This window comes from Halomonas profundus (assembly GCF_020865425.1).
Taxonomy (GTDB): domain Bacteria; phylum Pseudomonadota; class Gammaproteobacteria; order Pseudomonadales; family Halomonadaceae; genus Vreelandella; species Vreelandella titanicae.
In genome coordinates this window covers 4,933,867-4,990,775 of record NZ_CP086344.1, presented here as the reverse complement: position 1 = coordinate 4,990,775, position 56,909 = coordinate 4,933,867, and the positions used below count along the sequence as shown (strand labels likewise).

Annotated in this window: 54 protein-coding genes and 2 pseudogenes (2 of these 56 only partly in view); 23 read left to right on the top strand and 33 right to left on the bottom strand. The window is 54.3% G+C overall.

What is annotated here, in order from left to right:
- On the top strand, positions 1-186 hold the 3' end of the coding sequence (locus tag LMS44_RS22695) for an alpha/beta hydrolase family protein (RefSeq protein ID WP_089691351.1). It extends 921 nt beyond the left edge of the window; the window shows 186 of its 1,107 coding nt (coding positions 922-1,107); its start codon lies beyond the left edge, outside the window; the stop codon is at positions 184-186.
- Between the two features lie 13 nt (positions 187-199).
- On the opposite strand, the gene LMS44_RS22690 is transcribed toward LMS44_RS22695, so the two are convergent.
- Together LMS44_RS22690 and LMS44_RS22685 are read right to left on the bottom strand one after the other, a co-directional pair.
- The gene (locus tag LMS44_RS22690) at positions 200-793 is read right to left on the bottom strand and encodes an SCO family protein (RefSeq protein WP_022521260.1); all 594 of its coding nucleotides are present in this window, start codon (positions 791-793) and stop codon (positions 200-202) included.
- Between the two features lie 5 nt (positions 794-798).
- A complete protein-coding gene (locus LMS44_RS22685; RefSeq protein ID WP_039857676.1) occupies positions 799-1,302 on the bottom strand; it encodes a hypothetical protein in 504 nt (167 codons plus the stop codon).
- 106 nt (positions 1,303-1,408) lie between these two features.
- Between LMS44_RS22685 and LMS44_RS22680 the strand changes: the two genes are divergently transcribed.
- Positions 1,409-2,323, top strand: coding sequence for an AEC family transporter (locus LMS44_RS22680; protein WP_009286215.1), 915 nt, complete (start codon positions 1,409-1,411; stop codon positions 2,321-2,323).
- A 529-nt stretch (positions 2,324-2,852) separates the two neighbouring features.
- Positions 2,853-2,984 carry a hypothetical protein gene (locus tag LMS44_RS22675; protein ID WP_278369767.1) on the top strand — a complete coding sequence of 44 codons (132 nt, stop codon included), beginning with the start codon at positions 2,853-2,855 and terminating at the stop codon, positions 2,982-2,984.
- Here LMS44_RS22675 and argE read toward each other — a convergent pair.
- From argE to LMS44_RS22655, 4 genes are read right to left on the bottom strand one after another with little or no spacing between them, the layout of a single operon-like run.
- Positions 2,961-4,148, bottom strand: coding sequence for an acetylornithine deacetylase (gene argE / locus LMS44_RS22670; protein ID WP_278369768.1), 1,188 nt, complete (start codon positions 4,146-4,148; stop codon positions 2,961-2,963). The genes LMS44_RS22675 and argE overlap by 24 nt on opposite strands.
- A 35-nt stretch (positions 4,149-4,183) precedes the next feature.
- Positions 4,184-5,656, bottom strand: a complete 1,473-nt coding sequence (locus tag LMS44_RS22665; protein WP_278369769.1) for a tripartite tricarboxylate transporter permease — start codon at positions 5,654-5,656, stop codon at positions 4,184-4,186.
- 25 nt (positions 5,657-5,681) lie between these two features.
- Positions 5,682-6,185: a tripartite tricarboxylate transporter TctB family protein gene (locus tag LMS44_RS22660; protein WP_278369770.1), complete on the bottom strand. Its 504-nt coding sequence runs from the start codon at positions 6,183-6,185 to the stop codon at positions 5,682-5,684.
- 56 nt (positions 6,186-6,241) lie between these two features.
- On the bottom strand, positions 6,242-7,207 hold the full coding sequence (locus LMS44_RS22655) for a Bug family tripartite tricarboxylate transporter substrate binding protein (RefSeq protein ID WP_278369771.1): 966 nt from the start codon (positions 7,205-7,207) through the stop codon (positions 6,242-6,244).
- Positions 7,208-7,449: 242 nt separating this feature from the next.
- On the opposite strand from LMS44_RS22655, the gene LMS44_RS22650 reads away from it, so the two are divergent.
- Both LMS44_RS22650 and LMS44_RS22645 read left to right on the top strand, forming a co-directional pair.
- Positions 7,450-8,367, top strand: a complete 918-nt coding sequence (locus LMS44_RS22650) for a LysR family transcriptional regulator (protein ID WP_278369772.1) — start codon at positions 7,450-7,452, stop codon at positions 8,365-8,367.
- A 41-nt stretch (positions 8,368-8,408) separates the two neighbouring features.
- On the top strand, positions 8,409-9,011 hold the full coding sequence (locus LMS44_RS22645; protein WP_278369773.1) for a glutathione S-transferase N-terminal domain-containing protein: 603 nt from the start codon (positions 8,409-8,411) through the stop codon (positions 9,009-9,011).
- Positions 9,012-9,017: 6 nt separating this feature from the next.
- Here the strand turns inward: LMS44_RS22645 and trmB are convergent, their stop codons facing one another.
- Genes trmB through thiS form a run of 3 tightly spaced genes read right to left on the bottom strand, consistent with a single transcriptional unit; the run spans position 9,018 to position 10,830 of the window.
- Positions 9,018-9,788 carry a tRNA (guanosine(46)-N7)-methyltransferase TrmB gene (trmB, locus tag LMS44_RS22640; RefSeq protein ID WP_278369774.1) on the bottom strand — a complete coding sequence of 257 codons (771 nt, stop codon included), beginning with the start codon at positions 9,786-9,788 and terminating at the stop codon, positions 9,018-9,020.
- Positions 9,789-9,803: 15 nt separating this feature from the next.
- Positions 9,804-10,613 (bottom strand): thiazole synthase, encoded by an 810-nt coding sequence (locus LMS44_RS22635; protein WP_022521265.1) that lies wholly within the window; start codon positions 10,611-10,613, stop codon positions 9,804-9,806.
- A 10-nt stretch (positions 10,614-10,623) separates the two neighbouring features.
- Complete coding sequence (gene thiS, locus LMS44_RS22630; protein ID WP_022521266.1) at positions 10,624-10,830, bottom strand: sulfur carrier protein ThiS; 207 nt, start codon at positions 10,828-10,830, stop codon at positions 10,624-10,626.
- A 137-nt stretch (positions 10,831-10,967) separates the two neighbouring features.
- Here thiS and LMS44_RS22625 point away from each other — a divergent pair, with 137 nt between their 5' ends.
- Complete coding sequence (locus LMS44_RS22625; RefSeq protein ID WP_278369775.1) at positions 10,968-11,357, top strand: DUF423 domain-containing protein; 390 nt, start codon at positions 10,968-10,970, stop codon at positions 11,355-11,357.
- On the opposite strand, the gene LMS44_RS22620 is transcribed toward LMS44_RS22625, so the two are convergent.
- The 6 genes from LMS44_RS22620 to LMS44_RS22595 all read right to left on the bottom strand — a co-directional run bounded on the left by LMS44_RS22620 (position 11,334) and on the right by LMS44_RS22595 (position 19,386).
- Positions 11,334-13,646: a heavy metal translocating P-type ATPase gene (locus LMS44_RS22620; RefSeq protein WP_445533555.1), complete on the bottom strand. Its 2,313-nt coding sequence runs from the start codon at positions 13,644-13,646 to the stop codon at positions 11,334-11,336. The genes LMS44_RS22625 and LMS44_RS22620 overlap by 24 nt on opposite strands.
- A gap of 438 nt (positions 13,647-14,084) precedes the next feature.
- Positions 14,085-14,849: a copper resistance protein B gene (locus LMS44_RS22615; RefSeq protein ID WP_089691263.1), complete on the bottom strand. Its 765-nt coding sequence runs from the start codon at positions 14,847-14,849 to the stop codon at positions 14,085-14,087.
- Positions 14,850-14,858: 9 nt separating this feature from the next.
- Positions 14,859-16,670: a copper resistance system multicopper oxidase gene (locus LMS44_RS22610; RefSeq protein WP_089691260.1), complete on the bottom strand. Its 1,812-nt coding sequence runs from the start codon at positions 16,668-16,670 to the stop codon at positions 14,859-14,861.
- A 71-nt stretch (positions 16,671-16,741) separates the two neighbouring features.
- On the bottom strand, positions 16,742-18,073 hold the full coding sequence (locus tag LMS44_RS22605) for an ATP-binding protein (protein ID WP_089691257.1): 1,332 nt from the start codon (positions 18,071-18,073) through the stop codon (positions 16,742-16,744).
- On the bottom strand, positions 18,060-18,725 hold the full coding sequence (locus tag LMS44_RS22600; protein ID WP_089691254.1) for a response regulator transcription factor: 666 nt from the start codon (positions 18,723-18,725) through the stop codon (positions 18,060-18,062). The genes LMS44_RS22605 and LMS44_RS22600 overlap by 14 nt, the downstream gene beginning before the upstream one ends.
- Before the next feature lie 157 nt (positions 18,726-18,882).
- The gene (locus LMS44_RS22595; RefSeq protein WP_089691251.1) at positions 18,883-19,386 is read right to left on the bottom strand and encodes a cupredoxin domain-containing protein; all 504 of its coding nucleotides are present in this window, start codon (positions 19,384-19,386) and stop codon (positions 18,883-18,885) included.
- A 218-nt stretch (positions 19,387-19,604) separates the two neighbouring features.
- On the opposite strand from LMS44_RS22595, the gene LMS44_RS22590 reads away from it, so the two are divergent.
- The 5 genes from LMS44_RS22590 (at position 19,605) to paoC (ending at position 24,127) form a co-directional block, all read left to right on the top strand.
- Positions 19,605-19,745, top strand: coding sequence for a hypothetical protein (locus LMS44_RS22590; protein ID WP_170834136.1), 141 nt, complete (start codon positions 19,605-19,607; stop codon positions 19,743-19,745).
- A complete protein-coding gene (locus tag LMS44_RS22585; protein ID WP_089691248.1) occupies positions 19,742-20,188 on the top strand; it encodes a DUF411 domain-containing protein in 447 nt (148 codons plus the stop codon). Before LMS44_RS22590 ends, LMS44_RS22585 begins: the two co-directional genes overlap by 4 nt.
- 238 nt (positions 20,189-20,426) lie before the next feature.
- On the top strand, positions 20,427-20,993 hold the full coding sequence (locus LMS44_RS22580; RefSeq protein ID WP_089691245.1) for a 2Fe-2S iron-sulfur cluster-binding protein: 567 nt from the start codon (positions 20,427-20,429) through the stop codon (positions 20,991-20,993).
- Positions 20,990-21,940, top strand: a complete 951-nt coding sequence (locus LMS44_RS22575; protein WP_089691240.1) for an FAD binding domain-containing protein — start codon at positions 20,990-20,992, stop codon at positions 21,938-21,940. The genes LMS44_RS22580 and LMS44_RS22575 overlap by 4 nt, the downstream gene beginning before the upstream one ends.
- A 3-nt stretch (positions 21,941-21,943) precedes the next feature.
- A complete protein-coding gene (paoC, locus tag LMS44_RS22570) occupies positions 21,944-24,127 on the top strand; it encodes an aldehyde oxidoreductase molybdenum-binding subunit PaoC (protein WP_089691236.1) in 2,184 nt (727 codons plus the stop codon).
- 31 nt (positions 24,128-24,158) lie between these two features.
- Here the strand turns inward: paoC and LMS44_RS22565 are convergent, their stop codons facing one another.
- The 4 genes from LMS44_RS22565 to LMS44_RS22550 all read right to left on the bottom strand — a co-directional run bounded on the left by LMS44_RS22565 (position 24,159) and on the right by LMS44_RS22550 (position 28,208).
- Entirely contained in the window at positions 24,159-24,503 is a 345-nt protein-coding gene (locus tag LMS44_RS22565) for a hypothetical protein (protein WP_089691233.1), read from the bottom strand.
- 70 nt (positions 24,504-24,573) lie between these two features.
- Positions 24,574-26,307, bottom strand: a complete 1,734-nt coding sequence (locus LMS44_RS22560) for a phosphoethanolamine transferase (RefSeq protein ID WP_278370731.1) — start codon at positions 26,305-26,307, stop codon at positions 24,574-24,576.
- Positions 26,267-26,953 carry a phosphatase PAP2 family protein gene (locus LMS44_RS22555; RefSeq protein ID WP_089691227.1) on the bottom strand — a complete coding sequence of 229 codons (687 nt, stop codon included), beginning with the start codon at positions 26,951-26,953 and terminating at the stop codon, positions 26,267-26,269. The genes LMS44_RS22560 and LMS44_RS22555 overlap by 41 nt, the downstream gene beginning before the upstream one ends.
- Positions 26,954-27,086: 133 nt before the next feature.
- Positions 27,087-28,208, bottom strand: a complete 1,122-nt coding sequence (locus LMS44_RS22550; protein WP_258955976.1) for a glycosyltransferase family 9 protein — start codon at positions 28,206-28,208, stop codon at positions 27,087-27,089.
- Positions 28,209-28,570: 362 nt separating this feature from the next.
- On the opposite strand from LMS44_RS22550, the gene LMS44_RS22545 reads away from it, so the two are divergent.
- The 3 genes from LMS44_RS22545 to LMS44_RS22535 all read left to right on the top strand — a co-directional run bounded on the left by LMS44_RS22545 (position 28,571) and on the right by LMS44_RS22535 (position 31,164).
- Complete coding sequence (locus tag LMS44_RS22545; RefSeq protein ID WP_089691221.1) at positions 28,571-29,233, top strand: response regulator; 663 nt, start codon at positions 28,571-28,573, stop codon at positions 29,231-29,233.
- Positions 29,230-30,624 carry an ATP-binding protein gene (locus LMS44_RS22540; protein ID WP_089691218.1) on the top strand — a complete coding sequence of 465 codons (1,395 nt, stop codon included), beginning with the start codon at positions 29,230-29,232 and terminating at the stop codon, positions 30,622-30,624. Before LMS44_RS22545 ends, LMS44_RS22540 begins: the two co-directional genes overlap by 4 nt.
- Before the next feature lie 252 nt (positions 30,625-30,876).
- Positions 30,877-31,164 carry a DUF411 domain-containing protein gene (locus LMS44_RS22535; RefSeq protein WP_258955975.1) on the top strand — a complete coding sequence of 96 codons (288 nt, stop codon included), beginning with the start codon at positions 30,877-30,879 and terminating at the stop codon, positions 31,162-31,164.
- Positions 31,165-31,176: 12 nt separating this feature from the next.
- On the opposite strand, the gene LMS44_RS22530 is transcribed toward LMS44_RS22535, so the two are convergent.
- Together LMS44_RS22530 and LMS44_RS22525 are read right to left on the bottom strand one after the other, a co-directional pair.
- Positions 31,177-31,593 (bottom strand): PaaI family thioesterase, encoded by a 417-nt coding sequence (locus LMS44_RS22530; RefSeq protein ID WP_089691216.1) that lies wholly within the window; start codon positions 31,591-31,593, stop codon positions 31,177-31,179.
- A 68-nt stretch (positions 31,594-31,661) separates the two neighbouring features.
- A complete protein-coding gene (locus tag LMS44_RS22525) occupies positions 31,662-33,836 on the bottom strand; it encodes a malate synthase G (protein ID WP_089691214.1) in 2,175 nt (724 codons plus the stop codon).
- Positions 33,837-34,053: 217 nt separating this feature from the next.
- On the opposite strand from LMS44_RS22525, the gene LMS44_RS22520 reads away from it, so the two are divergent.
- Positions 34,054-35,037 carry an alpha/beta hydrolase gene (locus tag LMS44_RS22520; RefSeq protein ID WP_089691213.1) on the top strand — a complete coding sequence of 328 codons (984 nt, stop codon included), beginning with the start codon at positions 34,054-34,056 and terminating at the stop codon, positions 35,035-35,037.
- 111 nt (positions 35,038-35,148) lie between these two features.
- Here LMS44_RS22520 and LMS44_RS22515 read toward each other — a convergent pair whose 3' ends face one another.
- Complete coding sequence (locus LMS44_RS22515; protein WP_258955974.1) at positions 35,149-36,459, bottom strand: esterase-like activity of phytase family protein; 1,311 nt, start codon at positions 36,457-36,459, stop codon at positions 35,149-35,151.
- A gap of 219 nt (positions 36,460-36,678) precedes the next feature.
- On the opposite strand from LMS44_RS22515, the gene LMS44_RS22510 reads away from it, so the two are divergent.
- On the top strand, positions 36,679-37,257 hold the full coding sequence (locus LMS44_RS22510) for an NADPH-dependent FMN reductase (RefSeq protein WP_258955973.1): 579 nt from the start codon (positions 36,679-36,681) through the stop codon (positions 37,255-37,257).
- A 22-nt stretch (positions 37,258-37,279) separates the two neighbouring features.
- Here the strand turns inward: LMS44_RS22510 and LMS44_RS22505 are convergent.
- Positions 37,280-37,942 (bottom strand): annotated as a pseudogene (locus LMS44_RS22505) (ATP-binding protein); the annotation flags it as partial.
- Between the two features lie 141 nt (positions 37,943-38,083).
- Between LMS44_RS22505 and LMS44_RS22500 the strand changes: the two are divergent.
- The 5 genes from LMS44_RS22500 to LMS44_RS22480 all read left to right on the top strand — a co-directional run bounded on the left by LMS44_RS22500 (position 38,084) and on the right by LMS44_RS22480 (position 44,078).
- Complete coding sequence (locus LMS44_RS22500) at positions 38,084-38,764, top strand: heteromeric transposase endonuclease subunit TnsA (RefSeq protein ID WP_027957962.1); 681 nt, start codon at positions 38,084-38,086, stop codon at positions 38,762-38,764.
- Positions 38,757-40,685: a TnsB C-terminal domain-containing protein gene (locus tag LMS44_RS22495; protein ID WP_027957961.1), complete on the top strand. Its 1,929-nt coding sequence runs from the start codon at positions 38,757-38,759 to the stop codon at positions 40,683-40,685. The genes LMS44_RS22500 and LMS44_RS22495 overlap by 8 nt, the downstream gene beginning before the upstream one ends.
- A complete protein-coding gene (locus tag LMS44_RS22490; RefSeq protein WP_027957960.1) occupies positions 40,682-41,566 on the top strand; it encodes a TniB family NTP-binding protein in 885 nt (294 codons plus the stop codon). Before LMS44_RS22495 ends, LMS44_RS22490 begins: the two co-directional genes overlap by 4 nt.
- Positions 41,566-42,654, top strand: coding sequence for a TniQ family protein (locus LMS44_RS22485; protein ID WP_081742677.1), 1,089 nt, complete (start codon positions 41,566-41,568; stop codon positions 42,652-42,654). The genes LMS44_RS22490 and LMS44_RS22485 overlap by 1 nt, the downstream gene beginning before the upstream one ends.
- A 518-nt stretch (positions 42,655-43,172) precedes the next feature.
- Complete coding sequence (locus tag LMS44_RS22480) at positions 43,173-44,078, top strand: hypothetical protein (protein ID WP_027957958.1); 906 nt, start codon at positions 43,173-43,175, stop codon at positions 44,076-44,078.
- Between the two features lie 126 nt (positions 44,079-44,204).
- Here LMS44_RS22480 and LMS44_RS22475 read toward each other — a convergent pair whose 3' ends face one another.
- From LMS44_RS22475 to LMS44_RS22460, 4 genes are read right to left on the bottom strand one after another with little or no spacing between them, the layout of a single operon-like run.
- The gene (locus LMS44_RS22475; protein WP_035539261.1) at positions 44,205-45,248 is read right to left on the bottom strand and encodes a L,D-transpeptidase family protein; all 1,044 of its coding nucleotides are present in this window, start codon (positions 45,246-45,248) and stop codon (positions 44,205-44,207) included.
- Between the two features lie 53 nt (positions 45,249-45,301).
- Positions 45,302-46,834: an apolipoprotein N-acyltransferase gene (gene lnt, locus LMS44_RS22470; protein WP_027957957.1), complete on the bottom strand. Its 1,533-nt coding sequence runs from the start codon at positions 46,832-46,834 to the stop codon at positions 45,302-45,304.
- A 4-nt stretch (positions 46,835-46,838) separates the two neighbouring features.
- Positions 46,839-47,342, bottom strand: a complete 504-nt coding sequence (lspA, locus tag LMS44_RS22465) for a signal peptidase II (RefSeq protein ID WP_027957956.1) — start codon at positions 47,340-47,342, stop codon at positions 46,839-46,841.
- On the bottom strand, positions 47,339-49,525 hold the full coding sequence (locus LMS44_RS22460) for a heavy metal translocating P-type ATPase (protein WP_027957955.1): 2,187 nt from the start codon (positions 49,523-49,525) through the stop codon (positions 47,339-47,341). The genes lspA and LMS44_RS22460 overlap by 4 nt, the downstream gene beginning before the upstream one ends.
- 86 nt (positions 49,526-49,611) lie before the next feature.
- On the opposite strand from LMS44_RS22460, the gene LMS44_RS22455 reads away from it, so the two are divergent.
- The gene (locus LMS44_RS22455; protein WP_027957954.1) at positions 49,612-50,070 is read left to right on the top strand and encodes a MerR family transcriptional regulator; all 459 of its coding nucleotides are present in this window, start codon (positions 49,612-49,614) and stop codon (positions 50,068-50,070) included.
- A gap of 28 nt (positions 50,071-50,098) precedes the next feature.
- Here the strand turns inward: LMS44_RS22455 and LMS44_RS22450 are convergent, their stop codons facing one another.
- From LMS44_RS22450 to LMS44_RS22435, 4 genes are all read right to left on the bottom strand, one after another.
- Positions 50,099-50,881, bottom strand: a complete 783-nt coding sequence (locus tag LMS44_RS22450; protein ID WP_016916429.1) for a ZIP family metal transporter — start codon at positions 50,879-50,881, stop codon at positions 50,099-50,101.
- A gap of 112 nt (positions 50,882-50,993) precedes the next feature.
- On the bottom strand, positions 50,994-51,983 hold the full coding sequence (locus LMS44_RS22445) for a M23 family metallopeptidase (RefSeq protein ID WP_016916430.1): 990 nt from the start codon (positions 51,981-51,983) through the stop codon (positions 50,994-50,996).
- Positions 51,983-52,660 (bottom strand): DsbA family protein, encoded by a 678-nt coding sequence (locus tag LMS44_RS22440; protein WP_027957953.1) that lies wholly within the window; start codon positions 52,658-52,660, stop codon positions 51,983-51,985. Before LMS44_RS22440 ends, LMS44_RS22445 begins: the two co-directional genes overlap by 1 nt.
- Before the next feature lie 113 nt (positions 52,661-52,773).
- Entirely contained in the window at positions 52,774-53,688 is a 915-nt protein-coding gene (locus tag LMS44_RS22435) for a cation diffusion facilitator family transporter (RefSeq protein WP_016916432.1), read from the bottom strand.
- Positions 53,689-53,985: 297 nt separating this feature from the next.
- Here LMS44_RS22435 and LMS44_RS22430 point away from each other — a divergent pair, with 297 nt between their 5' ends.
- The gene (locus tag LMS44_RS22430) at positions 53,986-54,813 is read left to right on the top strand and encodes a bile acid:sodium symporter family protein (protein ID WP_230805306.1); all 828 of its coding nucleotides are present in this window, start codon (positions 53,986-53,988) and stop codon (positions 54,811-54,813) included.
- Between the two features lie 110 nt (positions 54,814-54,923).
- Here LMS44_RS22430 and LMS44_RS22425 read toward each other — a convergent pair whose 3' ends face one another.
- Entirely contained in the window at positions 54,924-56,693 is a 1,770-nt protein-coding gene (locus LMS44_RS22425) for a hypothetical protein (RefSeq protein WP_027957951.1), read from the bottom strand.
- 80 nt (positions 56,694-56,773) lie between these two features.
- Positions 56,774-56,909: pseudogene (locus tag LMS44_RS22420) on the bottom strand (YifB family Mg chelatase-like AAA ATPase) (its annotated part continues 713 nt past the right edge of the window); the annotation flags it as partial.

The window sequence follows — 56,909 nt, the reverse complement described above, 5'->3', positions numbered from 1 at the left end:
CAAATCGTGCTCTATCCTCAGGCAGAAAGCAGTATGGCGAACCCCCAGGGCTGCTGGGATTGGTGGGGGTTTGCTGAAAGTACCTGGCAGTTAAGCCCCCAGCACGATACCCGTAGCGGTACCCAAATTGGCGCGCTGCTGGCGATGCTGGATCGTTTACAGGCGGCACCTGAACAAGCCGATTAAGAAGAGACTTCGCTTAACCGTCTAGTTCGCTCTCTAATGCGGAAACTAAACCATGCGGGGTCGGTGAGTAGAGCACTCGCTGAAGAATATCGCCCTCGCGATTAACCAAAAAGAGCGAAGCGCTGTGATCAATGGTGTAGTCCATTGCTGAATCCGGCGCTTCGACTTTCCGCCATATCACCCCATAGCGTGAGGCGACATCCTCAAGCTGTTCCTGACTGCCCACCGCGCCGATAAACTCCTCGCCGAAAAAGCCCATGTACTCCTGCATGCGCGCGATGGTGTCGCGTTCGGGGTCAACGGTGACCATCACCGGCACTACACGCTCGCGCTGCTCCTCAGAGAGCTGGGCCAGGGCTTGACGCTTAACCGATTGGGTCATGGGACAAATGTCGGGACAGTAGGTGTAGCCAAAGGAGAGTATCGCGACTTGATCTTCATCTAACTGGGTTAACGAGAAATCACCCTGGGTAGAGGGCAGTTCAACTGGGCCTCCTACCGGTTCGCCCTCTTTGGGGGCGAAGGCATACTGATAGAGGCCTATACCGCTGACCACCAGTAAAGCCGCGACTAAACCGGTGCCTAGCCATAAGGGTTTCCTTGCCATATGCGTTAACTCCGAATTACGTCAAAATCGAACCAACTGCCTACCTTGCCTTCTGCGGTTTCCAGTATGACACGTGCACGCCAAGGCATAACGCTTTGAGTGCAAATCCCTACTTGGCCGTGACCTTGAAAATGGCCGGGTGCACCTGCGCTAAGGGCAAAACGGTGGAGCCCCAAATCCATATCTCGACCAATAAAATCTACCTCGACCTGGGTGGCCGTTACACCATCGACTTCCACTTCCAGTGGTAATATCTCTAGTGCATCGATTCGCCCATTTGCCTGAACCGCGAACGTGATGCGGCCCTTATCGCCCAAGGTGGCGGAGCAGGGCGCTGCATGCAGGTTACAGCTTGATGTGGGTGGAAACCATGTCACATCACTGTCGCGGTGGAGCCAATGTGAAAAGGCATACCACGCGCAGGCCGCTAGCGCCAAGCCAGTGACCAATATCAGTACCCTTAAGGCAGGAAAGCCCGCTGAGTGTGCAGGTTTTGATGTCATCTTCATGGCAGAATAATCGCTACGCAAGCCGTGGGGCGGGGAATCATTGCCATGGTAACAGTAATCGCACCGATATCGCTGTGCTGGGATGTCGCAGGCAAAAGGGACATAAATGGAGAGTATCACTGGCGCTTTAGGCCCACTATTTCTGTTGATCTTACTGGGCGCCGTGCTTGGCTATTGGCGCTGGCCCAGCGACACCTTTTGGCCGCAGATGGAGCGGCTGATCTACTTTGTGCTGTTTCCCGCCATGCTGGTAAGCACCTTGGCCACTGCGGATGTAAGCCGAGTGCCGGTCGGCCGCTTGGCGCTGGTGCTGCTGGGCGCGATGGCGCTGTTTGGCTTGCTGCTCTGGCGTTTACGTGGCTGGCTACAGCTAACGCCTGCGGCGTTTACGTCGGTATTTCAAGGCGCGGTACGTTTTAATACCTATGTGGGCGTTGCTGGCGCCGCCGCGCTACACGGCAGCTTAGGAGCGACCACCGCAGCCGTCGCCGTGGCACTAATGGTGCCAGTAGTTAACGTGATGTGTGTGGCCAGCTTTGTCGCCGCTGGCACACTCGGCGGTGCTAGCGTAGGTAAAAGTGCGATGGCGCTGATTAAAAACCCATTGATCCTTGCCTGCTTGGCGGGCATTGGTCTGAACCTTACGAACGTTGGTTTGCCCGGCTGGAGTCAAGATACGGTAGAGCTACTGGGGCGTGCGGCGCTGCCGTTGGGGTTGGTGGCCGTGGGTGTGGCGCTGCGCCCAGCGGCACTGCTACGCATTGACCGCGGCGTGCTGGCCACCAATGGCGTTAAACTGCTGCTCATGCCCGCGCTGGTATTGGCATTCACCTGGATCTTGCAGCTGGATCCCGTAAGCCGCGACGTAGCGCTGCTGTTTGCAGCACTGCCCACCGCCACCTCGGCGTATATCCTAGCCCGCCAACTGGGTGGCGATGCCGAGTTGATGGCGGCGATCATTACGGGCCAAACCCTATTGGCCATGCTCACCCTGCCTTTTTGGCTGCAGCTGGTTAGTTGACAGCGAGGCTGCAAAACTAAATAAAAAATATTCGCATTTGTATTGACGAGGTAAATGAGAACCATTACAGTGTGGTTGTCAGCGTTTGATGAGACGCTGACAACCAGGACAGCTGTTGATTTCAGAATCAGCGCCAGTTTACTGTCATGGTTTCTCCCTCTCATTGCTAGTCACGGTCTTTTTGCCGCTCCAATGGAGCGGCTTTCTTTTTTATGGGTTCCAGTTTCTTATTCATCTCCTGCGGGTGCGATCTTTGCTATCAGCAAGTGGTAATAAAAAATATTCGTATTTGTATTGACGCGGTAAATGAGAACTATTACATTGTGGTTGTCAGCGTTTGATGAGACGCTGGCAACCAGGACAGAAACCGCCAGTTTCCTGTCATGGTTTCTCCCTCTCATTGCTAGTCACGGTCTTTTTGCCGCTCCATTGGAGCGGCTTTCTTTTTTCTACCCCTCTATCATTCATCATCCCGCTTCTAGTGCCCCAGATTAAAAGGTGCTGCCCGTTAACGCCTGAGACTCACCATTTGATTGATGCTGACGCCATTGCGCAAATGAAGAAGGGCGTGATCACCGGGCATCAGGCGTTCTTCACTGCCGAGGCGCTGACCAATATTGCCGAGACCACGCTGGCGTTAGCGTTTCATCCAAGTGTTTAACTCATCGAAGAATGCAAGGCACTGACTGAGTTGATCAATTTCAATAAACTCATCGGGCTTATGGGCTTGGCGAATAGAGCCGGGCCCTAGAATCACCGAAGGGATGCCTCCCTCGATCTCGAACACGCCGCCTTCTGAGCCATAAGATACCTTGCCGCCACGCTCGGGAAGAATGGGTTCAAGCTTCTTGAACATATCGCTGTCGGTGGCATCGCCCATGGCGGGGTAGGCAAATAACTGTTGCCACTCAATGGCGGAATCGGCTGATTGGCGCTGCATTTCGGGGAGTAGGGCAGTCTCTATATCGCGGATCAGTGCTTGAATGTCCGTGGCGGCTGCGTCCTGATCAATGCTGCGTAGCTCAAAGGTAAAGCTGCAGGTATCAGGGGTAACGTTGGTCGCCACACCGCCTTCTATCATGGTGGTCAGCGTTGTGGCGTGGGGGACGGTAAAGTCTTGGTCGAAGGGGCCCTCTTGTTCATATCGTCGTGATCGCTCGGCGATCATGGTGATGATACGCGAGGCATACTCCACCGCATTGACGTGTTGAGGGGAGAACGATGAGTGGCCCCCTTCTCCGCGCACCGTCACCCGCATGGCGATTTTGCCCTTTTGGCCGTTGATCAGTTTCATTTCGCTGGGTTCACCGATAATCGCCAGAGCTGGTGGCACCTTGAGCTCGGCTAAGTGACGAGCAATGGCGGGGGCACCCAGGCAGCCTACTTCCTCATCATGAGAGAAGCAGAAATAGAAAGGTCGGTGTAGTTCGCCGTTGGCAAACGCCGGTGCCGCCGCCATAACGCAGGCTGCAAAGCCTTTCATATCGCAGGTACCACGACCAAACAAGCGGTTGCCGCGTTGCTCCATTTTGAAAGGGTCGCTCTGCCAGTTCTTCGGGTTGGCGGGTACGACGTCCGTATGACCAGAGAGGACGATGCCAGCTGCGTCGGCCGGCCCCAGGCGGGCGACTAAATTGGCCTTTTCGCCGCTCTCATCGGGCAGCACCGTCACATCCGCGCCAAGACTGGCGAAGAACCTCTCGATGTGATGAATAAGCTCGAGGTTGGAGTAAGCACTCGTTGTGTCGTAAGCGATAAGGTCGGTGAGGTGTGATATCGCGGCTTCCAACTGCGGGTGAGCGTTAGGCGTAGCACTAGCTTGCATAGCGTTAAATCCTTGGCAATAAGGGAATCTTTGGCTCAGACCTTGGCTTTTTTAAGCTGCTGACGAATCGTGACGACCACCACGAATATCGCCAGCGAAGCGAATAACCAGGTGATAGGTGACGACACCAGGATGCTTGGATCACCGCGAGAGAGCGCAAGGGCACGACGCAGGTTCTCTTCCAGCATCGGGCCAAGAATGAAGGCGATTAAAAAGGGGGCGGCGGGAATGGCAAACAGGAACATGAAAAAGCCAAATACGCCCATTGCCAGCAGTACGATGACGTCATACATGCTGTTGGAGATCGAAAAAATACCGAACACGCACAGAGCAAGCACGATCGGCGCCATTAAGCCGGGAGGAATCCGCGAGATATGCGAGAAAAAGCGCATCGTTGCTTTGCCAGCACCAAACAGCAAAACAGATGAGAACAGCATGCCTATAAACAGCATGTAAACCTCATGAAGGTTGTTCTCAAACAGCATGGGGCCTGGGGTCATACCGTGAATCATAAAGGCACCCAGCATCACGCCCGTAATCACATCGCCCGGCACGCCTAGCGCTAACAGCGGAATCATGGTGGAGCCACAGCAACCATTATTGGCGGACTCTGATGCCGCGATCCCTTCCAGTTCGCCCTTACCAAAGTTCTCGCGATTCTTTGAGCTACGCTGTGCTTCCCCGTAGGAGGAGAAAGCCGCCGCCGAAGGCCCTATGCCGGGAATTGCCCCCATCACGACACCAATCATGCTGCCTTTGAGCATTGCTTTTAAGGATTGGCGCAGCTCATCTCGCGTTACGCGGTTATCGCCCAGCTGCATGGGCTTATGGCTTTGGTTGTTACGAAAGACAATAATCTTAAGCAGCTCTGGGATCGCAAACAGTCCGATGAGCACGGGTGCAACGGCAAGACCGCTCTGCATATCCACAGTTAGATCAAAGCGGAACGAGCCGTACATATCTTCGCCCACGGTGGCTAACAGTAGCCCTAAGCAAGCCGACACAAGGCCAAGCAGCAGCGAACGCCCTGACACCCCAGAGACGGTGGTGAGCGCGAAAATCATCAGCATGAAATATTCGGGTGGCCCAATACGCAGTGCGAGTAGCGCCAGTGGCGCGGCAATAAAAATCAGTGAGAGATTGGAAATAAAATCCCCGGTACATGACGAATAGAGCGCCATGTTGAGGGCTTTGCCCGCCTTGCCTTGCTGGGCCAATGGGTAGCCGTCAAGGGTGGTGCAGGCCGCTGAAGCAGTACCTGGCGTCTTGATTAATATCGCGGATACCGAGCCGCCGTAGGTTGAGCCTTTGTACAGTGCGACGAGTAATAAAATACTCGGGATGGGCTGCATATAAAAAGTAAAGGGTAGCGCCAGCGTAACCGCCATGGTGCCGGTCATGCCGGGAATGGCACCGATTATCACGCCGCCCCAAATACCGGCGGCCATGATCAAAAAATTCTCAAGAGTGGCAACCGCCTGGAAGGCAACCAGCAGGTCGTTGAGCATAGTGGTCAGTCCTATACGCGGTAGATTAAATACCGATAGCCCTGAACAGGCTGCCGACAGGGAAACGCGTATTGAGTGCGCTGGAGAAAAATAGGTAGAGAACCAACGGGAGTGCGACGGCAACGATGGCCGCCACCACTTTGTGGCGCCAATACCCCGTCAGTATTAGCATCGCCATTAACAGCAGGATGCTCGATAGCAAAAAGCCTAGCAGCATCACTGAGCCGGTATAGAGCGCAAAGGCAAGTATCGTCCAGCCGAAGCGAGTGAACAGCGTGACAAGTGGCGTGTCACCGCGGATGGTGCTGGCATCTTCAGGGTCAGCGATTGCTTCGGTTTTGCGTGAAAAAGACAGCCCTACGAGCAGTATGCCCAGTGCCATGCCTAGCATGGAAACAGTGCGTGGCCACATATCAGGCGGTGGTGCAAACCCTGGAATAAAGCGCGGGCGGGGCACATAGGCTGGTATCAGTAAAAATAGAACGATACCGAACAGCACCGTAATAACTAAACCGCGAGTTATACCCATGACCCCTCCAGCAATGTAATGATGTAGACGTTGACGGCAACGTGCTTAACGCTGACTCACTCCAGATAGCCAAACTGTTCTGCTAAGGTGCGATAAAACTCATATTGCTCTTTTGCGTAGGTCTCCATATCGACGCTGCCAATAGTGGAAATTGAGCCACGGTCATCAGCACGACTGAGCCACATTTCGTCTTCAGCCACCTGTTCCATTACCTCTGCCCAGGTATTCATGACCTCTTCAGGTAGATCTGGCGGGCCATACAGCGCGCTCCAACCAATCACTTGCCCAGCTAGTTCATAACCCAACTCTTCAGCAGTCGGTACTTCCGGTAGTGCTTCCATGCGTTCTGGTGAGAACACCATTAACGGACGCATGTCACCGCTCTCGATATGCGGCATCAGAGATGCTGCCGCGATGGCGAGAAAATCAACATGCCCACCCAGTAATGCTGTTGCGAGTTCACCGCCCCCACGGTAGGGAATCAACGTTGCCGCCGTCAGCGGATCCATTTCCGCGTCAGCCAGTAGCGATTGCACCGTAAAGCCATCTATAGCGGTGGCGCCAGAGGCTGCATAACTCATCGCACCGGAGTCGTTTTCGATGCCTTCCAGCAAATCCTCAACGCTTTCATAGGGCGAGTCGTCGGCCACGGCAAGAATCATGGGTGTGGCTTCAAGCGGGCTGATAAAGGTGTATTCATCCCAATCAACACTGCTGTTTTCGTTTACCGCCGGAGACAGGGCCATGCCTACGCGGGCTAAGAGCAAGGTGTAACCATCGGGGGAGGAACCAGACACATCGCGAGCGCCGGTCATTCCACCTGCGCCGGCTTGATTGACGACCGTGACAGGCTGTCCTAAATATTCGCGAGCCGACTCCGCTAGAGCCCGACCGGCCAGGTCGGAGGCGCCGCCGGGGCCATAAGGGACTACCAGTGTGACGGGCTCGGATGGGTAGCTCTGAGCATAGGCAGTGGAGGCAGCGAGAAGCGTTGCCGCCGCTAAGCTAAAGGTGAGTTTCATACTTGTCTCCGCAGTGGTTGTTGCATAGCTGTTATTGAATGGCTGTTATTGAAGGACTGAGTAACGAGCATTATTTGAATCCAGCGCTTTAAACATAGACAGGTATGAAAATTGTTGCAACAATTCAATTTAGTATTCACATATGTTCTAGTGGTGAGCCAAAGTTGCAAGCCTGTTGTTTATAAAAACTGTTTTTATCTGCTGGCTATTTAATTAAAAATTACTAAACAGAGCTTAATGTTATGAAAATAAAAGAAATTGAAGCTTTTGATGCCTTCATGAAACATGGCACTACAAAAGCGGCCGCAGAAACGTTAGGAATCAGTCAGTCAATGGTAAGCCGATTGTTAATCGGGTTAGAGGATGAGCTAGGTTTTGCATTGTTCAAACGTACCCGTAATCAGCTCTCGCCAACGTCAGAAGCCTTTTTATATCACGCGTCCGTTTTACGGCTGATGGCGAGTATTCGAGACACTCAAAAAGACGCGGATGCTATTTCTAATAACCAATTGGGCAGTATCGTGGTAGCTGCACAACCCATTTTTTGCGATACCTTTTTACTCGATGTGATTAAGCGCTTTAAACAAAATCACCCTAATGTAGGCGTTCGAGTCATCGATGCAGGGTTGCAAGAGTTGCTTAAAATGATCGATAACAATACCTGTGATGTGGCGCTGGGGATAACACTTGAAGCCGACACTTATGGGGCCACCGTCAGTAGTCTTGCACGCTGTTCTGCGCGCTGCATCATGCATCGTACGCACCCGCTCGCGAAGCAAGACGTTGTATCGATTTCTAGCTTACAAAACCAGACATTCGTGGAGCTGATGGCGGATAGTCCTTTGCGTGCCCGCGTGGATTATATTATGCAGACCGTGGATATAAAGAGGCACATCGCCGCTGAAATGCGCTATATGCGAGGGGTGTGCGCATTAGTTGATCGCGGACTTGGGATCGCAGTGATTGATCCCATTGCAGAGCTACTGCTTCAGGGGACAGCCGTTATATCAAAGCCTATGAAGCCAACGATTGAGTGGGAAATTGCCTTACTGAAATCTAAACACAAGCCGTTAAGTAACGTAGCTGAATCTTTCTGCAAAGAGATATACGCTGAAATCGATAGCTTGCATCAAATGGGAATACTAACTTCACTAAAATAAAACAGTAACGACAAACATATGGCTTAACAGGAGACCGCCCTATGCAGCTCTATTTAAATACCTCTTCTCCCTATGCACGCGTTGTGCGCGTGTGCCTCTATGAAAAGCAACTGATTGAGCGCACCGAGCTTTGCTGGTGCGACCCTTGGGCGGCAGATAGCGAACTGTTGCAGATTACGCCGCTGAGTCGTATTCCAACACTGGTCACAGACGAGGGGGATGTACTCACCGAGTCGCTGTTGATTGCTCACTATCTGGATGCAGTGGGTGAAGGGCCATCTCTGATACCCAATAAGACATTAGCGGAAACCCTGGCGTTGGCAGGGTTGGGGCAGGGCTTGATGGACGCTGCCTTTAATGTGGTGATCGGCCGCAAGCATGCTGGTAATGAAGTGGATACGACGCTGTTGGGGCAGCGCCGTTTAAAAGCGATCGAACGCACTTTGATAACACTCAATGCGCACCCCAGCGTGCTGGCAGGCAGTGCCCAGCGCACCCTGGGGGCGATTACCGTTGCCGTTGCACTGGCTTATATCAGCTTCCGCCTACCGGCCTTTGATTGGCAAAACCGCTACCCGACGCTATATGCCTGGCAGGCGAAGGTGGTGGAGGGTGAGAGCTTTGCACTTACCACGTTTGAATAGCGCAGGTTAATCACGCCGCTCGTAGATCAAATCCCAAACCCCGTGACCAAGTTTTTCGCCGCGTGCTTCAAACTTGGTTAGCGGGCGGAACGCCGGGCGTGGCACGTACGGGGCGGTTTCCTCGCTGGCGGTATTGGCATAGCCGGGGGCCGCTTCCATTACCTCGGCCATCCACTCTGCGTAGGCTTCCCAGTCGGTGGCCATATGGAAGGTGCCGCCGGGCATCAGGCGAGTGCGGATCAGCTCAACAAAGGCAGGCTGCACGATGCGCCGTTTGTGGTGCTTCTTCTTCGGCCAAGGGTCGGGGAAGAACAGCTGCAGCGTGGTCAGCGAGCCTTCGGGAAGGCACTGTTCGAGCACTGCCAGGGCATCCTCGCGGTAAACGCGCAGGTTGGTGAGACCACGCTTGTCGACTTCGTCGAGCAATTTGCCAACGCCAGGGGCGTGAACTTCAATGCCGATAAAGTCGGTGTTTGGGTGGGTTTCGGCCTGCTCAACCAGCGAGTTGCCCATGCCAAAGCCGATTTCTGCTACCCGCGGTGCCTTACGGCCAAATAGGGCGTCCAAGTCTTGACGGCCGTCGGCGATGGTCAGGCCAAAACGCGGCCAGATATCCTCTAAGCCACGGTTCTGGGCCTGGGTCATACGACCCGCGCGGATCACGTAGCTTTTAATGCCGCGGCGGTGCAGCGGTGCATCCGTACCTTCCGGGCCTGTGGTGGCGTTACTTTCGGGCGCGGTGTGACTTTCTGGTACGGTATCGTTGGGTTCAGTCATGGGGTCTCGAATCAATTAACCGTTAATACGGCCAGCGAAAGGTGAAGAAGGATCGGCGGATTGGCGGCGCGGCATACGGCCGGCTAAAAACGCATCCCGGCCAGCTTCCACTGCCAGCTTCATGGCGTTGGCCATGCGTAGCGGCTCGCGGGCGTGGGCAATGGCCGTATTGAGCAGCACGCCATCACAGCCTAGCTCCATCGCCATAGCAGCATCCGAAGCGGTGCCAATGCCCGCATCCACTAGTACCGGTACCTTGCTCTGTTCAACAATCAAGCGCACGTTGTGTGGGTTCTGAATGCCGTGGCCCGAGCCAATCAACGAGCCCAGCGGCATGATAGCGCAGCAACCCATGGCTTCTAATTCGCGTGCCACAATAGGATCGTCGCTGGTGTACACCATGACGTCAAAGCCATCGGCGAGCAGCGTTTCAGCGGCTTTTAGCGTCTCGACCACATTGGGGTAAAGCGTGTGATCGTCGCCGAGCACTTCCAGCTTGACCAGGTTATGACCGTCGAGCAGCTCGCGAGCCAAGCGGCAGGTGCGCACCGCATCTTTCGCGGTGTAGCAACCGGCGGTATTGGGCAGCAGGGTGTAGCGATCGGGGGAAATAGCGTCTAACAGGTTGGGCGCATCGGCGTCCTGGCCTAAATTAGTACGGCGCACCGCAAAGGTCACAATCTCAGCGCCGCTTTGGGCAATGGCGGCGCCGGTTTCGGTAAAGTCTTTGTACTTGCCTGTGCCCACCAGCAGGCGCGATTGAAAATCGCGTCCGGCGATGGTTAGCGGAGTATCGGCTAGCGCTACATGCGTTTGTTGGGTCATAGTGTTTCCTCTAACCGCCGCCAATCGCGTGGACAACTTCTACGTGGTCGCCATCGACCAGGCGGGTGTCGGCGTGCTGGCTGCGGGGGACAATCTCTTCGTTAATTTCGACGGCGATACGACGACCGCTAAGGCCCAGCTGTTCAACTAAGTCAGCGGCGGTTAGGCCGGTCGACAGCGTATGGGGTTCACCGTTTAGACGTATCTGGATAGACATAGATAGGCGTGTCTCATTCGTCGTGGTAGTTCGTTTTCTAAGGCATTCTCTATTGTAGCGGTTTCGCACCGCGCAAGGTAAGCCGTAGGTGCAAACAGCGTGATGTATGCAAACCATAATAGGAGTAGGAGAGCAGCGTGCAGCGAACAGATAAAGTGTGGTGGTGTATAGCGGCCCTTTCAGGCGCCATACTGGTGATGCTAGGCGCCTATGCCGCCCATGGTTTGGCGGCGCGCACCACAGAAGCGATGGTGAGTGCGGTTGAAACCGGTGTGCGCTATCAGGCCTGGCACACGCTTGCCATCATGATCGTGCTGGTATGGCGCCAGGTGCAGCCGCTTGCCGGACAACGCTGGGTGCTGGCGTTGTGGGCGCTAGGCATGGCGTGCTTTTCAGGCTCGCTCTACCTGATGGCGCTGGCAGGACTGAATCTTGGCATTGTCACACCCATTGGCGGGCTACTGTTGATGGCCGGTTGGCTGGCGCTTGGAGCGGTAGCCCTGCTAGCGAAGCGCCGTCATACGTAGCCGTAACGCGTTGCCAATCACGCTCACTGACGAGAGTGACATCGCCGCTGCAGCGATAATCGGTGATAACAAAATACCTGTGAAGGGGTACAAAATTCCGGCGGCAATGGGGATGCCTGCTGCATTGTAAGCAAAAGCAAAAAAGAGGTTTTGGCGAATATTACGCATGGTGGCTTTAGAGAGCTTATGCGCCGTGGCAATACCGGTAAGATCCCCTCGCAGTAGGGTAACCCCAGCGCTTTCTATCGCCACATCGGTGCCGGTTCCCATGGCAATGCCGACATCCGCTGTTGCCAGCGCAGGTGCATCGTTCACGCCGTCTCCAGCCATGACAACAATGCGCCCTTCATCGCGAAGCCGCTGGATTACACGGCCCTTGTCTTCTGGAAGCACTTCAGCTTCGACCTCATCAATGCCTAGCCGACGCGCCACAGCTTCTGCGGAGGTACGATTATCGCCTGTCAGCATCACCACTCGAATACCGTCAGCCTGTAGTGAGCGGATGGCTTCTTCGGTGGTTTCCTTGACCGGATCGGCAATGGCGAGAAGCCCAGCCAAATTCCCGTCGATGCTCGCAAAGATGACCGTAGCACCGTCACTGCGCAATTGATCGGCATGTGTATCTTGAGACTGGGTGTTAACGCCCTCGCTTTCCATCAATAGCCGATTGCCCAGGGCAATACGCTTGCCATCTATCTGGCCTATAACGCCCATGCCGTTGGGAGCTTCAAAATCCAACGCTTCTGTTAATTTTACCTCTGCCTCTTTAGCCTTCTCGACTATCGCATGGGCCAAGGGATGCTCGCTGCCTCGCTCAAGACTAGCTGCCAAGCTCAAAAGCTCCGATTCAGCAATGCCCTCAGTGAGAATCAACTCGGTCACTCGAGGTTTGCCTTCGGTAAGCGTGCCGGTTTTGTCGACGACGACGGTGTCGACCTTCTCTAGACGTTCAAGAGCTTCGGCGTCGCGGATCAACACACCTAACTGGGCACCGCGCCCTACACCGACCATAATCGACATGGGGGTAGCGAGGCCTAGCGCGCACGGGCAGGCAATGATCAGAACACTAACCGCCGCAATCAGGCCAAACGCCATCGGCGGGGTAGGGCCCCACAATGACCAGGCGATGAAAGCCACAACGGCAATGAGAATAACGACGGGTACAAAGATGCTGGCGACTTTGTCGGCAAGCCCTTGAATGGGTGCGCGGCTGCGCTGGGCGCTGGCGACCATTTGCACAATCTGCGACAGCATCGTGTCCTGGCCCACCTTGTCAGCGCGCATGACAAAGGATCCTTGACCATTGATACTGCCGCCAATGACGCCATCGCCGACTTCCTTTTTCACCGCTAGTGGTTCGCCGGTAACCATGGATTCGTCAACGTTGGAGCGACCTTCCATCACTTCGCCATCTAATGGCACCTTATCGCCGGGGCGCACCCGGAGACGGTCCCCTACCTGAACCTGGTCAAGGGAGATATCTTCCTCATTGCCCTGATCATCAAGGCGTCGAGCGGTAGCAGGCGCCAAGTCGAGCAGAGCACGAATAGCGCCAGAGGTTTTTTCACGAGCGCGTAGCTCTAATACTTGTCCAAGTAAAACTAAAACGACAATCACTGCCGCTGCTTCGAAATAAACGGCCACCGAGCCATCGGCTTGACGGAAGGCGTCGGGAAAGATGCCCGGTGTGAGGGTGGCCAGCAAACTGTAGATCAACGCGGTGCCGGTACCGATCGCGATTAGCGTGAACATATTAAGGCTGCGATGCACTAGCGAACGCCATCCGCGTACAAAGAATGGCCAACCTGCCCAGACGACTACCGGCGTTGCCAGCAGCAGTTGAATCCAGTTAGAGGTTTGCTGGGAAATAAAATGCATAAGACCAAACACGTGGCCACCCATTTCTAGGGCAAACACGGGTAGGGTCAGTACTAGGCCGATCCAGAAACGCCGGGTCATGTCCTTGAGTTCGTCCGATGGGCCGGTGTCGGCAGACACGGCCTCAGGTTCCAACGCCATGCCGCAGATTGGGCAGTCGCCTGGGCCTTTTCGCCGAACTTCTGGGTGCATCGGGCAAGTATAAATAGATCCCGAGGGTACTGATGTTTGTGACTGCTTGCTTGGCTCAATATATGCGTCAGGCTTGGCAGCAAACTTATCCTGACACTTTTCTGAGCAGAAATGCCAGGTCTTACCCGCGTGATTGGCACGATGACGGGAAGTATGAGGATCAACGTCCATGCCACAAACAGGGTCTTTCACCTTTGTCTCGTTATGGTCTTCAGACATCGTTCATTCCCCCGGTTTGGCGAACAAGGCGCATGACCTCGTGCTCTTCAAGTTCTAATAGCTCTATTCACTAATACAACAACGGACACGACTCATACACCGTTAGGAATCAGTTAGGTCTCTCAACATATAGCGTGGCTGGCTTACCTGAACGCAACCTTAACAATGTCTGCTAACAGCATGATCTCGATCAAGCATCTCACACAGAGGTGGGGCTCATCCGATCATCATAAGCAGTTCCGCCAGCGACACGGCATAAACGTCACTATAGGGGACAGGGCATTAGGTGAGCAGACCATAGTTGAGAAACATGCTGCTATAGCCTAGAACCCATGTGCAGCCTTTAAGTCAAATATGTGGCATGGCAGGTGTTTGCATCAGCCTACCAAGAGGTGTTGTGTCTGGCGATTACACGGTGGATGTAGCAAAAAATCCCACCTAAAACATTACCCTGACACCCGCAACCACGCCGGTATCTTCGCTACTATTCCCACTAGCTCGAGTAAGGTCGGCGGTATCGCCATACTCTTTTACCCAGTAAGCCCCCACGTATGGAGCTAAGCGGCGGGTCACCTCATAGCCGAGACGCATCCCCACACGCACTGAGTTAAGCCCCTCGCCCACACCGAACTCCTCGACTTCGCTGGCAGCAAGGGCTATTTCAGTACGTGGCTGCAGATAAAGTCGTTGCGTCAGGCGCAGGTCGTATTCGCCCTCAAAGCTGGCGGCCAGGTCGCCGTCATCGCTCAGCTGTAGGGCAACATCGGTTTCGATGCCGTAGGGCATCACCCCTTGCAGGCCTACCACGGCATAGGTTCGCTCGGCGTGGTCATCGGAAAATACGCCACCCTGGTAACCCACTCCGCCCTGTAACTCCCAAAAGTCGGCAACTAGGCGGCTGTAGAGCAGTTCAAGGGATTCGAACTCGGCATCCTCGCCGTCGCCCTGGACGTTCTCGCCTTCCGACTTGAGGTATACACGGTTAACATCGCCGCCGTACCAGCCTTGAAAGTCCCACACAACGGCCTCTTCGCCTTTATCAGGCACGCTATATTCAAGACGATCAAATAGCGCCATACCCATATTGTGTTCCATCATCGGGGCTGGCCAATCTTTCGGAGCGTCGTAACCATCTTCCGCATGGGCAGCGGTGGTCATGACAAACGCTACGCTAATGCCAGTGAAGTAGAGCTTGGCTTTCATACTGCCTCCTTAAGAAACCTGAACAACGCGGAACATGCCGGCATCCATGTGATAGAGCAGATGGCAGTGGAAGGCCCAACTGCCTTCGGCATCTGCCGTGATCAGCGCCGAAACCCGTTCGCCGGGCTTAACGTTCAGGGTGTGCTTGCGCGGAATCAGCTCGCCTTGGCCGTTTTCCAGCTCCATCCACATACCGTGCAGGTGAATGGGGTGTTCCATCATGGTGTCGTTGACCAGAATCAGGCGCAGGCGCTCGTCCTTTTCGAAGTGGATAGGGCCGGAGACCTCGCTGAATTTTTGGCCGTCGAACGACCACATATAGCGTTCCATGTTGCCGGTGAGGTGCAGTTCAAGCTCGCGTCCAGGCTCGCGGCGGTCGGGCCAAGGAGTGAAGGCTTTCAAGTCTTGGTAAACCAGTACACGGCGCTCGTTGGGATCAATACCTATGCCCACTTGACCATAGCGCGAGCCCGGCTGGGCTTCGCCAGACGCCAGCATGCCGCTTGCGAGTGCGTTGCGCTGCTCTCCCGTCATGCCAGTGGGGTGATCCATGCCACTCATGCCCGACATGGCGGAATGATCCATGCCTTCCATGTTGGAATGATCCATATCGTCCATATTGGACATACCCGAATGATCCATGCCCTCCATAGTAGAGTGATCCATGCCGCCCATGCCGTGGGCACCCATGGCTTCCATACCGCGGTCAGCAATTTGGCGACGGTCAGGAATTTCCGCCTGCATGCCTTCACGCGGGGCTAGGGTGGCACGAGCGTAGCCGCTGCGATCCATGGATTCGGCAAAGATGGTGTAGGCCTGATCGTCTTCGGGTGACACCAAGACGTCGTAGGTTTCGGCAACACCGATACGGAACTCATCGACAGGAACGGGCTGAACCAGTTGGCCGTCGGCGGCCACTACGGTCATTTTGAGGCCGGGTATACGTACATCGAAGTAGGACATTGCCGAGCCGTTGATCACTCGTAGTCGAACACGCTCACCCGGCTTGAACAGGGCGTTCCAGTTTTCCTCTGGGGAGTGGCCGTTGAGCAGATAGGTGTAAGTACTGCCGGTAACGTCGGCAATATCCCGTGAGCTCATACGCATTTTGGCCCACATGCTGCGCATCTCGACGGTGGGGGTTAAACCATTTTGCCGCACATCGGCAAAGAAATCGGCAATTGTGCGTTCCTGGAAGTTGTAATAACCCTCCATGGTTTTCAGATTGCGAAATATCGACATGGGGTCTTCAAACGTCCAGTCCGTCAGCAACAGCACGTGTTCGCGGTCATAGCGAAAGGGCTCGCGCTCGGCGGCGTCGATAATCAGCGGCCCCACGTGGCCTAACTGCTCCTGCATGCCTGAGTGGCTGTGGTACCAGTAGGTGCCGTTCTGGTGCACAGGGAAGCGGTAGGTGAAGGTTTCACCGGGCTCGATACCGGCAAAGCTGACCCCCGGTACTCCATCCATTTCCGGTGGCAGGATCAAGCCGTGCCAATGAATGGAGGTGGATTCATCAAGCAGATTGGTAACGCGTAGCACCGCGTCCTGCCCTTCCTTTAGGCGAATCAACGGGCCGGGGCTAGTACCGTTGATGCTAAAAGCGCTGGTCTCCTGGCCATCAATAGAAATGGACTCACGCCGGATAGCCAGCGATACCTTCGGGCCTTCTTCCACGCCCTTGGAATAGACGTTTGTACGTCCCCATGGGTTGGCCCAGGCGGGGTTCAAACCCATGGCAGAGCCCAACCCCAGCGCCGCACTGCCTTTCAGCACCTGGCGGCGTGAAAGCGGGTGGGTGATAAAATTCGAACGCGTCATCTAAAACTCCCATCGCTGATGAATTCCATCATCTTGGGGGAGCAAGCTGAATCAATGCTGAATAACCGCTATCAGGTGTTAATACCTGTTAATGGCAGCGTGGTAATGACCCGCAGACCACCCAGCGGGCTGCGTTCGAACTGGCAGTGCCCTGCGTAACGCGCCACTAGCTGTGCCAGTATGGCAAGCCCCAGGCCGTAACCAGGACGGCGTTCATCCAGCCGAGTGCCGCGCTCGCCCAAGCGCGCTATATCGCTTTCAGCAACGCCGGGGCCGTCGTCGTCAATCGTTAGCGTTAAAGAGAACTCAGAAGTACTGATATGGCAACGAATCGCGTTGGTGGCCCATTTGCCAGCGTTATCCAACACAATGCCTAGCATTTCGGCGTAATCGTGGGTGTCGATAGGCACCTGGTCGCGTTGATTAACCGCTTGCGTTAGCTCGAACACCTGCTGAGGATAGAGACTCTGGAACATACCCATCAGGCGCTGACTGTCGCGGGTGAGGTGGGTCATGCGCCCCGCATGGGGGCCCGCAATACGCGCGCGGCGAAGCTCGGCATCTAACTGGGCGTTGATATCCTCCAATCGCATCAATACCTTGTGGCGGCGGTTTTCATCAATGGGCCTGCCGCCTCTAAGCACTTGGGTGATCGCCGCCAACGGTGTCTTAAGCGCATGGGAAAGGTTGGCGACCGACTCTCGTGATCGCTGCAATCGCAAGTCGATGTCATCCATAAAGCGATTGAGCTGTGCGACCAAGCCATCAAGCTCTGCAGGGGCAGTAAGGGAAAGCCGGTGACGCTCACCCGCCTGCAGCTCTTCAAGTTGTTGTCGCAGTTGCCACAAGGGCTTCAGGCCACGATTAACGGCCAGCATGTTGAGTGCCACCAGCACCGATAGCAGGCCAGCCGCAATGCCACCTACCCACCAGTGCAAAGTGGCTAAACCTTTTTCTACCTGAGAAAAATCTTCACCAATTAACAATACGCCGTTGGTGCCTTGCCACTCGAAGTGTTGGCGATACACCAGTAAGTGGCGCTCGCCGCGCTTTACCTCGACTAGCGCATCACCCGTTTCCTCAAGTAACGTTGCTAGCTGACGTTGCCATTCGGGGCGTGAGGCGCTGATCTCACCATTAAGTCGCAGCACATAAAGGTGATGAAAAACCTGATAACTTTGACTCGCCGATGTGAGTGAAGAGGGTATGGCTAACTGGTCATTTTCCAGCTGCGATACTGCGTGTTCGGCTTCGCGCTTGAGGCGTTCACCGAGAAAATCCTTGGCAAGATTTTGCAAAAACACGCCGTGCAGCAACCATGTCAAACCAACGACTAAGAGCGCAACGCCACCCAGCCAAGCTAGCAGGCGAAACCGTAAGCTCCGTTTATTAACGTGAAACAAAAACGTACCCCTGGCCGCGCCGTGTCTGGATAATCGATTTGCCAAGATAGCGGCGCAAACGAGCCACGTATACCTCTACCAAGTTGGGTGCGGCAGCGTCTTGCTCCAGCGCGTAAAGCTGTTCCAGCAACCGCTCCTTGGAGTGAATGCGGTCAGGGTGGAGCATCAGGTAGCGTAGTAGTCGAAACTCAGTGGCGGTAAGCGAACGCCATGCCGTTCCTTCGCTACAAACACGCTGGCCCGCTTCATCCAAGGACACCCCGTTGAGGGTGAAAACTTGGGATAACTGGCCAGACTGCCTGCGCAGCAGGGCCTTCAAACGCGCCATTAATTCGGCTTCGTGAAAGGGTTTGGTGAGGTAGTCGTCAGCCCCTGTTTCCAAGCCAATGACCTTGTCTTCCCAGGTGTCGCGTGCGGTGAGTATCAGAACAGGAACCGTGCGTTTTTGCTTGCGCCAACGCGTGATTAGCTCAAGACCCGAACCATCGGGTAATCCAATATCTAGGATGGCAAGCTCGTACTCCTCGGTTGCCATAAACGACGTAGCCGACTTAACGGTGTCGGCTACGTCGACGAGGTAACCGTTGTCTTTCAGACTTTCAGCCAAACTTTCAGCTAAGAGGTCATCGTCTTCTAAAAGCAACAGTTTCATAGGGAGCCTCTGATTAACGTGATGAGCGCAGGCCAGACAAGGCAAAAATCAACGAAAAAGCGGAGTTTACGGGTTGTAAATGAGCATTTTGAGATGATTTTTAACGCAGTATGGCCAAGCGCAATAGTTAATCAGAGGTTTCATAGGTTATATCGCGTTAGAAATTAATATCACCATACATCCCTGATTCATAATGACCAGGGATATTGCAGGCGTACTCCAGGCTCTCAAAATTCGAGGGGGCAGACCACACCAGTGTTTTGGTCTCACCTGCCCCAATGGTGATAGATGGCATCTGCCCGCCGTGCTCACCTTCTGCCATGTCGTGGCCACCGTGCCCGCCATGACCTTCACCATGACCACCACTCATTTCTTGCATCATTATCCGATGTTTTTCCTGGGCGGCTTTATCACCTATCACGAACTCATGTTCAAGATTGCCGGTGTTGGAAATTTCGAATTTAACGGTTTTACCGGCGGTAACTTGGATATCTTCAGGATCAAACCACATATCGCCCGCTTCAAAGCTAATAGTGCGATCAACATCGGCATTGCTCGCGTCACTGTGAGAACCATCATGTTCGCCCGCTGCCCAAGAGGCGGACGCCAGTACACTGAGTGATATTGTCATTAGACTGTATGTCAGGTAGGTCTTGCGCATCGTGTTTACCTCTTAGTGGTGTGTACCAAGCTTTATATCGCACCAACCTGAAATGAGCCTGAACCGAGAGTTTTCAGACAGAGCCTAATGACCTGCATCAAAAAAACATTGTTAAACATGCTGGCTAACTTGACCTCCGTGTCACACATAGGTTGTAAGCTTCAGTTGTGTAATAAGCATGTTGTTAGCATTGCTTTAATGCGCGTAGGAGTTTTGCCATGATGAATGCAGACTGTTTTGCCTTTATGAGCTCTTTGGGCTGGTTAATGCCTCTGGCATTTTTATTGCTGGCGGGGCTTGGAATCGCATCGCTTACTAAATATCTTTTTAGTCGTTCTCATCAAGGAGGCCATGCATGAGCCGTTTAACGACATCACTATTTTTATCTGGCGCACTGGTTCTGGGGGCAACCTCGGCCCATGCGGCACTGCCTGACGAGGCCACGCTGTATAAAAACCCGCAGTGTGGCTGCTGTGACGAATATGCGCGCCATCTTGAAGAGCTTGGCATAGAAGTGACGATTGTAGATGACGTAGAGCTGGGTGATATCAAGCAGCAGGCTGGCGTGCCCTATGGTTTAGGATCGTGCCATACCATTGAGATGGGCTCGTATTGGATCGAAGGCCATGTTCCGATGGAAGCCGTGCAGGCGCTGTTCGAGCAACAGCCCGAGATTGACGGTATTGGCCTGGCGGGTATGCCCATTGGCACGCCAGGTATGCCGGGGCCTCAGGATGAACCCTATAACGTCTATGCGTTTAGTGATCAGCAAAATGAGCCGTTCATGACGCTGGCGCCGTGATGCTATGCGCCTAAGGTTCGTTACCTGATGGCGCTTTTTTTACGAAAGTGGACGTACGTAAGGCCTCCCTCATGCTTTTTTGGTATAGCCTAGCGTAGCAACAGCGTGTACAGAGGGTGCCATAGATTTTTTCAAACCATTATACCCAATAGCCGGGTTGCTCTCCTCAATCATGACTATGCTGAAGTCGTTACGACATTCATAAAACGACAGCAATGAGCAGGGAAGGCGCATAGTTATGAACCCACCTAATAGCGCTGAAAGGCATCGCGAAACCGCGCAGAATGGCGCGGAGCGCTCGAACGTCTCTTTAGTGGTCAATGGAGCAAAGCACCAGCTTGAACTGGATAACCGAACGACGCTGCTGGATGCCTTGCGTGAACATTTAAAACTCACCGGCACCAAGAAGGGCTGTGACCACGGGCAGTGCGGCGCCTGCACGGTATCGGTGAATGGCGAACGGATTAACGCCTGTCTGACACTGGCGGTGATGCATGAAGGGGATGACGTTGCGACCATCGAAGGATTAGGGGAAGCAGATCATCTTAATCCCATGCAGCAAGCTTTTCTCGATCATGACGCCTTCCAGTGCGGCTACTGCACGCCGGGCCAGATTTGTTCGGCAAAGGCAGTGCTAGAGGAAGTTCGAGCGGATCTGCCCAGCCATGTAACGAAGGATCTGACCGCCCCTATTGAGATGACCGACGCCGAGATTTGCGAGCGGATGTCGGGCAATCTCTGTCGCTGTGGCGCTTACGCCAATATTCTAAAAGCCATTAAACAGGTGGCGGAGGCGCGCGCATGAGAGCCTTCTCCTATGAACGTGTGTCTGATCCCGCCCAGGCGGCTGCCCGTGCCGCCGAAGTGCCTGGCGCCAAATTTATTGCCGGTGGCACCAACCTGCTGGATTTAATGAAGCACGAGATTGAAACCCCGCTACACCTGATTGATGTAACGGGTACAGGACTCAACGCCATTACCCCCACCCGCAGCGGCGGCTTGCGTGTGGGAGCATTGGTGAGTAACAGTGCGCTAGCCGCCGATCCACGAATTCGTCGTAATTATGCGGTGCTCAGCCGAGCCCTTGTCTCGGGCGCATCGGGCCAACTTCGCAACAAAGCCACTACCGGCGGTAATCTGCTCCAGCGCACACGTTGCCCCTATTTTTACGACACCGGCATGCCCTGCAACAAGCGCTCGCCAGGGGCTGGCTGTGCGGCACTCGGCAAAGGCGCCAACTCCCGTGGGCTGGGCGTTATCGGTACGTCAGAGGCGTGTATTGCCACTCATCCCTCGGACATGGCCGTGGCCCTGCGCGTGCTGGATGCCGAAGTGGAAACCGTGACCTCATCGGGTGAAGCGCGCCGCCTGACGCTGGATGAGTTCTACCAGCTGCCCGGCGATACTCCAGAGATAGAGAACGCGCTGCAAGCAGGCGAAATGATCACCGCCGTGCGGCTGCCGCCCCCCGTTAAGGGCCGCCATGCCTACTACAAGGTGCGCGACCGGGCCTCTTACGCCTTTGCGCTGGTCTCGGTTGCGCTGGTTAAAGCCCCCGATGGCACCGGACGTGTGGCACTGGGTGGCGTGGCGCCCAAACCTTGGCGCCGTGCTGAAGCCGATGCCCTGTTACCGCAGGGCGCATCCGCCGTCATGGCACGCTTACTGGACGGCGCTCGTCCGACGCATGAGAACGCCTACAAGCTTACCCTGGCAGAGCGAACGCTCGCCGCGCTGCTGGCTCAGGAGTGACCCATGGATTTTAATCAATCAACGGAAGATAACCTGTTCGACCGTGCCCGCATTATTGGCAAACCGCATGTGCGAATCGACGGTCTGCTTAAGGTAACCGGCCGCGCCCCCTACGCTTACGAGCGGCATGACGTGGTGGCCAACCCACTGGTGGGCTTTCCCTTGGGCGCAACGATTGCCCGGGGAAAAATTACTCATATGGACGCCTCGGCCGCCCGCGCCGCACCCGGCGTAGCCGCCGTTATCACCACTCTAGAGTTTGAGCCGCTGGCGCGTGCCGACAGCAATGTGGCCCACCTGTTCGGCGGCGCCACCGTTGAGCACTACCACCAAGCGATTGCTGTAGTGGTTGCCGATACCTTGGAGCAGGCGCGTGGTGCGGCTTCATTGATTGAGGTGCACTACGAAGAGACGCCGGGCGTGTTCGATCTTGAAGATGCCTGGACACGACTGCAGAGCACCGGCGAGCCGACCACCAATGTAGGCGATGTGGACGCGGCGTTTGACGCCGCACCGGTAACGCTGGATGAAACCTACCGCACTGCTTCGCAAAGCCACGCCATGATGGAGCCCCACGCTTCTATCGTTGACTGGTCGGATGGCGGTCAGATGACGGTATGGACATCGAATCAGATGATCGAGTGGACGCGCCAGGCGCTCGCTACCACCTTCGAGATCGACGCTGACAGGATCCGCCTGGAAAGCCCTTACGTAGGTGGCGGCTTTGGCGGCAAGCTATGGCTGCGCGCCGACGCGGTGCTGGCCGCGCTTGGCTCGCGGGAGACGGGTCGGCCGGTCAAAGTGGCCTTGCCGCGCCCGATGATCTTCAACAACACCACCCACCGCTCCGGCACCATTCAGCGTCTGCGTATCGCGGCCGGGGCAGATGGCAAGATTACTGTCTTCGATCACGCCGCCGTTTCCCATACGCTGCCCGGCGGCAGCGGTGAAGATGCGGTCAATCAGACCCGCTGCTTCTACGTGGGCGAAAATCGTCGCGTGGTGCACCATGCTATCGATATGGGCCTTCCTGAATCGGCGGATATGCGTGCCCCGGGTGAAGCATCGGGGCTGGCGGTGCTCGAGATCGCCATGGACGAGATGGCGGAGAAGCTTGGCATGGATCCAGTGGAATTTAGGATTCTCAACGACACCCAGGTCAATCCCGAAGAGCCATCGAAGCCCTTCAGCGAACGCCACTTTGTGGAGTGCCTGCGCAAGGGCGCCGACACTTTCGGCTGGGCTGAACGTAACCTTAAACCGGGCGGCCGGCGCGAAGGGCAGTGGCTGGTTGGCCACGGCATGGCCGGTGCCTATCGCGGCGCGCCTACCATGACCTCGGGCGCGAGGGTGCGTTTGCAGCAAGGGCGCTTGATCGTGGAAACCGATATGACCGATATCGGTACCGGTTCCTACACCATCTTGACCCAAACAGCCGCAGAAACCATGGGAATGGAGATGCAGGACGTAGAGGTACGCCTTGGCAACAGTGCCTACCCGACCTCCTCCGGCTCAGGCGGGCAGTTTGGAGCAGCGAGCTCCACCGCTGGCGTATATGCTGCCTGTGTCGCGCTTCAGGAGCAGATCGCCAAACGCCTGAATGTTGACGAAGCGCGCTTTGAACATGGCCGCGTCGTCGCCGGGCAGATAGATCTGGCACTGGCCGACGTAGCCGATGGCGAAGAGATAGTGGCTGAAGATTCGATCAACTTTGGCGACTTCAAAGACACGCTGGAGATAGGTACTTTCGCAGCGCACTTTGTTGAGGTGGCCGTGCATGCCTATACCGGGGAAACCCGCGTGCGGCGCATGCTGGCCGTTTGCGATGCAGGGCGCATCCTCAACCCCATCACGGCGCGCAGTCAGGTGATTGGTGGTATGACCATGGGTGTGGGGGCTGCCTTGACCGAGGGCATGAGCGTGGATACCGAGCACGGCTTCTTCGTCAACCACGACCTGGCAAGCTACGAAGTGGCGGTGCATGCGGATATTCCCGAGCAGGAAGTGATCTTTTTAGATACCACCGATGCTGCTTCATCGCCCCTAAAAGCAAAAGGGATTGGCGAACTGGGCATCTGTGGCGTAGCCGCCGCGATTGCCAACGCGATCTACAATGCCACCGGTGTTCGGGTGCGCGAATACCCAATGACACTGGATCGAATGATTGCGCAGTTACCCGCAGCGTAAAACTTCAGGGATGTGTAATGGCAAAGGGCGATCAGGCTAAAAGATATAACACAACCACGGTGCCTACTCCTGCCACACCTATCGCGTCCAGCGAATCTAGAAACTCGCTCTCTAAAGGGTGCAGGAGTAGATGCATAGTTTTGCTTGTACTGTTTAATCTTAATAGCTGAGATGTGCTACTTGTTACGATGCTGAAGATAGCGATGATAACTTCAATTGTTGCTATCTCAAATAGCATGATGAGAACGGTTAGCAAAATAGCTAATACCATGCATGCTCTTAGTGGCAGCCAAAGCCAATACCTGAGAGCCGCATCATCATTTGATATCCAAATTTCAGAAGCGATTTTTTTTGTTAATAAGAGCGATATGGACATGCCAATGCACCTAAATCGTGGCGAGATTAAGTCCATCTTGCCACTGAATACTTAACGATCACTTACGCGGTTAACTGCTAGAGGGAAGCCGACACGTTTGGCTAATATCTTCTGCTGGCTGATAATCATTTGTTGCTACGCCAAGCAAGCCCAACACGCTGTGAAATAAGTTATCGTGCGAGGCGGCTTGATCAGAAATTTTGCGCAAGCAGTCCGTATCGAGCCCTTGCTGCTTTGAAAATGTGTCGGAAAACCACCAAATCATAGGCACATGCGTTTGTTCGTCAGGGGCAATGGCGTAGGGAATGCCGTGCAGATAAAGCCCTTTTTCGCCCAGTGATTCACCATGATCCGAGAGATAGATCATCGCGGCTGCGTATTTATCCTGATGCTTTAACGTCTCAATTACCTGATCCAACACGGTGTCTGTATATAGAAGGGCGTTGTCGTAGCTATTGGTAATGGCGTCTCTTGAGCACTTGGCTAAATCAGCGGTGTTGCAGGTAGGCACAAAACGTTCGTAAGCAGCAGGGTAGCGTTTGTAATAGCTGGGCCCATGGTTGCCTAGCTGATGCAGCACGACCACCTGATCAGCTGAGGTACTGCTAATTTGCGTGGTTAAAGCTTGAACCAGCGCCTCGTCCAGGCATCGTCCATCTTGGCACAAAGACGCATAGTCCTCTGGCGAGAGCGCTTTTGTCGTCACTCCCTCGCAGACACCCTTACAGCCTGACTGGTTATCAAGCCAGGTGACCTCTAACCCGGCGTGGGCTAATACGTTCAGCAAGGATTCATGCTGCTGAGCATAGGCTTTGGAGTAATCGCCACGCCCTGGTAATGAAAACATACAGGGTAATGAGACCGCCGTGCTTGTGCCGCATGCGGTAACGTCTGAAAAATTGATAACGTCGGGCTGCTGGGCAAGTTTGGGTGTGGTTTGGCGTTCATAACCATTTAACCCCCAGTTCGCCGCCCGCGCCGATTCGCCCACCACGATGACGAGCAGTGTGGGTTTGTCATCCACTCGTAAACTGATACTGGCATCCTTTCCCACTGGGGAGCGCACCGTATTCGCGGAAGCGTGTTGGCTGGAAAGCGCCTGCGCCATCGATACAATATAATTACCTGGGGTCACCAAGTAGCGAAGCTGTTTATTGTTGCGCATGAGTGACGACACGTCTTGATAAGATAAGACGATCGCTAACAGCAATATCACTGTACTAGCGAGGTAATAAGCCAAGCGACGCAGGATTGCCTTCTTCCAGGTTGAAGGCGCGATTTTCACTCGCCAAATCATGGCGGTAGGTAAGCCAAAAAAGATGGCCAAATGAACCAGCAAACCCGCTGTAAGAAGTTCCTGTGCTTCGTTAGTGTCCGTTTGAAGCACATTGTCTAACATGGAGGTGTCAAAATAGGTGCCATAGTAACTGGTAAAGTAACTGACGAAGGCGGCAATCAGAAACAGTAAGGTTAATAAGGGTTTTACCAGCGCTCGAAAAGCAAGGCTAACGAAGACCAAATAGTTAAGACAGGTCATCACCAAAAACATATTGGCAAAAACTAGCCACGTTTGGACGGCAAGAAGTTCATAACCCGCAAGAGCTTGTTGCCAAAAAGGTACATTGTAAAAAACACTGAATATGACAACGACCCATAAGACAAACTGCTCCGTGCTTAATGTGGGGCGATAATGAAAAACGTTGTTAACTATTTTTGAAGGTAAGGACAGCAAAGGAGGCATCGAAAAGCTCTCTGTGAAAAGATTAATGAACTCGGGGGAGTAATAAGAATCTTGAAAGGACAAAGCTTACCGTCCAGCAAATCATCACAGTCCAGAGGTCGTGAGACAGAAAGTGTGCCCCGCGCAACTGTTGTGTGATCCCAAACGTAAGGCCAAGCCCTAAACCCAGCGCAAGCCCAGCCCATCGCCATTGGGGCCGGGTGGCGGCAAAAAAGAAGTAGAGGGCTATCCACGTATACCCTGCGCTGGCATGCCCGGCGGGAAAGCAGGCGGACGCTGGCATCGACGGAGGGTGTATGTCGAGCAGGCCAATAAAATCTCGTTCTCCTCCATAGCGAATTAAATTCCAAGGACATTCCATGCTCACCAGATGTTTAATCGTCGCAATCAGTAACGCCGAAAGTAGCGTTGCGGAAAAAAGATATAAAAACGGCGTGCGATAGTCTTTAAAACGAGTAATCGTGGTGCTCAGTAGTAATAAGAAGAGTGTGGCTAAGCCCATAGCCAGGCTTAGCCACTTGCCGCCTTTGTGAATAATATCTTGGGTAATCAAGGTATCTTTCCATGCCCAGGTATTACCCTGGAGAAAATATAAAAAGTCTGCTAGCGTAAAGTCTATTTTAAAAATGCTGACAACTGACATGGCAATCAGAAATAAAAGCCATGCAGATACCACGGGTTTGAGAACATTTAGTTGAACAGCACGCATAGCTACACACTCACCATCATAAAAATGGTCAACATGATGGAGGCTAACTCCATGTCGACAGTACACTTGATAACGAAATATTAGGGTCACTATAAAATGCAAAACTTAACGAACAGTTATGCGCGTTAATTCATTAACTAGAGTACGTAGGGGCTGCACTGGGTTGTGGCGTTACGCGCTGTTTTGGATAGTTTGTTACCGAGATAGCATGAACGGGAGCCGTTGTGACTTGCCCGTCAAGATTGCCGCATATGGCTTCTACTACCGTGCTGATCTCTGGGCGCCACAGAAGGGTGTCATAGGGTTCTCGTGGTACGAAGGCGAGTGATTTTTTCTGGCGTACCAGGGAAATGGTGGCGACATCGAGTGCTGCCGCTAAGTGCATCGGCCCTGAGTCGGGTGTCACGAGTACTCGTGCACGCTCTAGAACGGCGGCAAAGTGACGGATAGTCAGCGGTGGACATAAGCTGCCATACAGCGATGGCATCAAACGCTGTTCAATGGGTGCTAAAAGCCTAAACTCCTCGGGCCCAAGAAATACGACATAGCGTATTTTGCGGGCTTCCATGGCATCGATGAGCATTAGCCAAAATGCCAACGGCCAACGTTTGTTTTGATGCCCGCCTACGAAGATCGCAATAAAGCCTGTATCTGATGGCTGATTGCTATGCAGACCGACTAGCTGTCGTATCTTCGTCATGCCCTGATCGCGTTCCTGCTCCGTTAGCTGGAGCAGGGGCCGATTGCGGCAGGCAACGCCGAGTGGACGTGTCAAATTAACGATGGCATCGTAGGCATGTGATGATTTCCCTTCCGCCTCAATGTTGTACCAGCGCTGGTGGCCTTTACGTGACCCCATGCTATACCGTGCCCCGATTAACCGGGTCACTATAAAGCCGGTCGTTGATCCTCCACTCACTTGTACCGCCAGATCATAGCGTTGTGCTCGTAAGCGTCGTAATAGCGCCACACACTGCCAGGGCCGGAGAATGGCGGCCCTCGACAGTAAATGAAAATGATTGACAGGACGTTGCTGCAACAGTGGCCATGTTTTATTAGTCGCTAAATAGTCTATGCGCGCGGAAGGAAAGCGTTCACGCAAAGCATCAATGATGGGTGTACTGATTAGCGCGTTGCCCAGACGAAAATTGGGGCGAATAATTAAAATTTTCTCTATGCCCACAAGGCTGTCGATGGTTTCTGGCGCAGGCGCTTTGAGGATATAGCGTATGCCTACCAGTAAATATCGCTTCATTCTTTTTTCTAAAAAACGGGCCAGTATTTTTAAATAATAGTTTGTTCTAATAAGTGTTAGTAAGTGCATACTCTGGCGCTCTGATCAGTCAGTAGACAATGAACTGCCCACGGCAGCGACAAAGCAGAGTCAAAATGACCGCTATTGAAGGCGCTGCTTTGGCTTTGCTCATGGCGAAAGAGGCAGCTTGAGCCTAAATAACTTAAAGAAGAGTTAAGCTGCGTAAGCGGTGTGCAAAAATAGGGTGGCTGGCTTACTGGTTGAGTTCAGATGCGTATGCGTTGTGGGGTATAAGTTGCCGTATTTAAGAAAAGCTTAAGTTTTGATGGCGAAGATAGCGGTTTGTAGATTGAGGAAGCAGCATGCGCGCACTGCTGATTGAAGATGATCCCTTGCTTGGGGATGGTATTAAAACGGCTCTGGAACGCGAGGGGTACACGGTCGATTGGTTTATGCTTGGCCGCGAGGCAATCAGCGCTATTGGAAGCGAGACCTTCAGTGTGATCGTTTTGGATCTTGGCCTGCCTGATATGGACGGCATGCAGGTACTACATTTACTCCGTCAGCAATCCAATCTACCTATTCTGATTTTGACGGCCCGCGATGCGATGGAAGACCGTATTGGCGGTTTAGATGCGGGGGCGGATGACTATGTGCTCAAGCCTTTCAATTTGCAGGAGCTACTCGCCCGTTTGCGTGTCGTCATGCGCCGCGCTGAGGGGCGAGCCTCACAGATATTAACGCTGGGGTCGCTGAGTATTGATGAGGCTCGTCATGCGGTGAGTTGGCGGGGCAAAGACGTAAAGTTGGGGCGACGCGAGTATGCCTTACTCTTAGAACTAGCTAGGCACCCCGACAGAGTGCTTTCTCGCCCTCGCTTAGAAAATTTGCTCTACGGCTGGGGCGAAGAGGTAGAGTCCAATGCGGTGGAGGTTCACATTCATCATCTGCGTAAAAAGCTTGAGAAGCACCTGATCATTAATGTGCGTGGGATTGGCTACCGGCTGGATAGCCAAGCGCAATGATATCGATACGGCGTTATCTACTCCGCACGCTGGCCATTACCATGGTTGTCGCCGGGGGGATCGCGGTGACCGCGGCTTACTTAATTACCGATCACGAGCTAGAAGAAATTCTCGATACACAGCTCAGTCTGCATAGCCGGATTGTGGCTGGCCAACTCGAACCAAACGCGACCATTGACGACTATGCTCGCCTGGCTTCGCGCATGGGTCTTCCAGGCCATCCAGCACAGCTATATCGCGACGGTGACGCAGTGCTAGTGAGCAGCGCTGAATCAGATCCTGAGTTTTACCACGAGGAAGAGTTTAAATTAGTACTGGGTTTTTGGAATGCCGATGGCTCACCCAGGCTGTTAGGCGGCAAATGGAATGATGCCGGACCTTTCCCCGCACCTTTAGAAGAGGGCTTTCGCTGGGAAAGCTACGACGGTCACCGTTGGCGGGTGTTCAGCATGTTCGACGTTGCCAGCGATACCTGGATCCGCATGGGGCTGCAAGGTTCGTTTCATGATGAAGTGGTGGAGCGCATCACCTGGAACAATTTATTGCCGATGCTCTTTTTGCTGCCACTCCTCCTTTGGCTGATGAGCCGCATCATTCGGCGGGGAATTGCGCCCATCCAAGCGCTTTCCAGCCAGGTGCAAGGCCGCTCCGCCCACGACCTACGTAAAATCGATAACCCGGTTCCTCAAGAGCTTAATGAACTACGCCAATCGCTAAACGACTTTATCGCCCGGTTAAAAGCAACGTTAGAGCGCGAGCGGCGCTTTACCGCCGATGCGGCCCATGAGTTACGCACGCCCTTGGCGGCGCTGAGCATCCACCTAGATAACGCTCAGGCAGGGGGAGAACAATCATTACAAAAGGCGTATGTTGGTGTGGATCGGCTTCAGCGGGTGGTAGAACAGCTGCTTATTTTGGCGCGTTTGGATCAAGTTGCCACAACCTCACCGGCAACTATCGATCTTTACCCGATTATTGCTGAATTGGTAGCCGAGCTGTGGCCACTCGCTGAAGAGCGAGATCAGCACTTAAGGCTAACAGGGTTAACCCGGCTGGAGGTTCGCGCCGACGAAGTCGAGGTGGGCATTCTCTTTCGTAACCTGCTGGATAACGCCTTACGCTATACCCCGGAAGGCGGTCATATAGAGGTAGAGTTGGCCCTTTGGGAGGGGGCGCCTCAACTGATTGTGAGAGATACTGGCCCCGGACTGCCTGAGGCACTATTGGATAAAGTCACCGAACGCTTTAGGCGCGCGTCTGGTCAGGGTACTGCCGGCAGCGGATTGGGTTTGTCGATTGTTTCGGAGTTGGCTCAGCGCCAAAGCGCACGCCTTACACTTAGTAACCGCATGCCCAATGGGTTAGCGGTCAGTGTGACGTGGGGGAAATAAATCGGAGTATACATCGCTTTGGACTTTCTCTTGTCAACAGAGTGTCACATCCCTTAGCAGGTATTTGTCTAGTCACACACCTCAAAGAAACCGCTTATGAAACGTGTTATCGCTACGGTTTTATCTAGTGCTTTACTCTTAGGTATCACCTCGGCTCAAGCTGCGTTGCCGGACGAGGCCACATTGCATTAAAACCCCCAGTGCGGTTGCTGTGACGAATATGCGTGCCATCTTGAAGAGCTTGGCGTAGAAGTGACGATTGTAGATGACGTAGAGCTGGATGATATCAAGCAGCAGGCCGGCGTGCCCTATGGTTTGGGGTCGTGTCATACCACCGAAATAGGTGGCTACTGGATTGAAGGCCATGTGCCGATGGACGCGGTTACCAAGCTGTTTGAAGAGCAACCCGACATAGATGGCAGTGGCCTGGCGGGGATGCCCATCGGTACGCCAGGTATGCCGGGGCCACAGGACGAACCCTATAACGTTTACGCCTTTAGCGACCAGCAAGATGAGCCGTTGATGACATTGGCGCTGTAACTGACGTTCGCTTCAAATCTTATCCGGCAGCGCATAGCTGGCGGTGACATGCACCACGGGTCGCGTTTCGTCGCTGACTGAGAAGAGCTGAACTTCGCCCACTGCTAAGCGACGGCCGAGCTTGATCAGCTTGGCGTGGGCGATAATGTCGTGATCGCCGGAGGCTGCGCGGAGGAAGTGGCAGTTTAAATCGCTGGTCACCGCCATCGGCTCTGGGCCAATTTGCGCTAAAATAGCCACGTACATAGCCACATCCGCAAAGCCCATCATGGTGGGCCCGGAAACCCGCGGGCCGGGTCGCAGGTGCTCGTTGCCTATCTTCAAGCGCAGGGTGGCCGTCATTTCACCCACGCTCTCTATCTTACCCATCCGCTGGGGAAACACTTCGTCTAAAAAGTGTTCGATTTGCTCGGCAGTCATGACGGTCATTGTTGTTTTCCTTTCATAAAAAAGCCCCGAGGCATAAGCCTCGAGGCTGATTACACCGTAAAACGATCTTACTTCGCTTTATGCACCTGACGCCACTCGTGCAGTAGCGGCTCGGTGTAGCCGGAAGGCTGGACGCGGCCTTTGAAGATCAGGTCGGAGGCGGCTTTGAAAGCGGTGGAGCCTTCAAAATCGGCGCTCATGGCGGTGTAAGTAGGGTCGCCTGCGTTCTGCTCATCCACTACCTTGGCCATGCGCTTGAGGGTCTCTTCCACCCGCGGTGCATCGACAATGCCGTGTAGCAGCCAGTTGGCAATGTGCTGGCTGGAGATACGCAGCGTGGCGCGGTCTTCCATTAGGCCCACGTTGTGGATATCCGGCACTTTTGAGCAGCCCACGCCGTGCTCTACCCAGCGAACTACGTAGCCGAGAATACCCTGGCAGTTGTTATCTAACTCTTGCTGCTTCTCTTCATCTGACCAGTTGGCGTTTTCCGCTACCGGCACGGTGAGTAGGTCGTCCAGGTAGTCGGGCTCACCCAACTCTTCCAGTTCGCGCTGAACGTCGGTGACGTTGACCTGATGGTAGTGCAGCGCGTGCAGCGCAGCAGCGGTAGGTGAAGGCACCCAAGCGGTGTTGGCACCTGCTTTCGGATGACCGATTTTCTGCTCCAGCATGTTGTGCATCAGGTCAGGCATGGCCCACATGCCTTTACCGATCTGGGCACGACCGCGCAGACCGCAGGCCAGGCCCACTTGCACGTTGCTCTTCTCGTACGCCTGAATCCAAGCGGCGCCCTTCATATCGCCCTTACGCACCATGGGGCCCGCTTCCATGGCAGTGTGCATTTCGTCGCCGGTACGGTCTAGGAAGCCGGTGTTGATAAACGCCACTCGTGAAGCCGCTTCAGCGATACACGCCTTGAGGTTGACGGTGGTGCGGCGCTCTTCGTCCATGATACCCATTTTCAGGGTGTCACGGTTCATGCCCAAAATATCCTCAACGCGGCTAAACAGCTCGTTGGCGAAGGCAACTTCTTTAGGGCCGTGCATCTTCGGCTTGACGATATAAACAGAGCCAGTGCGCGAGTTGCGCGGCTGGTCAGCGTCTTTCTTCAGATCATGCAACGCGAGCAGCGAGGTGACCACCGCATCCAGGATACCTTCCGGTAGCTCGTTACCGTTCTCATCCAAAATCGCTGGTGTGGTCATCAAGTGGCCCACATTACGCACGAACATCAGCGAGCGGCCGGGCAGCGTGACGCTGCTGCCATCGGTGGTTTGCCAGGTGCGGTCGGCGTTCAGCTTGCGGGTAAACGTCTTGCCGCCTTTTTCGATCTTCTCTTCCAGATCGCCCTTCATCAGGCCCAGCCAGTTGCTGTAAACACCCACTTTGTCTTCTGAATCCACTGCGGCAACGGAGTCTTCGCAATCCATGATGGCGGTCAGGGCGGCTTCCACCACGACATCTTTAACGCCTGCCGGGTCGGTTTTGCCGATGGCGTCGTTAGGGTCGATCTGGATTTCCAGATGCAGGCCATTGTTACCTAACAGAATCGCGTCGGGTTTGGCCGCTTCGCCGGTAAAACCAATCAACTTGCCGGAATCCTTAAGGCCCGTCTCACGACCGCCTTCCAGCGACACCACCAAGTGCTCATCACGAATGGCGTAGTTCACCGCATCACGGTGCGAGCCAGTGGCCAGCGGGGCTGCGCGGTCAAGCACGCCGCGGGCATAGGCAATCACTTTGGCGCCACGTTTCGGGTTGAAGCTGGTGCCTTTTTCCGCGCCATCCTCTTCGGAAATCGCATCGGTGCCGTACAGGGCGTCGTAAAGGCTGCCCCAGCGCGCGTTAGCCGCATTCAGCGCATAGCGTGCATTGCTCACTGGTACAACCAGCTGCGGGCCTGCCTGAACGGCTACTTCACGGTCAACGTTAGCAGTGGTCGCTTTGACGTTAGCCGGTGCTTCTGCCAAGTAGCCAACCTCTTTCAGGAAGCGGCGGTATCCCGGCATATCGGTGACCGGGCCGGGGTTTTCCCGGTGCCATACGTCAAGTTTTTCTTGCAGCGTGTCGCGCTCTTCAAGTAATTGACGGTTTTTAGGGGTCAAATCATGAAACAGAGCATCCACACCGGCCCAAAAGGCGTTTTCATCAACACCTGTTCCCGGTAGCGCCTGCTCATTTATAAAACGATCTAAATCGGCTGCCACTTGTAAACGGTGGCGCGTGATACGCTCGCTCATGGGGTTTCTCCTGTGAGGATGCCCGTGGGGAATGTGCTTGCCACGGTCAGAGTAAAATGTATTTATGGAAAATAATTCCACACCTGCTCGGGCATGTAAACAGCGTAGACCCTAATGCGGTAAAATGCTCAACCAAATGACTAGGTATTAGGTTTTGGGAATGCGGCTCAACAGCCGCGTCTAGGCCAACGGAACATGGCGTTATGGAGAAACAACGATGCGTGATTTCCAACATCTGGAAGGCTTGTTTCGCCACGCCTCGGGCGATACCGCCCTTAGCCGCTTGTTGCCAGGAGAAGTATTGGCAGACGCTATGCAAGGCTATTTCCATCACTATGGCTTAGAAGCACTGCTGTTAGATACCAGTGAAGTGCATGCAGGCTTTATCGATACAGGGCGCTTTGCGCTATGGTGCCAAGTGTGGAGCCCCCCGCAGCCGGTAGGCACTGCCTTTGTGGTGCACGGCTATTTCGATCATATGGGGCTATATCGCCATTTGCTTGAACGCCTGCTGGCTAAGGGGTGGCGGGTAGTGCTGTGGGATCTTCCCGGCCATGGTCTTTCCAGCGGTGCGCGGGCGGCAATAGAAGATTTCGATGATTATCAGCACTGTCTGGCCCATTTGCAGATGACCCTAAAGAGCCAAGGCATGGCGCCTGAGCCGTGGCTAGGCGTGGGCCAGAGTACCGGTGGGGCGATTCTGGCTACCGATGCACTCACCCGCCGTGAGGCTTCCGGTTGGTCAGGTTTGGTGCTGTTGGCGCCCCTGGTGCGGCCTTGGGGATGGAGCCAAACCAGCTGGCTGCACTTGATTGCCAGCCCGTTTGTAAAAGAGTTGCCGCGTAAATATCGCCCCAACTCTACCGACGAGCAGTTCACCGAGTTTCTACGTGAGGGTGACCCGCTGCAGCCAGAGCGTTTGAGCGTTGCCTGGGTGAGCGCGATGCGCCGCTGGATGCCTCGCCTACTGGCCCAGGAGCCCAACCCACTGCCTACCCTGATACTCCAGGGCGAGCAGGATTTGACCGTCGATTGGGAGTGGAATTTAGCGATTCTGGCGAAGAAGTTTCCCAATGCCGAAATTCACCGCCACCCGGAAGCTCGCCACCACTTGGTAAATGAGGCAGACCCCATCCGTGAAGTGCTGTTTGCAGCGCTGGATAACTTTGTAGATGGGTTTGTCGAAAGTGCTAGCCAATAGATTTTGTAAAATATATTGGCGAGATTATTCCCTATACGGCACGAGCACTGAATAAATTCCGCTAAGGTTTTATTCAGTGCTTTTACCTTTCTATGCTCACACTGATTTGCCTTACTGGGCGTTCAGGAAGTCCTCTACATCGAGCAGTATTAGCTCATTATCATCGGCGCGGCCTTGCTGGCGGCCAATCGAGAAAGGGTAGTTGTTGTCATTGGCGACCACGATGGTGCTCTCATCGACACGATCCACGTTCTCAATGGTCACAAAGGGAAAGTTAAAGGTGCCGTTGATCGTGCCGCGGGGGGCGATGCCATCTGGATCCTGGATGTTCATCAGGTCTATATAGGCGATTTTCTCAAGCACACCCTGCTCATTTGTGCGGTTGAGATCGACGAGATAGATGCGTTTGAACTCGGCAGGGTTGTCTGCCCACTCTTCTCGCGGGTCGCCCTGGCGGCTATCACGCTCAATGATTAAGCCGCGAGTTCCGCCAATGAGGTTGAAATCGCCAATAGCATGATCCGCTGACTCCAAGGGGTAGTAGCGGGTTGTGTCGCCCCATTCGCCGGTTTCAGTATGGAGCTCGAACATTCTTAATACGGGGGTGCCATCAATCGTTTCCGGGGCGTTGGCGTTGCTGTCCCAGACTGGCTTTTCCAATAAGGGGTAAAGGGTTGTTTGGTCTTCGGAGAGCGCCATGCCCTCGTAGCCACCAGAGCGAAACACCCTCACATCATTAGCGAGAGGCGCGCCAGGGTTCGGGGTGAGGGCAAAGGCATTGTCGGGGGAGCGCATCAGCGTCCCACCAGGATTGGTGGCCAGCACTTGCAGCACTTCCCCCGCATTATCGACCTGGATAATCCAGGGGCCGAACTCATCGCCAATCCAGTAGCTATCGCCCACCGGCTGTATCGATTCAATATCGAAATCAGCGCCGGTTAAAAAACGACCAGGAGTGGCTTCATTCATAATCGGGAAGGGCACCTTGCGGTTTGGATCCGATAGTTGAACGGTCTCCTCGATGATGACGCGCCCAGTGTCCCAGTCAGTCTTTATGATGTTAAACATCAGAATGACGTCGGAGGAGTTCGCCTTGGAGCCAAAGCCGTTATCGGTCAACACCAGGAAACGGTTATCGCCAAGTGAGCGAATGCCAGAAAAACCCTGCAGGGGCTGGCTGGGGAAGGGTAGCGCTAAGCCGGTGGCTTGCATGTTCGTATATAACTGCTCAATGCGGCCCTCTTGGCCAGTAAAACGGCCTGAGACGTTGTAGTGCTCAGCGGCGCCGGAAGGAGCTGCCACAAAGGTGCTGCCGGGTAGCTGGGCATGGCCGGACAATGTGGCGCTAAAACTCTGCTGGGCGTGTGCCGCACTGGTAAACGCAAAGGCGAGTAGAGCAGTCGCTAGTAACGGCTTTGTCATCACTATTTCACCATTTAGGAAGAAAAATTAGAGCAGGTGCAGCTTTTGCTAATTTTCACCCGTCATAGTGATAGTTGAATGACAAAGTGCAGACGTTTTAATGGCAGCAGGGTTTCAAGTCGAGTCTGGCCCTGAGTCGTAAAATACGTCTTGCTCAACAGGCGTAAATATTAATAAATGGTGTGGCTTTCAAATACATTATTCAAAGAGGAAATGACAATGGGATCATCGGTCAAAAAGGTACTGGTCTTTGCAGGCAGTGCCCGAGAAGCGTCACTGAACAAGCAGCTAGCCAAGCTGGCCGCCAAGCGTATTGAGGCGCTTGGCGGGGAAGCAACCTTTATCGATTTAAAAGATTACCCCTGCCCACTGTTTGATGAAGATATTGAAGCCCGGGGCGTGCCGGAGAATGTGCTGAAGCTGCGTGAGATTCTGGCGGATCACCAAGCAGTGATGATCTCTTCGCCAGAGTACAACGGCTTTATCACGCCGCTGCTGAAAAACACACTGGATTGGCTGTCACGACCCTACCAGGATACGCCGGGGCTCAAGTTATTTGCCGGTAAGTGGGCAGCGCTGGTGGCGGCTTCCCCTGGTGGGCTAGGTGGCATCCGTGCGCTACCGCTTGGTCAGCAACTGTTAGCCAATCTGGGGTTGGTCGTGCTGCCACAGCCATTGTCGCTGGCGAAAGCGGGCAGCGCTTTCAATGATAGTGGCGCGTTACACGATGAAACCACGGGGCAGAAGCTGGATGCGCTGTGTCAGCGCCTAGTGGACTCACTGGCTGCCACTCGCTAACCGCCCAGTGGCTTTCGGGGGCTTACGCCCCCTTTAGCATCCGATCCAGCTGTCGGTAACCAATGGCCTCAATTAGATGTGGCTGGGTGGGCTTGGGTTCACCCTGAAGGTCGGCAAGGGTCAGGGCTACGCGCAGTACGCGGTGATAGGCGCGGGCGGAGAGCTTGAGCTTTTCCAGCACGCCCGCGAGCCAGGCGCGCTCTTCATCGTTAAGCGCGCAGGCGGCTTCCAGGGCTTTGCCGCTTAGCTGGCTATTCAGCGCGCCACGGGCCATTTGGCGTTCTCGGGCGGCCATCACCCGCTCACGCACGGCTTCTGACGACTCGCCTTGGGTTTGTGCGGTGAGCTGCTCTGGCGGCAGCGCGGGCACTTCCACTTGCAGATCGATACGGTCTAGCAATGGCCCGGAAAGCCGTGCTTGATAACGCTGGATTTGGCTGGCGGTACACTGACAGCGCTGGCGTGGGTCGCCCAAGTGGCCGCAGGGGCAGGGATTCATTGCGGCTACTAACTGAAATTGAGCAGGGTAGCGACGTTCATGACTGGCACGTGCGAGGTGAATCTCTCCGGTTTCCAGCGGTTGCCGAAGTACCTCTAGCACATGGCGGGAAAACTCCGGCAGCTCATCCAAAAACAGCACGCCGTGGTGGGCCAGCGAAATCTCACCGGGTTTGGGTTTTGAGCCGCTGTCATTTTCAGCAATTGATGCGACCCTCAGGGCGTAATATCGGGCTATTATGGTAGTCTGTACAGGATTGAGTGCGACAGAATTAATAGCAATTGATGCGACAGGCCTTGTTTTATTCAACATTTGGTGCGACTACCCATGCCACTGCCTACATCCGTTCGTAAAATCGGCCCTACCCGACGAAGTGTGTCTGGCTACTATGCCTTTCGCGGGGAGGAGTCTATTGCGTTCGAGTCGACGCTCGAACGTGATTTCCTCATCAAGGCTGACTTTGATGTGAGCGTCCTTGGTGTGATTTCCCAGCCGTGCGAGATCCCGTTTCATCATCCCGTGACCGGTAGGCGCTACACCTACACACCTGACTATTTGGTTTATTACCGTCTCGGTAACCGTCATTACAGGGATTACCCAAAACCTCTCCTGGTGGAGGTCAAACCACGGGAAAAGTGGCAAGCACATTGGCGTGAATGGTCGCCTAAATGGAAGGCGGCGATACGGCATGCCAACAATGAGGGCTGGGCGTTTCGCATTCATGATGAAAGCCGCATTCGTGATAAGACCTTGGACAACATTACCTTCCTAGCGCGCTACAAGCGGATGGTGTTTCCCTCTGTCGAAAGCCAGGCAGTCCTCAACACGGTGAGGGAAATGGGGGTGGCGACCTTGGATTACCTGCTTTCTCGGCACTTTATGGGCGATATTTACCGGGCAGAGGGGATTGCGCATTTATGGCATCTACTGGCGACTCGGCAGTTAGATTGCGATATGGCCCAATCCTTCAGTCCTCTATCGGAGGTATGGGTACCCGATCATGAATAATCATCGTGGCAGCGCAACTGAACCCAATAACGGCGTCGCCCAAACACGCCAACACTTGCAGATTATGGTGGGTGAGCAGGTTCAGAAAGATGGCACCGTTTACCGAATTTCCCAGGTGCTCGATTTTGAGACGGTCATTGGCATTGCCGTTGAGTCCGGGCGTAGTTGCCCGCTTCGCATCAAAGAACTAGCGCCTCTCAATAGCGGGTCCGTATCCCCTGAGCAGGATATGTCCGAGATTGGGGATGCCGATTGGCGGGAGGCCGAGCATCGCTTTTCCATCATTAAGCCCTTGGTGGATCGCCATACGGTGGGGCGGGATGCAGCGGAGGAGCGTGCTAAACAAACGGGGGTTGATACGGCTACGATCTACCGTTGGTTGAAGCGGTATAAAGCGACGGGCTCGGTGCTTGCATTAATTCCTCAAAAGCCAGGGTGGAAGAAAGGAAAGTCGCGTATCCCCGCGCATGCCGAGGCGGTGATTCAGGAAGTCATCAAAGAGGTGTATTTGACGCTGCAGCGTCCGTCCGCACAAAAAGCGGTACAGGAAGTCATGCGGCGCTGCCATGAGCGGCGCATCGACCCGCCGAGCCCTGGTACCGTTCGTTCTCGTCTGCGCGACATCCCAGAGCGCGACCGATTGCGTGGGCATGGCTTTAGAGAAAAAGCGATTAATAAGTTTCAGCCGGCGGCCGGAAAATTTCCCAATGCGGACTATCCGTTAGCCGTCATGCAGATTGACCACACGCCTGCCGATATTATTTTGGTCGATGACGTATATCGCAAACCGATTGGCCGTCCATGGATTACGCTGGCCATGGACGTGTGTACTCGCATGGTCACGGGGTATTACTTATCGTTTGACCCGCCCTCTGAAACATCTGTCGGCATGTGTGTGGCGCACTCCATGCTTCCTAAAGATGAGTGGTTGCTACTGCATAATGTGGAGGCTGAGTGGCCGGTATGGGGCACACCCGCCACGATTCATGTCGATAACGGCCCAGATTTTCGCTCTGAGACGTTTAGGCGCTCATGCCTAGCCTATGGGATCAACCTTGAGTTTCGGCCTGTTAAGCAGCCTCGTTACGGTGGCCACATTGAGCGGGTGCTGGGGTCTCTTCTCAAAGAAATTCATAACCTGCCTGGGACGACTTTCTCCTCCATTAAAGAGAAAGAGGGGTACGATCCAGAGAAACACGCGGCCATGACGAAAAGCGAGTTTGAAGAGTGGCTGGTGACGTTGATCTGCAAGGTTTACCACCAGCGCCTTCATTCTGGGATTGGTATGTCGCCGATGAAGAAGTGGGAAATTGGTGTGTTTGGCAATGCGGATGTGCAGGGAGTGGGATTAGCGCCGAGGCCTGCTGACAGGCTCTCTGTATTGCTCGATTTTTTGCCCAGCTTTCAGCGTACGATCCAGACCTTTGGTGTGACCATCGATGGCATAAACTATTACGATGAAGCGCTAAGACCTTGGATCAATGCCAAAGATCCAGACATGCCAGACAAGAAACGCACCTTTGTTTTCCGGCGCGACCCTCGCGACATTAGTGTCATTTGGTTCAAAGACCCGGAGCTCGGGCACTATTTTCGCGTGCCCTTTGCCAATCTTGCCCTCCCCTCGATGAGTGTTTGGGAGTATGCCCAAGCTAAAGCGCGCCTTCGGCAGGAAGGAAGAAACTCGGTCAATGAGACTGAAATTCTACGCGCTATTAGTGAGCTGCGAACCCATGTGGAGGAGTCGCAAGCACGTACTAAGCGAAGTCGCCGTCAGGCACAACGACGTAAAGAGCATGAGAAGAAGGTGACGCCTGCAGATCCCCTTTTACATGCGCCCTCAACTGCGGCCCCTAAAGAGACACCCGCTCAAGGGGACGGTCTTTTAACGGGTGATATCGATGTGAACTGGGACATAGCATGAGCACACACCTTCATCCTGATCTTCGTCACGTCTTGGGGCTGTCCGCTAAAGAGCGAATGGAGTTTATGGATCAACCGCGCTGGTTGGGCTATCCATTGGCCAATCGTGTCATTGAGGTCATGCGTGGGTTGATGGAGAAGCCCAGTCGTCCTCGTATGCCTAACCTCTTGCTCGTGGGTGACTCCAACAACGGAAAGACAACCATCGTTCAACGGTTTCGTAAGCAGTACGGTGAAGGCTACGTGAATGAAGACGTAGAGCCCGTGAAGCCTGTTGTTGTCACTCAGGCTCCCCCGAGTGCCGATGAGAAAAGTCTGTATATCGCAGTGCTAGAGAGTTTCTGGGCTCCCTACCGGCCTACAGATCCTGTTCCCAAGCTGCGCTACCAGGTGATTCATCAACTGCGTGCTTGCCATACGCGCTTACTGATCATCGATGAGTTTCACTCTCTGTTAACCGGTGGTGCTGTTAAGCAGCGCGAAACGATGAATGCCATTAAGCTTTTATGCAATGAGCTAATGATTCCCATCGTTGGTGTGGGGACGCAAGACGCTGTGCGTGTGCTGCATTCAGACCCACAGCATGCGAGTCGCTTTGATGTGGTCGCGTTACCAAAGTGGGAGCTCAATCAGGAGTTTCAGAAGCTGCTCGCTGGCTTTGAGAAGATATTACCTCTCAAACATCCTTCCCAACTGCATGAGCCCCAATTGGCGACCCAGCTCCACGCGATCTCTGGCGGCAATTTTGGCGACCTGCACCGGCTGCTGATTGAGTGTGCCAATGCCGCTATTTTGTCCGGGGCTGAGCGCATCGATGAGAAAATTATTCAGAGTAAATCATGGGTGCGACCTACCCGTGGCATTAGGGAAGTGATGCTGTAATGCCCTGGGCGCTGAGTGTGCCTCTGTTGCCTGAAGAGTCGCTTTCTTCATGGCTGGTACGGGCGGCGTTGAGACAGGGGTGTGATCCCTTGTCGCTCACTGGGGCTATCTGGCCAACATGGCGTATATGGACGAGAGATATTGACAGGGAAATTCCCCTCGTCAGAATGCGCCCATTAGCCAATGCATCGGGGATATCTTCCGCTGAGTTTCAGAAAGCTGGGATGCGGGACGATTGTGAGAAAGTGGCCGGTTACTCATTACCCGAAACGCGTACTTGGCCCTGGTTGTTGGCACTCGGCAGCCGAAATCGAAATCGCCATGGAGGACAACAGGTATGTACGTTGTGCTTGGGAGAGGACTCGACCCCGTACTTACGCCGACACTGGCGATTCGCTTGGCACACTGGGTGTCGCTCTCATGGGGTGCAGTTGGTAGACGAGTGCCCGGTATGCAAGGCCCCTATAGAGCCCCATCGCTTGTCAGCGGAAGGTCAACATTTAGCTCAGTGCAGCCGGTGTCATAACGATTTTAGAAAGGCGGTATGCACGTCGCCTTTACCTGAAGCGTTCAGTGTTCAAGTGATGGCTGATCGTGTGTTAGAACAGGATAAGGTGACGTTTAGGCAGGCCTCTATCGCACCCGCCGATTGGTTTTCTATGGTGGCCTTTTTTATTGGCGTTATACGGCGTGCAAGTCGGCGGCCTGTGTCACCCCTGGCCGATGCGCTTCTTTCATTGGGCATTTCGGTTACGGATTGCCGAATGCCTGTGTCTGGCCTGGCGTTTGAGCTGCTGGCTGTCAGCGAGCGTAGTGCCTTATTGGTAGCGTTGGAACGCTTGCTCAGTATTGGCCTTGAAGAAACGTTTAGCGCTCTGGTCGCTTGTAATGTCAAAACGAGCGCGCTTCATGATCCCCGAAAGTCACCCCCCGTTATGTTGTTGCCGTTGTTATCGCGGTTATCTCATCACCCCCATGGGCCGCATCGCCGCCGTGCTCTACCGGCTCATCGCCCCATGTCGGAACGCGCAGTGAGAGCCTCATGGGCGCGCTTAAAACGGAGAATGAAAGCGGAGCCAACCTCTTGAAGCAACACAAAACGGTCGACTGCGATGAGTGTGGTCGAGAAGTCTCCAAATTGTGGCGACGCCATAAAGGGCATGGTTACTGTTCAACTTGCTATGCTCGTGTGTTTAAGCGGCGAATGTGCCCACGATGTGGTGAGTTAGCCCGTCTGCCTAAGAATGACCCAGACGCCGTCTGTCGTCAGTGCAACGTCGACAAACCGTGTGCACGATGTGGAAAAGCCCGTTCAGACTACAACATCGGCAAGGTCACTCCCTACGGCCCTGTCTGTATCGCCTGCGCTCCCTATTTCAAAGAACCAGAGCCCTGCGAGGCGTGTGGGAAAGCATCTCAACGTCTTACCCGAGTGGCGCGTATGGGGCATGATCATCGCTTATGTCCACGCTGTTCGACAGCAGACCACGGTACCTGTTCTGCATGTCGTCGACATCGCTTATTGGTCATGACATCCAGCGGTGACGCATTGTGCAAAGCCTGTAATGAGCAAGGGGAAATTGCCTGTCCATTGTGTGGTAATCCCATGCCAGCGGGTCGAGGCGATGCCTGTGAGCCCTGCTATTGGACGCGCACATGTCGTAAGCGGATCATCATTGGCCAAGCCGGTATCACCACCAAAGCGTTACGTGAGGCCTTTGGGGAATTTGGTGAATGGCTGATTCGTACCACAGGGCCGCATAAGGCTGCCCTCAAGATCAATCATTTCTTCTCGTTCTTCCTTGAGATCGACCAGGCATGGTCACGGATACCGAGCTATTCGGAGCTGCTTCATCACTTCGGTGCGGAGGGGTTGCGGCGTGTAAGACTTCCTATGCGATGGCTGCATGAAGAGCAAGGGGTAGAGCCGGATCACCAAGCAAAGAAGATCGACTCAGAGAAACGACGTATCAAAGCGTGTCTCAGGTCTATGCCGTCCGCTTCTTTATCAGAAAAAGCGCTGCATGCTTATTGGCAGCAATTGGAAACCCGTATAGAGGCGGGCAAAACGTCCCACACCTCCGCACGACTTGCACTAAGAGCGGCAGCCGCATTGCTACTCGCTACTGACCGGGAGGGGCAGCGACTGCCTCAACAGGGCGATGTGGACAACTATTTGCAGGCGGTGCCCGGACAAGCAGCCTCGGTCACGGGGTTTACTAATTTCTTAAATCGCCAACATGCCACCACGTTGGCTCCTCGGGTGGATGTAAAACGGGCAAGAAAGCGGCGAAAAGAAACACTAGCCCGCACCCTGATGACGATGGCCCGGTGTGCTGATCAAGGAGAGGCCTGGAGGGAGGCATGGATCGTTGCTGCCATGGAGTATTTCCATGACACAAAATTAACGCAGAAAATGCTTCGACAACAGACCGTAGAGCGGACGACAGACGGGATACAGGTGGTAGTGGGTGGCGTTACCTACTGGCTGCCTCTGGATATTGAGTGCTAAGACACTGATAGCGCGCAGTCACTTGGAGGGCCCCGCGACTCTGTAGGCGAATGTCGCCCCGCCGTTTGGACGGGGCTATGGCTCTCTACCTATATGCCAGGGCTCAACGGGGTGCCAAAAGGCGTGTCATGACCGTTGAGATGACGTCAAAACCAGGTCTTCATAAATGCCCTTGATAGCCTTCTCTTCTGGGCTGTGGCGCTGTGGCTCCTGTTCCTGCTTTGGATGTAGTGGGGTTATAAGCCCGTTAGAGAGTGACAGGACATCGCTGAGCTGCTCGTAATCGAGGTTTACGTTATCGACATTGTATTGGTTAAGGCGTGTCATGGTCTCTGTGAGTGCGGTCATACTGTGCTCTTCTTCTCCAAGCGGCGGAAAGGCTTGAATCAGCGGCTGACCGCCTTCCCAACCTATCTTGATCGGCTGATTGATGATGTTGACTTGGGTGCCGGGTGGAATGCGGTCAAATATAGATTCGATGTCTTTGGGTAACATGCGGATACAACCTCGGCTTGCGCGCATGCCAATGCCATCGGGCTGGTTGGTGCCGTGAATCAAATAGCCATCGAAGCCTAGGATGATGGCATGGTCTCCTAGCGGGTTATCGGGGCCGGGTGGCACAACGCTGGGCGCGGTTTCACCGCGTGCTTCCGCTTCGCGTTTTACCGACTCAGGCGGGTACCACGCGGGGTTTTTAATGTTCATGGTGGTCTCGGTCACGCCTAGAGGAGTATCAAACCCTTCGCGACCAATGCCAATAGGATAGGTCTCAACACGCGGTGTCTCACCGTTTTTGACATCTGGGTAGTAGTAAAGCCGCAGCTCGGCGATATTGATGACGATCCCAGTACGCTCCACATTCGGCAGAATAAAACGTCCCGGAATAGTCACTTCCGTGCCCACCCCTGGAACCCAGATGCTAACCTCTGGGTTTGCACGGATCATCTCCAAATAGCCAAGGTTGTGACGCCTGGCAATATCTATCAAGGTATCGTCGTAATCCTTTACGATAAAGGTGTCAGCCTCTCCGATAATATTACCTTCCTCTGGTAGCGGGTAATGCCCTTTGGGCCATTCCGTCTCCTGGGCAGTGGAAGGTTGTGCCGCCATGGCGACAGGGAGCCATGCCAGAAACGAAACCATCACACTCACGATGAAGCCGATCTGCATTGGCCATGGGAGGAATCTCTTAAGTATTGCTGCGTTCTTTGCCAAGAGCATCGCTAGGTTCCTTTTTCATCTAATGCGTCGTTTTTTGATCGAGATAAGTTCAGTTGTAACCCGAGCAGTGTCAGCACCGCAGCGAGTATCCAAGCGGGGCCACTACCGGTGCGTGTGAAAGGAGTTAGGCCCTGCATCGGGGTCACCTCGCCAGTTAAACTGGCCGGTTCAAACTGTGGGGCACGGGCTGTGACGTGGCCTTGTGAATCGATGATGGCCGTCACGCCATTACTGGTAGCTCGAAGTAGGTGACGACCATTTTCTAAGGCACGTAGACGCGCCATTTGAAGATGTTGGTGTGGGCCAATGGAGCGCCCAAACCACGTATCGTTGGAAACCGTTAATAGCAGCTCGGCATTACGCGCCTGTTGGGCGACATGGTCGGCAAAAATGATTTCGTAACAAATGGCATTGCCAATGGTGGCTCCAGCCACGTGTAACGGAGCCTGTTCGCCTGTCCCTGGGGTCAGGCGAGGTACTGGCAAGTCGAAAAAAGCAAGGGTGCCAGCGAGGAGACTTTGGAATGGCAAATACTCGCCAAAGGGCACCAAGTGCGCCTTCTGGTATTCGCCCTGCACATCATTTAGCCCTATGACGCTGTTATAAGAGCGCCCTTCACTGTCGCGTTGCAAAATGCCGGTCAACAAGGCGGTGTCAGGCCCCAGGTCGGACGCTACTTGCTCAAGTATTTGCTGTGCTTCCTGCTCAAGCATGGGAAGGGCTGCCTCGGGCCAAACGATGAGATCGATATCCCTTGCTTGCTCCCGTGTCATCGCCGTGTAGATACTGATCGCCTCGCGCTGCCCTTGGGCAGTCCACTTAATGCGCTGGTCAAGATTCCCTTGCAGCAATGCCACCCGGATGGGCTTGCCAGCCGGGGTTGTCCATTGGGCGGGCAATAGGAATGGAACGATCCACAAGGCGGCCATTGGGACAAGGAAACCCCAGCGGCGACGCAGTACCTCTACCCCTAACGTACCTGTCAGCGCGGTCATGAGTGACAGCAAGTACACACCACCAACGGGCGCCCATGGGGCTAGTGGAGAATCTACCTGAGAGGTGCCCAGCAATAACCAGGGAAAGCCGGTGAGCAACCAGGTGCGTAGCCATTCGCTCACCACCCACATACCGGCAAAGCTAAGACAGGCTAACCGTGGCCCCGTGATGCGCCGATAGAGCCCAAAGGGGATTGCAAAGAAGAGCGCCAGGGCGCTGACAAAAAGAGTGGTGAGGAGCATCGCCACCAAGGCCCCGGTGCCACTGAAATCGTGAATAGCAACGAAGACCCATGATGTGCCAGAACCGAACAGGCCTACCCCATAGCACCACCCACGCAGGGTGGCCATGGCGGGCGTTAGCGACTGTATCTTCCAATAGACCAGTGCCACGGCCACTGGGCCAAGCCACCATAGGGAAAAGGGGGCGGCACTCAAGGTGGTCATTACCCCAGCGGCGAGCGCTACAACGCAATCGACTATTGGTGAGGAGCGCCCAGCAAAAAGCGTATATTCTTTATCTTTATCGACCACATCCATAGCGTTACTCAGAGCGCTTAAAAGCAGGACTTTCACGCCATAACGCCACTGCGAACATCAATACACCTGCAAACAGAGCGATATCGGCCATGTTAAAGGCGGGCCAATGCCATTCGCCCCAGTAAATGTCCAGATAGTCGACGACGTACCCTCGCGCTAAGCGATCAACAGTATTACCGAGCGCGCCGCCAAGAATCAGGCTGTACGCACAGGCCTCCAAGCGCGACAGGGGTTTGCATAGCTGCACAACCAATACGACGACCACCACCAACGCTAAACCAAGAAAGAGGTAGCGCTGCCAACCCCCTGCTTCTGCGAGAAAGCTGAAAGCGGCTCCTGTGTTCCCGGTATAAACCCAGTTAAAAAACGGCGTTAGCGGAATGACTTGGCCAAACGACATCTGGGCGTGCACGATTTCTTTGACCAGTTGATCGGCTAGAGCCAATACGCAAGCAAATGTGAACCATGGCCAACGTCGTGAAGGGCTATCGTTTGGCGCTGTTCTCATGACGTTGTTTTTCCTTGTGACAGGCCTGTCATTGCGGTACTGGGCGAAAAGCGGTAACCCAGCAGTCGCATGGCGTTCAACGTCACCAGGACGGTAGCACCGGTATCGGCCATCACCGCAATCCACATGCCGGTAATACCCAGCGCCGTTGTAACTAGGAAAATGGCTTTTAAGCCAAGGGCGAGAACAACGTTGGTTTTCACATTGCGCAGTGTGGCACGAGAGAGGTCTATCAGCTCAGCGATGCCGGTAACGCGGTTCTTGAGCAAGGCTGCATCGGCGGTTTCCAACGCCACATCCGTGCCGCCCCCCATCGCGATACCCACATCGGCTGCCGCGAGTGCCGGTGCATCGTTGATGCCATCGCCTACTTTACCGATGGGGCCACGGCCAGCCGCTTGCCAGTCTCGAACATACGCTGCCTTGTCTTCAGGCATTAGTTCGCCGTACGCTTCAATGCCTAAGCGACCCCCCGTGGCAGCGACGGTGCGGGCATTATCACCGCTGAGCATGACCGCCTGTACGCCCAAACGGGATAGCGCCGCTAGGCCTTCAATGGCATCTTCGCGTGGCTCATCGCGAACCGCGATCAAGCCCAGTAAACGCTCGCCTTCGACGAGGAGAGCGAGGCTCTTACCGGCTTCTTCTAACGCGACAATCCGAGCACTGAGACTTTCCTCAAGGATGACTTTCTCGTGAAGGTGACGAGGCGTCATTAAGCTCAGCTCGCGACCCTCCACCTGGCCGGAAACACCGCGCCCCGCCAGAGCGCGGCCGCCGGTGACGGTGGGGAGGTTGATGCCCGACTGTCGGGCATGCTCAACGATAGCCGTGGCGATAGGGTGACTGGAATCCCGCTCTATTGCGGCGGCGAGCCGCAATACGCTGTTATCGTCTTCCTCAGCAATCCAAGACTCCACATCTGTGACTCTTGGGGTACCCGCAGTGAGGGTGCCCGTTTTATCTAATGCCACCAAGCGAAGCTTACCTAACTGTTCAAGAACGGCTCCCCCTTTGATCAGTAGTCCGCGCCGAGCTCCCGCCGAGAGACCGGCGGCGATGGCGGCTGGGGTGGAAATGACTAACGCGCAGGGGCATGCGATTAACAGCAATGCTAACGCACGGTAAATCGACTCCGACCATGCCATGGTCGATACCAGCGGTGGCACTATCGCCATCAGTAGGGCGAGTAAGACGACGGCGGGCATATAGTAATACGCAAAACGATCAATAAAGCGTGCTATCGGTGCCTTGGCGGCCTGTGCTTCTTCAACCAGACGAATAACGCGTGCGATCGTATTGTCATCAGCGCCTCGTGTTACCTCCACCTCCAGGGCGGCATCAAGATTCACTGTGCCAGCAAAAATGTCATCACCAGGCGCTCGCGAACGGGGTATGGACTCGCCGTTTACCGGCGACTCGTCAATGTCGGAGGTGCCCACCAGGATGCGTCCATCGCAGGGTACGCGATCACCGGGCCGCACCAGCACACGCTGCCCGGGTTTAAGTGACTCCGCCGAGACGTCACGCAGATGGCCATTGTCCATCAGCCTCGCCGTTGAGGGTGTTAAATTTGCCAAGGCTGAGATACTGCGGCGCGCTCGTGAAGCAGCTACCCCTTCGAGTAGCTCACCTACGGCGAACAAGAACACGACCATCGCAGCTTCAGCGGCAGCATTGATGGCCAATGCGCCAAGCGCAGCGATGCACATCAGCATCTCTATGGTAAAGGGATTGCGCATTTTGAGGGCGCCCCAGGCACTCTGCGCAATGGGTATTAAGCCGACTAGCGTGGCCAAAATGAAAGGCATATTACCCAGCGCAGGCCATGCTAAACGAAGCGCGAAGGCTACGATCAGCAAATTGCCTGTGATAATGACCAAGCGCCCTTTAGCGGTTTGCCACCAAGAGGATGAAGCACCAGGTGCGCGTGTTTGGCCATCATGGGAAGCCACTTGATAGCCTAGTTCGTTCAGGATGCCCTCAATGGTCTTTCGCGAGGGGGCCCCGTGATCGTGGTGGTGAATCTTCACTGATCCCGTGACCGAGCTTGCCGTGACTTCCTCAATGCCTTCCAGTCGCTCTAGCGCCGATACAACCTTGCGCTCACAACCGCCGCAGTCCATGCCTTCAACACGCAGCGTCAAGGTGGTAGGCGCTGTTGTCGGCGTTGATGTTTTCATGGTGCCTCTCCTGCCAATGGGCTATGGTTTTTAAGTGTAAACCTTGTAGCAACTACAGCTTCAAGCCCTGCCTAAGGAGTTTTACCATGTCGATGATCGGCCAAAGTATCAGCATTGGTGAGTTAGCACGACGAGCCGATTGCAAACCTGAAACGGTTCGCTATTACGAGCGTATTGGGCTGTTGCGCGATGCGACACGAACCGGTGGGGGGCAGCGCCGCTATGGAGACGACGCTGTGCGGCGCTTGACCTTTATTCGTCATGCCCGTGACTTTGGCTTTTCGGTGGAGTCAGTGCGAGAGCTTTTGGCCATGTCAGATCAACCTGATATGCCTTGCCAAGAAGTCGATGCCATCGCCACGCATCACCTAAAGAAAGTGGAGTCCCGCCTTCAACGACTGTCCATACTGCGTGAGGAGCTTCAACGGATGGTCACGCAGTGTGCCGGTGGTAAAGTGGAAAGCTGCCGAATCATTGAGGTCATCAGTGATCATCAACTCTGTATCACTGAAAAATCGCACGGAGGGGCTCTCGACTTGGGTTAGCACTAACGCTACGCCCCACGCCCAATGGTCAGCCCAGCGAAACATCCAAAAACAGCATGAGTACCAATCCGATGGAGAGGCCCAGCGTGGCCTTTTTTTGGTGCCCGCTTCGATGAGTTTCGGGAATAATCTCATGACTGATCACATACAACATCGCCCCCGCTGCAAAGGCCAACCCCCAGGGCAGTAGCGCTTGTGACATGCTGATGACTCCAGCGCCTAATAAGCCACCCAACGGCTCAACAAGCCCCGTAAGGGCGGCAATCGTCCATGACCGCCAACGTGAATAGCCCACGCCTAGCAGTGATACTGCTACGGCCAGTCCTTCTGGGGCATTCTGAAGTCCAATGCCAATCGCTAGTGGAATGCCTCCTTCGCTTCCCCCTGCGCCGAAGGCCACGCCAACGGCTAGCCCTTCTGGCAGGTTGTGTATCGTAATGGCAATAATAAACAACCAGATACGACGTAGTGAGGCAGCCTCTGGCCCTTCTCGCCCCTGTTCGAAGTGCTCATGAGGTAAGAGTTCGTTCAGTAGTGCGACCATTCCAATCCCTAGCAAGATGGCCGCACAGGCAATGGCAGCAGGTACCACGCTACCTCCGTAACGCAGCTCCGAGGCTTCTAAGGAGGGTATGATCAGTGAGAAGAAAGAGGCCGCTAGCATGACGCCAGCGGCGAACCCCAACGCTAAATCGCGAACACCACGATTCGGTCTTTTGGTAAACAAGATAGGAAGCGCCCCGACAGCCGTCATCAAGCCCGCGGCAAGGCTTCCCAATACCCCCATTGTGACGAGAGAAACCTCTTCCATACCGATTACCTGTCTTGTGGTAGATGAGTGATCACAGCGCTAGGGTTCCATAACGAGGCAAGCACACGTTCACGTTACTAACAATCCATGCAACGTTGCTAAGCACGGGTGGTTACGGCTCGTTAAACGAGATCAAGTCATAAATGGACGCCGTGCCGATAGCTTGTTCCAAGCGATCTCTTGCCTCGTAAAGTGACGCTTGATATTCACCTTGAGTCGGCTGCTCACCCAACATGATGCGTTGACCTTGACCAAGGGGATCAACAGGCTGGTTATTGACTCTCACTTCGTAATGCAGGTTGGGGCCCGTGGCGACCCCGGAGGAACCTACCTCTCCGAGCGACTCTCCCGCATTGACTAAATCCCCAACCACTAGCTGTGGGGAGAATCGGCTAAGGTGTGTGTAGCGACTAATGGCCCCTGTGTCGTGCTCCACCTCGATCACCTGCCCATATCCCCCTTGGCGACCCATAAAGAATACGCGCCCAGGTGCGGTGGCAATGACCGGCGTTCCTGTCGGCGCAGCCAAGTCAATTCCATTATGAGGACGCATCCCTCCATACACAGGATGTCGCCGATTCCCAAAGCGAGACGTTAAGCGGGCACTAAGCACGGGCAACCGCAACGTGCCTAGCAGGGTGTCGCTTTTGAAAAGAGCTACGTCCCCCTTTTGGGTGACCGGCCATATGACCTCCAAGGGCTCTGCCTGATCAGGCAGAGCGGCATAACTGAGGCGTGGTGGCCCAACACGGGCGCCGTCCTGGCGTCGATCTTCCTCCCACACTAATTGAATACGTTCACTGCCAGAAAACTCCAGCGGCGCTGCGATAAACTCGCTGAGCAGTGTTTCCAGTTTAGTGGCGAAACGCGTTGGGACACCTTCTGCTGCCAAGGCCTCGTAGAGGGTGGTATCAATGACGACATCACGCCCAAAGGTTAGGGTATCAACGCTATCGAGCGGTAATGTGCCTTCTTGCTCGCTAGCCGCCTGTAACTTGACAGGGCTAAGTTCAGACGGAGGCAATGACAGATGCGTTTGCCAATTGGCTTCGGCTAGCAAGGGGTAAAAGCCCACAAAGCCTAGTAACCACCAGCGCTGCATCACTGGCCATCCTCTTCCCCAGAGATCTCCGCTACTTCACTCTCAACGGCATCAATCAGCTCTTGCATACCAAAGGGGTCTAAAGGCTCGCCATTGACAAAAAAGGTAGGTGTTTGGCGAATCTGATTGGCTCTGACATCCGCCATGTCTTGGTCAATCACCGCCTGCACCTCAGCAGAAGTCAGTTGCTCTTCGGCAGCCGCTAAATCAAGGCCTCCTTGGCTCGCGATATCGAGGATAGCGGATTCATCAAAACTGCCATGTGAAGCCCATTGATCCTGGCGAGCCAGCAGCCTCTCCAGTACCGGTTCAAAGACGCCCTGACGACGAGCAACTTCTAATACCCGAATGGCCTTATCAGATACGTCGCCGTGGAAAGGAGTGTAGCGCACGATGAGCCGCACTTTTTCTGGGTAGGTTTCCAGAATACTTTTTGTCAGGGGATAGAAAGCACGGCAGGCTTCGCAAGCCGGATCGAAGAATTCCACAATCGTCACCGGCGCGTCTTCTCGTCCCAAGATGGGGGAGTGTGAGCGCACCAAGGAGTCCTCTGTCTGGACACTGCTCTCCTTTGCTGCCTGAGCTTGCATATCTAAGAGGGCAGGTTTCGATACGGCGACGATCGCAGCGGTCAGCATTAACGTACCGGCCAATATAAAAGACGCTTTTTTGAACATGTTTCTCTCTCTTTCTCAACGATGGGGTGGAAAAGTAGGGTTGAAAAATAAGCCAATCGCTATGGGAGTAAGCCGCTCGCTACCTACCTGAGCCGGGAGTCGGCCTCGGTCTATCACTCGTGCCCATATAGATTGGCATTTTGATGCGCGTGGTCACTATGCTCAAACTCTAGGCTGGAATGAGCAATACTGAAGCGCATTTTAAGCTGCTCCTTGATCTCTGCTTTGACGGATTCAAGCTGCTGCCAGCCGGTTTCTGTCAGAACCACGTGGCAGTCAAGGGCTGCCATGTTTTCCTGCATCTGCCATAGATGCACATGGTGAATATCCTGGACTCCCTCGATATCTCGTACGGTCTCAACGACTGCCTGCCCGTCAATGTCCGGGGGAGATCCCAGCATTAGCGTACGGATAGGGCCGCCAATTTCAGAGAAGGCTAGGTAAAGAATATATAGCGCAATCCCTATCGTGATCGCGGGGTCCACCCAGCGCATGTCGTACAGTAAAATAAGCGAACCACCGATAATCACGGCGATGGAGGCAAACGCATCCGATAAGTTATGCAGAAAAAGGGCGCGGATATTGACACTCTCTTTTTGCATTGACCACGTGAGCATGGCGGTAAGGGCATCGACGACGAGCGCGACGCCACCAATAATCACGATCGTCCATCCCTCTATCTCAGGGGGATCGACCATCCGCATAGCGCCTTCGTAAATCAGGTAGACACCGACAATAATGAGGGTGGTGTAATTGATGAGTGCTGCCACTATCTCGATGCGGCCATAGCCAAAGGTCATATGCGCATCGGCAGGCCGTCTGGCGATTTTACGAGCAGCAAAGGCAATGACTAATGCTGCCATGTCAGAAAAGTTATGTAACGCATCAGCGATCAGCGATAGGCTCCCCGCCATAATGCCACCGACGATTTGAGCGATGGTTAAGAGCCCATTGGCCCAAATGGAGATGCTGACGCGCCGGTCGCCAGAGGCAGGATCAATGTGGGGATGATCATGATGATGTCCCATCTGTTACCTTCTCTCGAATTATCTGTTCTTGGTACTATAAAACCTCTAGCAACTAAAGCTTCAACCCTTGAGCATTATCTATTTGCATCGCTGGATTGGGAAGCACGTCCCTAGCTACCAAGGAGCCTTTGTGTGCTGGGCCGAAGGTGATCATGTTTTAGGTGCGGGGCTCAATCCACTTCAACCGGTAACGTCCAATCCACCATGGGTAGATTCATTTATTTTGTCGAGGCGCACCTTGTCTGGTTTGTAATCGTCGTCGCGGGGGGAGGCTTACTCTTTCCGGCCACCGGAATAATGCTTAAGTTCGCGATTGGGCCATTACTGGCATTACTGATGTTGATTATCAGCCTCACATTCGATGCGCATGCAGTGCGCATCGTGTTCCGAAAGCCGTCACGGCAGTTGTTGGCATTGGGGCTGGTCTATGGGCCTATGTCGATTGCCGGGTGGCTAACGGGCCGTCTATTTTTTGGAAGCGGCCCGCTGGCTGCTGGCCAAACCTTGCTCGGCACGCTGCCGACAGATGTGTCTTCTCCTCTTTTGGTACTGATGGCGAAAGGCAATGTGGCGCTTGCCGCTGTTTTCAACGCAGTCAACACCGCGTTATGTCCGTTTATTGTTCCCTTCCTGTTTTTATGGCTCACCGGCCTTCAGTTAGACGTGCCGCTTGGATCAATTATTCTTGAATTAACACTAATCGTGCTTCTTCCTACCGTGATTGGGGTCAGCTTGCGTACAAGGTTCTCGGCTTTCTTTGCACGGCATGATTCAGCGTATGCAGGGATAGGGTCGATTCTGTATCTGCTGATCCTACTCGCCGTGGTCGGGCCGAATGCCACCACGATCATTGGCTATGGCTGGTATGCGTTTGTGATTGCGGGCGCGGCCCTGTGCCTCAATTTGATTGGGTACCTGGTAGGTATGTCCTCACGGTTACTCACCTCTGATCGCAAAGAGGTGATTACCTATCTTTTCACGGTCAGTAAAAAGGAATTCAGCATCGCTGCAGCGTTTGTCGCTGCTTCTGGCTTGCCATCAGAGATCGCAATTCCAGCCGCTTTTTTTGCCGTGATTCAAATGATCACTTCGCCCATCGCAGCGAAGATCCTCGCCCGCCACTGAAGGGATGGCCGTATCGGCTCTTCGTCAGAAGAGCAACCTGCACACGGGGTGTACAGGTTGCTCTTACCGACAAAACAGACACCGCTACTCATAAAGGTGGCAAATAGTACCTATGCTAAGTCACTGCGACCAATACTGACCTTGCTAAAAGCATTTAACACAGAGGCTTCGCAGGGTATCTGTTCCTTTTTGGATTTAGGGTGCTTGAACGTATCGGCGAATCCTGGGCAGTGACCAACTAGTTTTTGGACAACACCTTCTACGTGCCGCACGTTAGACAGCACTTGGCGTAACCACTGCTCGAAGCTGCCTTGGTGGCTCAGCGTGAAGACTAAACCTTTATAGGAAGGAGGCTTGGATGCCTCCTCGCTACCGCCAGCTCTGGGTTTTGGAGGGCGTCGTTGGATCTCCATGAGATAGAGCGTTTGATCTAACACATGCACCCGAACGACGAGCACCCCGCGAGGTACCTTGGTCTGAGTATCAATGTAAACCCAATTAGCGACTGACGTTTCCACCTCCTCGTCTATTTCGAAAGGTTCGAGGCTGATTAACCGAGGGTCAGGAGAAGTGCTGAATCCGTCTTCAAAGGTAAACCAGCTAACGCCACGAATCGTTGCGGGATAGGCCGATTGTAAATAGAGAAGCGCATTCCACATATCACGTAGAAAGCCCTGTGATTCCAGTGTAATAGGAGCATGAATAGACGCTTGTCCCACTCCCTTCCCTGACCCATGTGGCTCCCCAGTGGAGAAAATGGTTTCGTCACCCGGAACGGGGACGCCTCGTGTATCGGGCACGTTTTTTCGGGTATATCGTTTATCCAAGACGGCGCGAGGCTTACCTAAAATAACGAATTCGTCCTCAGTAAGGTCTAGCCAGGAAGAACCATGGTCGGGCTCGTCATCATCCGTCAGGTCAATGACATCGGGGATGTCTTGAAGCTGATGATAGGGGAACTGAGAGGGGGCATCGTCGCCATCGGTGGCTGGTACTGTCGTTGATTTCTCTCTTTCACGGTGGATCGTGGCACCATCGGGCTGCGTACAGCCTAATATCTGCAAGCCTAGGAATGTGTTGCCACCATCAATTGGAACGCCAGAAACAGAGATTTCCCCGCTGCCTTGAAACCATGGAGTGACTTTTAAAAGCATCTTATCTTGGGGGAAGCTGGCTTCAGTCTGCGCATAAATATCTCTGGCAGCTTGTTCGGCATAGGGGTCGTACAGCATGTGCGCGAGCAAAATCGCATCGTGCCTATGAACACGATATGTAAATCTGACAGGCCAGGTACCTGGCGATGGGGGCGCATTAAGCGGTCGATAAAGCCGTTCTTTGACCTCCTCCCAACAGTAAGTGGCGAGCACACGCTTGATTTCAGATGATCGACCGTAAACGCGTGCAAAAAATTCGGTGCAAGGGATGAGCAGATGTTTGCCATCTGGGAGGTCAAATTCAATCAGGTACGATTTGTGTTTTCTGTCCAGCGGTAAATAGCTTGCCTCATGAAAGGAGGTATAGAGGCTGCGCCCTGCTTTGTGCAAGTCGTCTAAGGAGACAATCCGCCAGCCGCCCGGAGAGAACGAAACAGGGAATGTTTTCTCCTCAAATGCGATGCGGGAGTTGCTCACGCCCTTTTCCCAGACGGAGCCGATTCTCAATAGTCCGACATGCGTTAAGACCGTCGTTCGCTTAATCACGTCTCCTAATTTGTTCTCCTGATCAATAGGTCTTAAAAATACATAAATTTTAGGGACGCTTTGTGAGCGGATATTTTTGAAGATAGGCCCGTACCACCAAACGACCAAGCGCTCAGTTTCGTCTTTAAGGGTGCCATCTTGAAAGCTAAAGGTTCTGGATTGTTTGAGAGAAACGGTCACAAGGGCGTGCTCTATGTAAACTCAACATAGAGATTGTCGCAGCAATTATTGTTTAGTCGCAACAATTGTTGAAAATGACAGCCGCCACCTACCAGGGCGGCGCCGCTGGCACTGTGATGGGGTTGTCGAAATGGCCTTTTGCCCCAGTCTGCTTCCAGCGGTAGCCCGCAAACCGAACGCACGGCAGCGACTTCCAAGGCATTCTCCTCGGAAAGC

Bases quoted from the DNA above. Each gene is read 5' to 3' on its own strand.
- LMS44_RS22610 (WP_089691260.1), bottom strand. From the start codon at position 16,670: ATGACGCGTTCGAATTTTATCACCCACCCGCTTTCACGCCGCCAGGTG.
- LMS44_RS22600 (WP_089691254.1), bottom strand. From the start codon at position 18,725: ATGAAACTGTTGCTTTTAGAAGACGATGACCTCTTAGCTGAAAGTTTG.
- LMS44_RS22445 (WP_016916430.1), bottom strand. From the start codon at position 51,983: ATGCAGCGCTGGTGGTTACTAGGCTTTGTGGGCTTTTACCCCTTGCTA.
- LMS44_RS22565 (WP_089691233.1), bottom strand. From the start codon at position 24,503: ATGTCCATATCGCTCTTATTAACAAAAAAAATCGCTTCTGAAATTTGG.
- LMS44_RS22585 (WP_089691248.1), top strand. From the start codon at position 19,742: ATGAGCCGTTTAACGACATCACTATTTTTATCTGGCGCACTGGTTCTG.
- LMS44_RS22655 (WP_278369771.1), bottom strand. From the start codon at position 7,207: ATGAAACTCACCTTTAGCTTAGCGGCGGCAACGCTTCTCGCTGCCTCC.
- LMS44_RS22620 (WP_445533555.1), bottom strand. From the start codon at position 13,646: ATGTCTGAAGACCATAACGAGACAAAGGTGAAAGACCCTGTTTGTGGC.
- LMS44_RS22480 (WP_027957958.1), top strand. From the start codon at position 43,173: ATGCCAGCGGGTCGAGGCGATGCCTGTGAGCCCTGCTATTGGACGCGC.
- LMS44_RS22575 (WP_089691240.1), top strand. From the start codon at position 20,990: ATGAGAGCCTTCTCCTATGAACGTGTGTCTGATCCCGCCCAGGCGGCT.
- LMS44_RS22660 (WP_278369770.1), bottom strand. From the start codon at position 6,185: ATGGGTATAACTCGCGGTTTAGTTATTACGGTGCTGTTCGGTATCGTT.
- LMS44_RS22645 (WP_278369773.1), top strand. From the start codon at position 8,409: ATGCAGCTCTATTTAAATACCTCTTCTCCCTATGCACGCGTTGTGCGC.
- thiS (WP_022521266.1), bottom strand. From the start codon at position 10,830: ATGTCTATCCAGATACGTCTAAACGGTGAACCCCATACGCTGTCGACC.
- LMS44_RS22685 (WP_039857676.1), bottom strand. From the start codon at position 1,302: ATGAAGATGACATCAAAACCTGCACACTCAGCGGGCTTTCCTGCCTTA.
- LMS44_RS22485 (WP_081742677.1), top strand. From the start codon at position 41,566: ATGCCCTGGGCGCTGAGTGTGCCTCTGTTGCCTGAAGAGTCGCTTTCT.
- LMS44_RS22455 (WP_027957954.1), top strand. From the start codon at position 49,612: ATGTCGATGATCGGCCAAAGTATCAGCATTGGTGAGTTAGCACGACGA.
- LMS44_RS22475 (WP_035539261.1), bottom strand. From the start codon at position 45,248: ATGCAGATCGGCTTCATCGTGAGTGTGATGGTTTCGTTTCTGGCATGG.
- LMS44_RS22680 (WP_009286215.1), top strand. From the start codon at position 1,409: ATGGAGAGTATCACTGGCGCTTTAGGCCCACTATTTCTGTTGATCTTA.
- LMS44_RS22510 (WP_258955973.1), top strand. From the start codon at position 36,679: ATGGGATCATCGGTCAAAAAGGTACTGGTCTTTGCAGGCAGTGCCCGA.
- LMS44_RS22595 (WP_089691251.1), bottom strand. From the start codon at position 19,386: ATGCGCAAGACCTACCTGACATACAGTCTAATGACAATATCACTCAGT.
- LMS44_RS22615 (WP_089691263.1), bottom strand. From the start codon at position 14,849: ATGAAAGCCAAGCTCTACTTCACTGGCATTAGCGTAGCGTTTGTCATG.
- lspA (WP_027957956.1), bottom strand. From the start codon at position 47,342: ATGAGAACAGCGCCAAACGATAGCCCTTCACGACGTTGGCCATGGTTC.
- lnt (WP_027957957.1), bottom strand. From the start codon at position 46,834: ATGGATGTGGTCGATAAAGATAAAGAATATACGCTTTTTGCTGGGCGC.
- LMS44_RS22665 (WP_278369769.1), bottom strand. From the start codon at position 5,656: ATGCTCAACGACCTGCTGGTTGCCTTCCAGGCGGTTGCCACTCTTGAG.
- LMS44_RS22435 (WP_016916432.1), bottom strand. From the start codon at position 53,688: ATGGGACATCATCATGATCATCCCCACATTGATCCTGCCTCTGGCGAC.
- LMS44_RS22525 (WP_089691214.1), bottom strand. From the start codon at position 33,836: ATGAGCGAGCGTATCACGCGCCACCGTTTACAAGTGGCAGCCGATTTA.
- LMS44_RS22580 (WP_089691245.1), top strand. From the start codon at position 20,427: ATGAACCCACCTAATAGCGCTGAAAGGCATCGCGAAACCGCGCAGAAT.
- LMS44_RS22515 (WP_258955974.1), bottom strand. From the start codon at position 36,459: ATGACAAAGCCGTTACTAGCGACTGCTCTACTCGCCTTTGCGTTTACC.
- paoC (WP_089691236.1), top strand. From the start codon at position 21,944: ATGGATTTTAATCAATCAACGGAAGATAACCTGTTCGACCGTGCCCGC.
- LMS44_RS22495 (WP_027957961.1), top strand. From the start codon at position 38,757: ATGAATAATCATCGTGGCAGCGCAACTGAACCCAATAACGGCGTCGCC.
- LMS44_RS22555 (WP_089691227.1), bottom strand. From the start codon at position 26,953: ATGCGTGCTGTTCAACTAAATGTTCTCAAACCCGTGGTATCTGCATGG.
- LMS44_RS22550 (WP_258955976.1), bottom strand. From the start codon at position 28,208: ATGAAGCGATATTTACTGGTAGGCATACGCTATATCCTCAAAGCGCCT.
- LMS44_RS22450 (WP_016916429.1), bottom strand. From the start codon at position 50,881: ATGGAAGAGGTTTCTCTCGTCACAATGGGGGTATTGGGAAGCCTTGCC.
- LMS44_RS22500 (WP_027957962.1), top strand. From the start codon at position 38,084: ATGCCACTGCCTACATCCGTTCGTAAAATCGGCCCTACCCGACGAAGT.
- LMS44_RS22530 (WP_089691216.1), bottom strand. From the start codon at position 31,593: ATGACCGTCATGACTGCCGAGCAAATCGAACACTTTTTAGACGAAGTG.
- LMS44_RS22545 (WP_089691221.1), top strand. From the start codon at position 28,571: ATGCGCGCACTGCTGATTGAAGATGATCCCTTGCTTGGGGATGGTATT.
- argE (WP_278369768.1), bottom strand. From the start codon at position 4,148: ATGCAAGCTAGTGCTACGCCTAACGCTCACCCGCAGTTGGAAGCCGCG.
- LMS44_RS22635 (WP_022521265.1), bottom strand. From the start codon at position 10,613: ATGACCCAACAAACGCATGTAGCGCTAGCCGATACTCCGCTAACCATC.
- trmB (WP_278369774.1), bottom strand. From the start codon at position 9,788: ATGACTGAACCCAACGATACCGTACCAGAAAGTCACACCGCGCCCGAA.
- LMS44_RS22520 (WP_089691213.1), top strand. From the start codon at position 34,054: ATGCGTGATTTCCAACATCTGGAAGGCTTGTTTCGCCACGCCTCGGGC.
- LMS44_RS22690 (WP_022521260.1), bottom strand. From the start codon at position 793: ATGGCAAGGAAACCCTTATGGCTAGGCACCGGTTTAGTCGCGGCTTTA.
- LMS44_RS22540 (WP_089691218.1), top strand. From the start codon at position 29,230: ATGATATCGATACGGCGTTATCTACTCCGCACGCTGGCCATTACCATG.
- LMS44_RS22440 (WP_027957953.1), bottom strand. From the start codon at position 52,660: ATGTTCAAAAAAGCGTCTTTTATATTGGCCGGTACGTTAATGCTGACC.
- LMS44_RS22650 (WP_278369772.1), top strand. From the start codon at position 7,450: ATGAAAATAAAAGAAATTGAAGCTTTTGATGCCTTCATGAAACATGGC.
- LMS44_RS22460 (WP_027957955.1), bottom strand. From the start codon at position 49,525: ATGAAAACATCAACGCCGACAACAGCGCCTACCACCTTGACGCTGCGT.
- LMS44_RS22590 (WP_170834136.1), top strand. From the start codon at position 19,605: ATGATGAATGCAGACTGTTTTGCCTTTATGAGCTCTTTGGGCTGGTTA.
- LMS44_RS22430 (WP_230805306.1), top strand. From the start codon at position 53,986: ATGCTTAAGTTCGCGATTGGGCCATTACTGGCATTACTGATGTTGATT.
- LMS44_RS22490 (WP_027957960.1), top strand. From the start codon at position 40,682: ATGAGCACACACCTTCATCCTGATCTTCGTCACGTCTTGGGGCTGTCC.